We start from the raw sequence: 56,209 nt of genomic DNA on the forward strand, positions 1-56,209 counted from the left end.
GTCATGGACGGCGAAGAAGTCCTCCACCTGGCGGATGCCCGGCCGTTTGTCCTTGGCGCTGCGCAGTTGCTCGTGCAGCGCGCGGAACTCCTTCCAGATGCTCTCCGGGGACGCCGCCGAGGCATAGGCGTTGAGGGTGATCGGCCCCTTGCCCTGGGTGAAGGGACGGAACCAGCGGGGAAACGTCTGCAGGGCCTGCAACCATTGCTGCCCGGTGTCCTCGCTGATCGGTTGCAGCGGGGTGAACGTCATCTGGCTCAGGTCCTGGCGGTGACTGATAGCCAACAGCGGGTGCTGCGGGTCGCGCTGGTCGATCAGCAGGTAGCGTTGGCTGAGTTGCCAGTCCGAGGGCGTCGAACAGTCGAAGTCCAGGGGCGTCAGGGTCAGCCCCGTGTCCAGCTCATTGCTCGGTGGCCAGTGGTCGCTGACCCGCAGCGGGGTGTCCGTGGGCGCGCAGGCCCTTAGCTCTTCGGGGCTGAACAGGGCAATGGGTGGCGACTTGTACACCCGCTGCTGGTACTTCAGGTCCTGATAGGCGTTGAGGTAGAACAGCCCGCGGTACTGGCTCAGGACGATTCGCGCCGGCACCTGCGCCAGGCCCGGCACGGGGAACGGCTTGATCTGCAGGGTGGCGGTTTCCGGGTAGTCGAGAACGAAGGAGCGGGCCATGCCCGACCATTTGATCCCGGCCAGGTCCAGGTCGAAGGCCTGGACGGCGGGTGCGCCTGTCAGCACTAGCAGCGCCAGGCCCAACCCGTGCAGGCCGAGGCGCCGGGCGGTGTCTGAGAATAGCTTCAACGTTGCAGTCCCTTGCCGATAGAAAGCCCGGCAATGTAATGCAATCGGCGCCGTTGTGCCGGGCTTTGTTGCAGGGGCGCAGCGGGCTCGGCGCCACGCCTCAAAGGCGGAACGCCGTCGCCGGCGGTGGCGGCGCAAAGCCTTGCAGCACCTTGAGCATGTCGTCGCGCTTGCGCCGGGCCATGATCTCCAGCAGCCAGGTGTAGCCGTTGTTCTTGCAGTAGCGGCCGACGTTGGGGTCGGCGCCTTTTTCCAGCAGCAGGGTGAACATGTCCAGGCTCTGTTGCTGGCTGACCCAGGGATTGATGACCTCGGGCGAGCCCTGTTCGGCGACGATCATCAGCAGGCTTTGGCGACTCGGCTGCTGTTCACAAACATAGCGGCCATAGCTCAGGTTGAGGTTGGCGCCGGCCTCTATCAGTGCTCTGGCAGCGGCGTAGTTGCCGCCCCTGAGCGCCAGAAACAGTGCGGTTTCGCCGTCTGGCCCGCTGCGCTTGTCGAGGTCCTGGGGGTGTTGCAGCAACCAGTTGAAGCGCTCGATGTCGTCGCGTTCCTTGGCCATGGCCTGCAGCACGGTGCCGCCCTGGACATCCTGTTCATCGATGGCGGCGCCGGCCTGCAGGAGGAAGTTCAGGCGCTTGGCCTGGCTCAGGTCCGGGTTGTCCTTGAGGTCGCGGCGCATGGCCAGGAACACCTGGGTGCGGCCGTTGTACTGGCCCTGGGGGCGGGCGCCATGGGCCAGCAACAGCCGCGCGAGCTCCAGGTCGGGCTTATCCAGTGCGTGCAACAGCGCCGGGCGTCCATCGGCAGCGATCACGTCGCCGCGCAGGCCACTTTGCAGCAGGCGCCGGACTTCGTCCGCGTCACCCTGGTCCACCGCCGTCACCAGCGGCCAGGCGCTTTGGCAGGCGAGTTCGCTGGGTGTCTCCAGGCCCAAGCGCTGGGTGACCCTGGCGGGCACCCCGAGCTGGCGTTGCAGGCGCAGCCCGCAGTACCGCCGATAGTTCTCCAGGGCCCGGCCCAGGTGCCTGGAGTCTCCCGGCTGCTGCTCGTACAGGCGCCAGTCCAGGTCAGCCAGGTTGAGGTAGGTCGGCATGCGCCCCGGGTCGCGGCGCAGTACGTAGGCCAGCCAGGGCCGGGCGCTCTGCAAGCGGCCAGCCTCGGTAGCCCAATAGGCGATGTCGTTGAGCAGGCCGGGGTAGCTACTGCGCTCGGCGGCGATCGCGCGAAAGTCATGGCGGGTGAAGAAGGCTTCCACCCGGACGATGCCCGGCGCCTTGTCCTTGGCGTCGCGCAGTTGCGCGTGCAACTGGCGGAACTGGGCCCAGACCTGCTCCGCGCCGGGCTCCGGCGCATAGGGCTTGACGCTCAGCTGGCCGGTGCTGGGGTCAAAGGGTTCCAGCAATTTTGGGTATTTTTGCAGGGCCTGTTGCCATTGCTGCTGCAGCTCGGGGCTGATCGGTTGCTGCGGGATGAAGTCGATCCGTGCCTCGCCCTGGCGCTGACCGATGGCCAGCAACGGCCGCTGGGGATCGCGGCTGTCCACCAACAGGTAGCGATTGCTGAGCGGCCAGCCCGGGCTCTGGCAGTCGAAGCTCAGTTTGGTCAGGCTCAGGGCGGATTCCAGCTGCTTGCTCGACGGCCAGTTGTCCGTAACCTCAACGGGGCGCTGCTCGGGCACGCAGGCCTGTAGCGCCTGGTCATCGAACATCGCCAGCGCTGGCGACTTGTAGACCCGTCGCTGGTACTGCGCGTCTTCATAGGCGTTGAGATAGAACAGCCCGTGGTACTGGCTGAGGATCAACCGGGCCGGAGCCTGGGCCAGTCCGGGCAGGGGAAAGGGTTCGAGTTGCAGCGTGGCGGTTTCCGGATCGTCCAGAAGGATGCTGCTCTGCAATTCCCACCAGCGGATCTTGGACAGCTCGAAAGCCTGGGCGAGGGGGATGCCAGCCAGTAACACCAGCGTCAGACAGAGCCCGCGAATGCCGATGCGCAGGGCGATGGCGTCGGTGAATGGATTCAAGCTTGCAGTCCCTTGCCGGTTTCGAAGGTCGGCAATGTAATGCAATCCGCAGCTTTATGCCGGGGTTTGTCTCAGGGTCGGAACTGGCTCGGCGCCACGCCGCTCCAGCGGATGAAGGCATGGCGAAAGCTCGCGGTTTCGCTGAAGCCCAGGGCCTCGGCAATCCGGTAGATGGGCATCTGGTCTTCGCAGAGCATCTGCTTGGCCCGCTCGAAGCGCAGCTCGTCCAGCAGTTCCTGATAGCTGCAACCCAGGTCGCGCAGATGGCGGCGCAGGGTCCGGGCCGAGCAGTTCATCTGTTCCGCCAGCCCCTCCAGCCCCGGCGCGGCGTCCAGTTGCGCCGCCAGCAACTGGCGGATGCGCCCGAGCCAGGCCTGGCGCCCGGTGAACTCGGTGTTCTGCTTGCGGCAGCGCTCGGCCATGGCCTGGTGGGTAATGGCATCCGCCAGGGGCAGGGGTTGTTCGAGCCAGTGCTGGTCGAAGGCGAAGGCACTGCTGCGGGCATTGAATTGCAGCGGGCAGTCGAAGGGTTCGCCGTAGCGTTGTTGATAGTCCGGTGCCGGGTAGTCGAAGCGTGCTCCCAACAGTGGCAGCGGGTGGCCCAGCAAGTCGTCGCAGATGACCTTCAGCGACACCAGGCAGAACTCGGTATTGAACGCCGCCAGGGCCGGATTTTCGCGGTAGCCGGCGGCGGTGAACCAGATGCGCGGGCCGTCGGCTTCCAGGCTCAGCTCGAAAAGTGTTCCCAACAGCGCCGGATAGCGCATGGCCAGGCGCAAAGCGTCACCTAAGGTGGCACTGGTGAGCAGCGCATAGCCGAGCATGCCGTAGGACGAAACATGCATGCGCCGGCCCAGCTCCAGGCCGATATCCCGTTGCAGGGCCACGGCGTTGGCGCACACCAGCATTTCCTGATTGGTGGTGATGCGGGTGTCGGCGCGGCTCAGGTCGGCGGGGTTTATCCCGCTGCCGGCCAGCAGCGCATCGCCGTCCTGCCCCTGCTCCTTGAAGGTGTCGAGCACCAGGGAAACGGCATTGAGGGTGGTGAGGTGCGAATGCAGCATGCGCAGATTCCAGCCAGGGAAAGACCCTTGACCGGAGCAAGTTGCATGCCGCCCTGCCTGTGTAGGCGCTGGCTTGCCAGCGAAGAGGCCCTCAAGACCGCCTTCGCCGGCAAGCCGGTTCCTACGGGTGGATCAGGCCAGCTCGCCGCACAGGTCCAGTTCCACCAGGCGCCGTACTTCGCTGATTTCCAGCCCGGCTCCCAGTAGCGCGTTGAGCTTGCCGAACGCCGCTTCGCGAGTCATGCCACCACCGGACAGCACACCCACGCCGCGCAGGCGGCTGCCGGCTTCGTAGATGTCCAGCTCCACACCGCCTTCATGGCACTGAGTCACGGCGACCACCACAATCCCGCGCTCATGGGCGCGCTTGAGGCTGGCGAGGAACGCCGGGTTGTCGCTGGGGCCGGTGCCGTTGCCGAAGCATTCCAGCACCAGGGCCTGGATACCGCTGCCTAGCACGCCGTCCAGCAGCTCGGCGCCGATGCCGGGGAACAGCGGCAGCACGCCGACCTTGGCCAGTTGCCTGGCCTGGCGGTATTCCAGCGCCGCAGGAAGCGCTTCGGCTTTGGCGCCGCCGCCATTGCGTCGCAGGGCGGCGAATGGATGGCGGCCGAAGCTGCGAATTTTCGCGCAGCGGGTCGGGGCCAGCAGTTCGCCGTGGAAGTACAGGTGCACCCCCGGCGCCAGGCCCTGGCCCAGGGCCAACAGGGCGCCACTGAGGTTTTCCCAGGCGTCGCTGTCGGGCACGCCGGCCGGCAGCATCGAACCGGTGAACAGCACCGGCGCCGGCAGGCCCAGCAGTTGGAAGTTCATGGCGGCGGCGCTGTAGGCCAGGGTGTCGGTGCCGTGGAGGATCAGCACGCTGTCGCAGCCCTGGTCCACGGCCTCGACCACCGCTGCACGCAGGCGCTGCCAGTAGTCGGGGGTCATGTTGGCGCTGTCGATCAGCGGCGCCATCTCGCGAAAGCGCCACGCCGGCACCCGCAGATCGGGCTGGCTGTCGAGGTAGGCGCGCATCCGCACGTCGAAACCCGACGCCGGCGCCAGGCCGTCGGCGCTGGCCTGCATGCCGATGGTGCCGCCGGTGTAGAGCACCATGACGTGCTGGGCGGCAGGGTAGGTCGAAGGGGTCATGGGATTCTCCGAAACGGTGGGTTCCTGTGGCAGCGGGCAGGCCCGCTCGCACATTTATCGCACTGTAAACCACGGGCGCAGAGGATGCGCCCGTGGTTCACCCGTCAGCGTTGCGCTGCGGGCACGCCTTGCGGCTCGGCCTGGGTGGCCGCCGAAGTTTCGGCAGGCCAGGCCTTCAGGTCCAGGTCCAGATCGGCGAATTTACGCGAGTCGAACACCGGCTGGTCGACGCCGGCGCGGCGCTGCTCGTCGTAGTCGCGCATTACCCGCAGGCCGACCTTGAACAGCATGGCCAGGGCCATCAGGTTGACGAAGGCCAGGCAGGTCATGGTGATGTCGGCGAAGGCGAACACGGTCGACAGGTCCTGCATCGAACCCCACACCACCAGCGCCAGCACCAGGCCACGGAACAGCATCAGCACGATACGGTTGCGGGTCAGGAACTGCAGGCTGTTTTCGCCCAGGTAGTAGTTGTAGAGGATGCAGGTGAAGACGAACAGCGACAGCGCGACGCTGACGAACAGGCGACCCCAGTCACCGACCACGGCGGCCAGCGAGTTCTGGGTCAGGACGATACCGTCGCCTTCGAAGCCTGGGGTGTAGAAGCCCGACAGCAGGATCAGCAGCGCGGTGCAGGTGCAGATCACGAAGGTGTCGAGGAACACGCTGAAGGCCTGGACCACGCCCTGGGCGCCCGGGTGCTTGACGGCGGCCACGGCGGCCACGTTCGGCGCACTGCCCAGGCCCGCTTCGTTGGCGAACACGCCACGCTTCACGCCCATGACGATGGCGCTGCCGAGCAGGCCGCCGAAGGCTGGATCGAGGCCGAAGGCGCTCTTGAAGATAGTCTCCAGCATGGCTGGCACGTGTTCGATCTGGGTGCCGATCACGTACAGGGTCACGCCGATGTAGGCCAGGGTCTTGACCGGGACCAGCAGGTCGGACACTGCGGCGATGCGCTTGATGCCACCGATGAAGGTGATGGCCAGCAGTGCCGCCAGGACGATGCCGGTGTGTTTCGGATCGAAGGCAAAGGCGTTCTGCAGCGAATGGGTCACGGTGTAGGACTGCAGGCCGATGAAGGCGAAGCCGTAAGTGACCAGCAGCAGGATCGAGAAGACTACCGCCATGCCTTTGAGCTTCAGGCCGTGCTGGATGTAGTAGGCCGGGCCGCCGCGGTACAGGCCGTCGCCTTCGGCGCGCTTGTAGACCTGGGCCAGGGTGCACTCGAAGAAGCTGCTGGACATGCCGACCAGTGCGGTCACCCACATCCAGAACACTGCGCCCGGGCCACCCAGGGTCACGGCGATGCCGACGCCGGCGATGTTGCCCGCGCCCACCCGGCCGGCGAGGCTGAGCATCAGCGCCTGGAACGAGCTGAGCTGGCCAGCGTTGCCTTTCAGGCTATCGCGGAACACCGCGAACATATGGAGGAAGTGGCGCAATTGGACGAAACGCGAGCGGATCGTGAAGTAGCTGCCGAGCCCGACGATGAGCACGATCAGTACTTTCCCTGAGAGGAAGTCGTTGATGACTTCGAGCATGGATTATTCCTCGCTGTTTTTTGTGTAGGCAAAAGCAGAACGGACGGAAACATTCAGTTACACCGCTGATTGCACGCACGGCAAGGCGGTGGGGCGAGCGTTCGTCCCGGTTCTATATTTCGCGGGTTGTTATTAGTTCGGGTTTCCCGTGGGGGCGAGCCTCGTTACCGACGGCTGTCCACGTGAAGAGGGGGCGCACTATACCGGTGCGCGGGCTCGCCGTCTGCATGTTGCGTGTCGAGCCGAGGAACGGCAGTGCCGACGGCGGGCTGAAACGGTTCTTGTCACGCCCTGCAACACCCCGCGAACAGGGGCCCCAAGGGGCCCGCATCAGCCCCGCGATACCTTTGCCAACCGTAGGAGCTGGCTTGCCAGCGAAGGGGCCCGCTTGAGCGGCGCCCGTCTTGAGGGCTGGTTCGCCGGCAAGCCTGCTCCTACGGGATTACAGCCAGAATTCCTCTCGGCGTTCTTGAAAGTCCTGCAGTTCACCTTGCTCCAGTAATTGCCGGATCCACGGCCCCAGCAGATCCAGCGAGCTGTCCAGGGGCGTGGGCCGCTGCCAGCGCAGCGGCACCTGGGCGAAGCGTTGCTGGTTGGCGCTGACCTGTTCGAGGATCTGCCGGTCCTGCTTGAGGATCACCTTGAACAAAGGCTGCAGCACGCCGCGCTTGAGCCAGCCCGGCAGGCGGCCCCGGGCCGTGGCGATGCGCGCGAACAGCCGCAGTTGGCCCTCGGCGGCCGGGCTCAGCCAGGCGCTGACCAGCAGGTTGAGCCGGCCCTGGCGGTCGCGGTATTCGATTTCCGCCAGCCCCGGCAGGCGGAAGCGGCCCATGCTGAGGCCGCGTTCACCCTCGAACAGCCGCGAAATCAGCCCGGATTGGGTGCCTTCTTCGCTGTACTGCGCTTCAACCCCGTCATCCAGCTGATGCACCCAGGCGCGAATGCGCTGGCGCTGGCGGTCGTGGCGAATCCACCCGGCGTGCACGAAATGGGTGTGGAAGCCGTCGAGGAAGTTCTCCGCGGCGTCCTGCAAGCTGCATTGCACCCGGTCGCTGATCCAGAACACATCCAGGGCCTGGGCCTGTTCGGCGGCGGCCACCGGTGGCGCGCTGGGTCGCTCGCTGGCCAGGCTGGCCCACACCAGCCCCTGGGCTTCGCAGCTGTGCAGGGGTTGCAGCAACGGCTGGCTGCAACGCTGCTGCGCCTGGCCGGGCAACTGGGTGCAGCGGCCCTGGGGGTCGAAGCGCCAGCCGTGATAGGGGCACTGGATTTGCCCGTCGCGCACCCGCCCGGCGCTCAGTGGCGCGAAGCGATGGGGGCAGCGGTCCGGCAGTACGGCGGGGGCGCCGTTGGCGGCGCGGAACAGCACCAGCGGCACGCCGTGCAGGGGGCAGGCCAAAGGGTGCTTGCGTAGCTGCTGGCTCAGGGCGACGGGCCACCAGCCCGAGTGACTGTTCACAGTTTGAGCTTCCTCATCAGCGGTACGCCTATCCGTTGCAACAGCAGGCCCATCAGTTGCCACACCAGCCTGCGCGGCCGGGGCAGGTGGGCGACGTGGATCAGGCTGTATTCGATCTCGGGCTGGCCACCGCGCAGGCGCTTGAAGGCCGCCGCGCCGGAGCTGAAGTTGAGCACCTGCCGTCGTTCCGCCGCCTCTTGCAGGCACAGCCTGGTCAGTTGCCGGTACAGGCCGGCGCGCTGGGGCAGGGCGGTGTCGTAACCGACGATGGGGGTGCTGATCAGGCTGCTGTTGGCGAACCAGCCCAGGGCACCGTCGATGCGCCCCTCGGCGTTGCGCAGGGCGCGCACTTGCAGCCAGCCCTCGGCCTGCCCGCGTTGCAGCCATTGGGCGCTGTAGTGGGGGTTGAGGCGGCTGTATTTATCCAGGTACAGCAGGTTGTACAGCTGCTCGATGCGCTGGAAGTCGGCCTCGTCCAGCTCGCTGCCGGGCACCACCGTATACGGGCTGCGGCGCAGCAGGGTGGCGTCCAGGCGGGTGTTGTGGTGGCGCAGGAAGGCGGAGTTCTCGCCCTCGCGGCCGTCGAACAGGTACACCTGGCGGCTGGGAATCGCCAGGTAGCCCAGGGCTTGCAGGCGCTTGCGCAGCTCGTGGTTGCTGAAGTCGTTGAGCGAGCGAAAGCCGAAGCCGTGGTCGGGAAACTGTCGGCGCAGCAGTTCGGTGATGGCCGGCAAATCCGCGCCGTCCCAGTCGGGTGGGTAGAGGTTGGTGGACAGCAGCCAGTTGTTGACCTGCACCAGCCGGTCGACCTTGGCCGCGCTCAGCAGCCGGTCCACGCCCTGAGTCAGCAGCTTCAGCGGCCAGGCCAGCCAGGGCCGTTTCAGGCGTTGCAATTCTTCCCGGGCGTAGCCGCTGTAGGCGGTTTGCGGCGACACCACGTAGCAGTTATCCACAGGGTCGTGGCCGTGGTTGATGCTTACCGGAAACTGCTGGTGGCCGGTGTCCAACAGCGCCAGGGCGGTGCTGACATTGCCGATCAGCGCGCCGCCGGCGCAGGTGCGCACGTACTGCCGGGCGTGGCTGTCGTCGGCGCTCGGCGCTTGCTGGGCCAGCTGTTCGGGCATCAGCAGCTTCATCGGCGCGGTGCTCCCAGGGGCTGGCCGTTCCACTCGATGTCGGCGGTGGAGGCGGCCAGCAGCCCGCAGCGGCGGGTCAGGGCGCGGCCGATGATCTCGCCCAGGCTCAGCAGCTGGGCAGTCAGCGGGCCGCGATCGCCGTCCTGCACTATCACGTCCCGGGCTTGTTGGTAGTCGTGCCAGAACGCCCGGCTCAAGAGCCGTTGCGGCGCCGCCAGGAGCAGCATGGCCAGGGCGATCATCCGGGGTTCCAGGGTCGCTTGCAGCGTCTCGCTGGCTTCGCTGCCGAGCGCCGCCACCAGTTGCAGCCGCTGGTCGTCGAACAGGTGCACGCCGCTGGTGGCCCTGGGGTTGCACTCCAGCACATGGAAGCGGCCTTGCTGGTCCTCGATAAAGTCAAAACCCACTTGCCCGGTGTAGCCGGTGGCCCGGCCGAACTGTTCCAAAAAGGCGCGGATCGGCGCCGGGGCACCGCTGTGGAAGTAGATCCCCGAGCCGCGTCCGACCCGGTAGCGCGGCTGGTAGCTGCTGTGGGCGCGCAACTGGCCGTCCACCAGCACGCTGAAACTGCAATGTTCCTGGCCGGGGACAAACTGCTGGGCCACCCAGGGCGCCTCGGTGCTGGGCCGGACCTTGGCCAGTTGCGCCGGGCTCGGGCGGATCAGGGTCTGGGAGGCGAAGCGCGAATAGGCCGGCTTGAACACCAGGGCGTCGTGCTCGGCCGCCAGAGCCTGCACCCCGGCCGGGTCGTGCAGCACCTGGGTCGGTGGCGCGGCCACATCCCAGCCTCGGGTCATGGCGGCGAAATCGCCCTTGTGGTGCAGGCGGTGCAGCAACTCGAAATCGCTGGTGAACACCCGGCACAGCGGGCGCAGGCGCTCCAGGCCGTGGGCCAGGTAGAACACCTCTTCGCAGGTGGGCAGCAGCAGGTCGATGGCCTGTTGGCGGATCACCCCGGCCAGGGCTTCGATCCAGGCATCCGGGTCGTGGCGCGGCTCCGGCAGGCGCACGAAGTGCCGGGCGGCGCGGCTGAAGCGGCTCAGGGGTTGGGCCAGGGAGTCGGCCACGGTCACCGTCCAGCCGGCTTGGCTAAAGGCTCGGGCCCATTCCAGGCAGGCCGGGGCGCGGGCGCCGAGAATCAGTACATGCATGGCAGTCCCTCGGGCAGTTGCAGCATCAGCAGGCGGCGTCTCTTGGTCTGTGGCGGCGGCGCTTGCCAGTGGCCGAAGCTCAGGCTCGGCGGCGCTAGCGTCTGTTGTGCACACAGCTCGGCCAGTGCCTCGCGCAAGCGCTGGCACAGCTGGTGGTAGTCGCCCGAGGCGCGCAGGTTGATCTGCCAGAGCAGGCCGCGCTGGTGAATCTCGTATTCCTCAAGCGCTGCGCCAAGCATCAGCAGGGCCCGGCGCAATAGGTCGGGGTAGAGCGGTGCCAGCGTCTGGCCGTCGAGCCGGGGCAGCCAGAGAATCTCGTCGGCGCGGCCTTCCACGGCGGCGATGGCCCGCTCCGCGCGGCCACAGGGGCAGGGCGCCTCGGCCACCCGCAGGATGTCATTGAGGCGATAACGCACGATCAACTGCGTACGCCGGGAGAAGTCGGTGATGATCGGCTGAAAGCGCGTGCGCTCAGGGTCCAGCCACTGCGGCTCGATGTGCAGGTGGCTTTCATTCAGGTGCAGGGTGCCGGCCTCGCAGCTGTAGCCGAGAAAGCCTTCGCTGGCCTGATAGATCTGCCGGGGCTGGCGCCCGAAGGCTTGCCGGACCAGCTCGGCGTCAGTGCGTTCCAGCACTTCGGCCACCGACAGAATGTGTTGCGGGCGGATCGTCAACTGCCCGGCCAGAGCGGCCTGGGCCAGCCCGCGCAGCACCGTGGCCGGCGCCACCAGCACGTCCGGTTGCTGCTGGTTGAGGCGCTCCAGGGATGCGCCCAGCCCCAGGGTCAGGTCATGAAAGGCAAAGTCGATGCGCCGGCTGGCCAGGGTGGTGTACAGGCGGCTGTTGGCCCGCAGGAAAAAGGCGATGCGCAGCGGCGCCAGCCACGGGCACAGCAGCCGGGGCAGCAAGGCCCGGGGCAGGGTCCGCGCCAGCAGGATGCCGGCCCAGCGCTGGCGCTCCAGGCTGCTGACCAGGAACACCCCCTGGGCCCCCGAGGTGCCGCTGGACAGGCCCACGGTGATATCCCCCAGGGTCGGGCTGAAGTCCCGTGACTGTTCCGCTTCAAGGGCCACCGGCAGCACCTGCTCCAGGCGCAGGGCGCGGGTGTTGAAGCCGGCGAAGTCGCTCATCAGCGCTGCCTTGTCCATGATCGGCAGGCTCTGCAGGCCGTCGTGGGTCAGGCCGTTAAAGCGCTGCCCAAGGGGCAGGACCTTGGCCATGAAGTGCCGCAGGCGCCGGGCTTGCCAGGCTTCCAGCCGCTCGCGGCGGCGAAAGCGCAGCACGTAGCGGCTGAAGACGAAGGCGCCGATGCTGCGCAGGGTGCCCAGCAGGCGTTCACTGTTCATCGGCAAACGCCTTCCAGGCCTGGGTGCAATGGGACGGCAGCACCGCCACCGCTGGCTCGCGGCGGATCAACTGGCCCAGGCCGCGATAGGTGCGCACGTAGTGCTGACGGTCGGCGCTGGCAAACCACAGCGCCGGCGCGGCAGGCAGGCGCTCGGCGCGACAGGCCGGCACCGACCAGCAGGCGTCGGCCACCAGGAACACCGGCCGGCCCTGGGCGTCGGGGATGAACAGTCCCAGTTGCCCTTCACTGTGCCCCGGCAGCGGCACGCCGATCAGGCTGCCATCGCCGAGCAGGTCCAGGCCTTGCTCGAAGGGCGCCATCCAGCCCGGCAGGGCGCAGCTGGGGCTGGCGTCGGCCAGGCGCAGGCGGGCGCTGAAGTCGTCCGGCAGCAAGCCCGGCAAATGGCCGCCGAGGGTGGCGCGCCAACGCTGGCCGCGCAGGCTTTCTATATGCCGGTAATCGGCTTGCAGGGCGATGAAGCGCGCATTGGCAAAATCCCGCAGCCCGGCGATGTGGTCGGCGTGGAAGTGGGAAATGATCACCTGGCGAATATCCCCCGGGCCGATGCCCAGCTCATGCAACTGCGCGCCCAACTGTTCCACCACGGGCAGTTGCACCGGCACCGCGCTGCGGTACAGGCGTTCGGGCAGGGCGCGGGTGGCCTGGAAGAAGTGTTCGGCGTAGCCGGTGTCGTACAGAATCCAGCCGTGCTCGGGGTGCTGGATCAGCCCGCACAGCGCCGGAAACTGCACCGGCGCCAGGCGCCCGCCACGGTCGGCCATGCATTCCAGGTGCTGGCACCAGCCGGCCCGGAGGATCTTCAAGCGCACGCTGCGGCTCATGGTCGTTGCCTCTGTTGGGCCCGCCACCATTGGGCGTGCTGGAGGATGCCCTGTTCCTGGCTGATCACCGGGCGATAGCCAAGCTCGCGCTGGATGGCGCTGATGTCCAGGGTCTGACTGAAGGCCAGGACGCCGGCGCCGTAGCGGGTGATCAGGGGCTCGGCGCCGTTGCCCAGGCGCGCCTTGAGTTCCAGCAGGTGCGCCACGCCATGCACCAGGGGCCAGGGCAGGCGGCGGGTGCGCAGCGGCAGCTGGAAGTGCTCGGCCATCTGTTGCAGCAGGTCCTTGAAGGCCAAGGGGGTGCCGTTGCTCAGGTTGTAGACGCACAGCGGGCGCGGCAGGGGCTGGGTCAGGGCGAGCCATACGGCATGCACCAGATTGTCGACGCAGGTCAGGTCCAGCTGGGCCCGGCCGCCGCGCATCAGCGGAATCGCCCCGCGTTGCATCACCCGCAGCAGGCGCGGCATCAGGGTTGCGTCCCAGGGGCCGAACACCGCCCGGGGCCGCAGGATCACGCATTCGGGCAGCTTGGCGTCTGCCAGCAGGGTTTCGGCCTGGGCCTTGCTGCGGGCGTAGTCGTTCACCGGTGGTGGCAGCGGCTGGTCCTCGCGGATGCCCAGGCGGTCGCTGAAGTTGAAATACAGGCTCGGGGTGGAGATATGCACCAGCCGCGGGATGCGGTTCTTGCCGCAGGCGTGGATCACCTCGGCGGTGGAGTCGAGGTTGGCCCGGGCAAAGGCCTGGGGCGAACCCCAGGGCGAGGACAGCGCGGCGCAATGCACCATGGCGTCATGCCCCTGGCTGGCATCAGCCAGCAGGCGCTTGGTCAATGGGCTGCCGTGCTCCAGGGGCAGCCAGCGTACCGGCGCTGGGCTGTGGGCAATCACCTCGGCCGCGGCCTCGGGGTTGCGTCCGCTGAACTGCACTTGGCAGCCTTCGGCGGCCAGCTTCCAGACCAGATGCCGACCGATAAAACCGGTGCCGCCGGTGACCAGGATCTTCATCAGAACTCCAGGATCATGCCGCCGAGGGACAGGCCCGCGCCGGTGCCGATCAGCAGCAGGGTCTGCCCGCGTTGAATGCGCCCGTCGCGCACCGCGATGTCCAGGGCGGTGGGCAGCGAGGCCGCCACCTGATTGCCGTGCCGGGCAAAGATATCGATGACTTTGTCCGGCCCCAGGCTCAGGCGCTTGGCCGCGTGCTGCATGGCCTGCTGGCTGGCTTGATGGGGGATGACCCAGTCGATATCCCCCAGTGTCAGCCCGGCTTGCTGCAGCAAATCGTCCAGCAGCTCGGGCAGGTGCTTGGCGGCGAGGCGGAACACGCCCTTGCCCTGCATGGCGAAGCTGGTCAGGGGCTCGAACGGCACCTGGATGCGTCGCGGATGAAAGCGTGAACCGCCGGCGGGGATCTGGCACAGCGCCGCGCCTTCGGCGTAGGTCTTCAGGCGCGAGGCGAGGAGCTTCTGCCCGCCATGGCCCGGGCCCAGGACCACCGCCGCCGCGCCATCGCCGAAGATCCCGCAGACTTCCACCTGCCGCCAGTCCAGCCCGCAGGAGGCGATGTCGGCGCACACCAGCAGCACGCGTCGGTAATGCCCGGCCTGGATCGGCCAGGACAGGGTATCCAGGGCGGCGATAAAGCCCAGGCAACTGGCGTTGATGTCCATGGCCGGGATGCCCGACTGGCCCAGGCCCAGCTCCCGTTGCAGCAGCGCGGCGTTGCAGGGCATGCCCTGGTCCTGGGTGCCGCTGGCGCAGACGATCAGGTCCAGCTGATCCAGCGCCAGGCCCGCCGCTTCCAGGGCCTGGCGCGCGGCACTGGCGCCGAGGCTGGCGGCGGTGTCCGCAGGATCGGCGACGTGGCGTTGCTGCACTCCGCTGATGCGCGCCACGCTGCCGGATTCCAGGCCCAGTTGATGGTCCAGCTCGGTACTGGTGACCACCCGCTGTGGCAGGGCGTGGCCGGTGCCGAGGATGGCTAGCGCGCGGGCGGTGCGCGGGGAGGACGCTGATGTGTGCATGCAAATTCCGTTTGTGGGGCTCGGGGTGAGGTGATCAGTTGGCGCTCGGCGCCACCGGGCACTTGCTCAGAAAGGCTTGCAGCCCTTGCTGATATTCCTCGGCGTCCATCAGTTCACTGTGTTTGGCGATGCGCCAGGCCTGGCCCTTGCGCTGCATCTGGGCATCGGCCAGATCGTAGAAACTGGCTGCTTCGCGCAGGTACACGACCTGCTCCCAGGTTAGGCTGTTCCTGGCTCGGGGAGCTTTGCTCAGGGTCAAGCCCTGGTCGTCGAAGCTCAGGTGGTAAATGCCCTCGGCAGCCTTCAGGCGTGCCCGCAGGCGAGCTTCGATCAGCCGCTGATTCAGCCCCCGCAGCGGTTTGCGCTGGCGGGTGCGGGCTTGCAGGCGTTGGATCAGGCGCCCGGAAAAGCGCCACCAGAGCGGGATGAAGATCAGCGCGCAGAGCACCAGGGCGATGATCTTTTCCGGGGTGAAGCGCCGCTCGGGAAAATACAGCGCCAGGGGCGCGACGATCAGGCACAGCAGCAGGATCAGCGGGCCAAGCAGGCGCCCCTGCCAGCGCGAGGTGGCGCTGGCGATCCGCGTCTGCAACTGGTCCTGCTCAAGCAGCGCCTGGGGCAGGGTTTCGGCAAGCCGGGCTTCGGTGTGGGCCGGGGTGAGGCGGTACTGCAATTCCATGGCGGCTGAATCCGAGGTCCGTGTTCGGTGGGGGCGGCAGTTTACCGATTTCTGTTGTGCGGGGAGCAGCGGTTCGTTGCTCAGGCGGGGAACTGCTCTATATGCCGCTCCACCCACTGGTGCAGTCGGTCAGCGAGCGGCTGCCGCTGCTGCTGGAAGTGGTCCTGGCAGCGATTGAAGAGCGGGTCCTGATTGATGCGCATGGCCAGTTCGACGGGGCTTTCGCTTTCGGCATGGGCGGCCCGCAGTTGTTGCTGGCGTTGGTCGGCCTGTTCCAAGGTTTCCGCCAGGACCTCCAGCTGCAGGTGGCGCAATTGGGCGACGGCCTGGGGCAGATGAAAGTGCAGGGCGCTGTCGAAGCCTTCCCAGCCCTCGAAGGCCAGCCATTCGTGCAGGATCATGAAGCAGCGCGGTGCCGGGGCCAGCGCCTCCAGTCGTTGGAAGTCCAGCCAGTACTGGCGCGGCAGTTGCTCGGCGGTTTCGATGGCCTGGGCGATCAGGTCCAGGGCCTGGGCTTGATCCCGGTGATGCTTGCGCAGGATGCGCTGGGTCAGGCTGAAGCGTGCTTCTTCTATAGCGAGCAGGGCGCGGTTCAGATCGTAACCGGCGTTGTGCAGATGTTCCCGGGCTAGCTCTGGGGGCAGGCCGGACTTATCTACCAGCACCTGCAGCAGTTCGGTTTTGTACAACTCGGCGGCGTGCTGCGGATTATTGGCGCAACGGGCGAGCAGGGCCTGGGCGTGGCGCAGGCCGATGGGGATCAGCTTGCGTAGCTGTTGCAGAGCTTGGGTGTGCGTCGGGTCCATCGACAGGGTGCCTTGGTGGTCATTGCCGGTGGCGGCGGGAGGCTGATTATCCACCGCGCCGGGCAAAACCTGTAGCCGCTGCCGCAGGCTGCGAACGGCCCGAAGGGACGCGGGGTTCTCAAGATCGCTGAAGGTCCTGCGGACCTTTTCGCAGCCTCGCGGGCTCGGCAGCGGCTACAGAGGTGTATCAGGGGCGGGCGCCGTCGAGCAGGGCGTCCACCACGGCGCGGGCCATTTCCACGGAATGCACCATGGACCAGATCAGCCCGCGCTCGATGCCGCTGGCCCGTTCGGTGATTTCATCGGACACCTCTTCGGCGCATTTGAGCAGCAAGGAAACATGCATCAGGGCGTCTTCGGCATTCACCTGGGGTTGCACGGCGAACAGCGGGCGGCCCTGGCCATCGCGCAGGCCGAACGGGCGATGGCGGGTGCCGTGCAAAGCGGCCAGCAGGTTGGCGTTGGCGCGATCCAGCTCCGGGTCGCGGCGCGGACGATCGGTGGGCAAGGGTGGATCGGGGACGAGCTTTTTCATGAGACTGGTTCCTTTAGCAATTGAAGAAACCGCCGGATCTCACTTCCACATGAGAGGGTGGCAGCCGTGCGCAGGTGTGGAAGACCGGGCTAAAGGAACCGGCGCACCCGAAGGTGCCCTACGCACAGCCGCCATAAATCGAGTTCACCCAAGCGGCATTGGCAAGGGTGTTCGAATGAGACGACTGCACGTCCTTTATCCCAGACTTCCACATCCGGGCCGCTGATTTTGCAGCGGCACCGGGAGACTGCCTGATCGTTCGAAGGGGTACAAGGCGCTCAAAGGCGTGGGGGATTCTCTCGGATTTGCCCTACAAAACAAAGAGACTCTGCTTCGCTATGGCGTGGCTTCGCCTGACAAATCTCGGCTTTTATCCAGGTAAAGAGCGGCACAACGGCCGATCAAAGAAGCAGAACAATGATTTGATATTTAATGAAATCAGGCTTTGATGCTCGGTCTGTATCTGGGCTGTATGTAGTGTGTGGTGGAAGCCGGCAGGATTCAGCTTAAGGAGTCCTGAGCGGCCAAGTTGCAAAGGACATTCCTTAGCAGGGCTGCGAGCACGTCGCAAATTCCAGGAGGCTTCACTCATGCGCATTGAAACTGTTGGCTTTTTAAAACAGTACGCATCCGACCTGCCTCTAGAGGAGCCAATGGTCGTCACGCAAAACGGTGTGCCTGTTTACGTTGTCGAGTCTTACGTTGAGCGTAAGCGCCGCGACGAGGCAGTGGCGTTGGTGAAATTGCTCGCAGTCAGTTCGCGCGAGTACGCCCAAGGCAAGCACTGTTCGACTGATGAGCTCAAGGCTCGCCTGAGCAAGAGGTTTGCCCACAAATAAAAAAAAGGGCCTGGAGACGAATCTCCAGGCCCTCAAGAGGTGAGAGGTGTCTAGTCCCTCGACCTGGTGAGCGGTGTTGCGTGTTTCGGTGTCGCGATGGTTACGCCTTCAGCGGAACCAGGCGCGGGGCAATCATGTTTTCCGGACGCAGGATGTCGTCGAGCATGGCGTCGTCCAGCAGGCCTTCTTCGCGCACCAGTTCCAGTACGCCGCGGCCGCTTTCGAGGGCGATGCGGGCGATACGGGTGGCGTTTTCATAGCCAATGTACGGGTTCAGCGCGGTGACCAGGCCGATGGAGTGCTCCACCAGTTCGCGGCAACGGGCTTCGTTGGCGGTGATGCCGGTGATGCAGTGCTCGCGCAGCATGTCCATGGCGCGTTGCAGCAGGCGGATCGAGTCGAAGATCTTGAAGGCGATCAGCGGCTCCATCACGTTCAGTTGCAGCTGGCCGCCTTCGGCCGCGATGGTCAGGGCCAGGTCGTTGCCGATGATCTGGAACGCCACTTGGTTGACCGCTTCCGGAATCACCGGGTTGACCTTGCCGGGCATGATCGAGCTGCCGGGCTGACGCGCTGGCAGGTTGATTTCGTTGATGCCGGTGCGTGGGCCGCTGGACAGCAGGCGCAGGTCGTTACAGATCTTCGACAGTTTGACCGCGGTGCGCTTGAGCATGCCGGAGAACAGCACGAAGGCGCCCATGTCGGAGGTGGCTTCGATCAGGTCGGCGGCTGGCACCAGCGGCTGGCCGCTGATGGTGGCCAGGCGTTGTACGGCCAGGGCCTGGTAGCGCGGGTCGGCGTTGATGCCGGTGCCGATGGCGGTGCCGCCCAGGTTGACTTCGGTCAGCACTTCCGGGGCCAGGGTCTTCAGGCGGGCCAGGTCTTCGCTCAGGGTGGTGGCGAAGGCCTTGAACTCTTGGCCGAGGGTCATCGGTACGGCGTCTTGCAGCTGGGTACGGCCCATTTTCAGGACGTGGCTGAATTCTTCACCCTTGGCGGCGAACGACTGGATCAGGCTGTCGAGGCTGGCCAGCAGGGCGTCGTGGCCCAGCAGCAGACCCAGGCGGATCGCGGTCGGGTAGGCGTCGTTGGTGGACTGCGCCATGTTCACGTCGTTGTTCGGGTGCAGGTACTGGTATTCGCCCTTGCTGTGGCCCATGGCCTCCAGCGCGATGTTGGCGATGACTTCGTTGGCATTCATGTTGGTCGAAGTGCCAGCGCCGCCTTGAATCATGTCCACCACGAACTCTTCGTGGAAGTCGCCACGGATCAGGCGGGCACAGGCCTCGCTGATGGCGGCATGCTTGGCTTCGCTCAGATGACCCAGTTCGCGGTTGGCGTCAGCAGCTGCCTGCTTGACCATTGCCAGGGCCACGACCAGTTTTGGGTAGTGCGAAATCGGAACGCCGGAGAGACGGAAGTTGTTCACCGCTCGCAGGGTCTGGATGCCGTAATACGCTTGAGCCGGTACTTCGAGTACGCCAAGCAGGTCTTTTTCTGTGCGGAAAGATGCAGCGGAGGACATGACGGAGATCATCTCGGTAGGGACCCGGTCTGTGCCGGGAACGCTGCGAATCCTAGGCCGAAGGGAATTTTTGGGCCAATGCTGTTAAACACTGGGCTATGCATATTCGGCATAATGCCGGTGTGACGCCGGGTTGCCGGCGAGCGTGTGACCTAAAATGGTGCGTGTCCGGGAGGACGTGATGAATCTGGAAAGCAAATGGCTTGAGGACTTCAGTGCCCTGGCCGCCACCCGCAGTTTTTCCCAGGCTGCCGAGCGACGTTTCGTGACCCAGCCGGCCTTCAGCCGGCGCATCCGCAGCCTGGAAGCGGCCCTGGGCCTGACCCTGGTCAACCGTTCGCGCACGCCGGTGGAACTGACGGCGGCGGGGCAGTTGTTCCTGGTCACCGCGCGGACCGTGGTCGAACAGCTCGGCGAGGTGGTGCGTCACCTGCATCATCTGGAAGGCGGCCAGGGCGAGGTGATGCAGGTGGCGGCGGCCCACTCCCTGGCGCTGGGTTTCTTCCCGCGCTGGATCGCGCAACTGCGCAACGAAGGGCTGAACATCGCCACGCGGCTGGTGGCCACCAACGTTGGCGACGCGGTGCACGCCCTGCGCGAAGGCGGCTGCGACCTGATGCTGGCCTTCTATGACCCGGACGCGGCCCTGCAGATGGACTCGGAAATCTTCCCCTCGCTGCACCTGGGGCACACCGAGATGCTGCCGGTGTGCGCCGCCAACCCCCAGGGCAAGCCGCTGTTCGACCTGGAAGGGGAATCCAGCGTGCCGCTGCTGGCTTACAGCGCCGGGGCCTTTCTCGGGCGTTCGGTGAATCTGCTGCTGCGCCAGCGCAACCTGCGTTTCACCACGGTTTATGAAACCGCCATGGCCGACAGCCTCAAGAGCATGGCCCTGGAAGGGCTGGGCATTGCCTGGGTGCCGCAGTTGAGCGTGCGCGCCGAGCTGGCTCGGGGCGAGCTGGTGGTATGCGGCGGCGCCCAATGGCATGTGCCGCTGGAGATTCGCCTGTACCGCTGTGCCCTGGTGCGCAAGGCCAACGTGCGCTTGCTCTGGCGCAAGTTGGAAGGCGCCGCCGCGCAAGCCGCGGCCGTGTAGGTGCTGGCCGGGCTGGCGGTGATCGCCCGGCTGGCCTCTTCGCTGGCAAGCCAGCTCCTACGAGGGGTAGGGGATTGACCTTGGAGTCAATAAAACCGGGGTTCTGCGCTGGAAATACTTTGTTTTGCAGATGGTCGGCGAAAGTGCGTTTAGCGCGGCTTTTTCGGTATACTGCGCGGCCTTCGGCCGGTTCGTCCGGCCATAATTCGTACAGTCAAGCCACGCATTTTCGCGTGGCTTGTTGTTTTTGACGCGCCCGCGGGCGCCCAGAGAGAAGAGGCACGACGATGAGTGCACTGGTTGGCGTGATCATGGGCTCCAAGTCCGATTGGTCCACCCTTAGCCACACCGCCGATATGCTGGAAAAGCTCGGCATCCCTTACGAGGTGAAGGTGGTGTCCGCCCACCGCACCCCGGACCTGCTGTTCCAGTACGCCGAAGAGGCTGAGGCGCGTGGCATCGAGGTGATCATCGCCGGTGCCGGTGGCGCGGCGCACTTGCCGGGCATGTGTGCGGCCAAGACCCACCTGCCGGTGCTGGGCGTGCCGGTGCAGTCGTCGATGCTCTCGGGCGTGGATTCGCTGCTGTCCATCGTGCAGATGCCCGCTGGCATCCCGGTCGCCACCCTGGCCATCGGCAAGGCGGGGGCGATCAACGCGGCCCTGCTCTCGGCGAGCATCCTGGGCGCCAAGCACCCGCAGTTCCATGCGGTGCTGAAAAAATTCCGTGCTGAACAGACAGACAGCGTCCTGGACAATCCAGACCCGCGCGTCGCCTGAGGTTGTTGACGATGAAGATCGGTGTAATCGGTGGCGGCCAGTTGGGCCGCATGTTGGCCCTGGCGGGGACTCCGCTGGGAATGAACTTCGCTTTCCTCGACCCGGCGCCGGACGCTTGTGCCGCTGCCCTGGGCGAACACCTGCGGGCCGACTACGGCGACCAGGATCACCTGCGCCAGCTGGCCGATGAAGTGGACCTGGTGACCTTCGAATTCGAGAGCGTGCCGGCGGAAACCGTGGCCTTCCTCTCGCAGTTCGTGCCGGTCTACCCGAGCGCCGAAGCCCTGCGCATCGCCCGTGATCGCTGGTTCGAGAAGAGCATGTTCAAGGACCTGGGGATTCCTACCCCCGAGTTCGCCGACATCCAGTCCCAGGCGGATCTGGATGCCGCGGTGGCGCGCATCGGCCTGCCGGCGGTGCTCAAGACCCGTACCCTGGGTTACGACGGCAAGGGTCAGAAGGTCCTGCGCAGCGCCGCCGACGTCGAAGGCACCTTCGCCGAACTGGGCAGCGTGCCTTGCCTGCTGGAAGGCTTCGTGCCGTTCACCGGTGAAGTCTCGCTGATCGCCGTGCGCGCCCGTGATGGGGAAACCCGTTTCTACCCGCTGGTGCATAACACCCACGACAGCGGCATCCTGCGTCTGTCGGTGGCCAGCAGCGATCACCCGCTGCAGGCCCTGGCCGAGGACTACTCCAGCCGCGTGCTCAAGCAGCTGGATTACGTCGGCGTGATGGCTTTTGAGTTCTTCGAAGTGGACGGTGGCCTCAAGGCCAACGAGATCGCCCCGCGAGTGCACAACTCCGGGCACTGGACCACCGAAGGCGCCGAGTGCAGCCAGTTCGAAAACCACCTGCGGGCGGTGGCCGGTCTGCCTCTGGGCTCCACGGCCAAGGTCGGTGAGAGCGCAATGATCAACTTCATCGGTGAAGTGCCGCCGGTGGATCAGGTCATCGCCATCGACGACTGCCACCTGCATCACTACGGCAAGGCCTTCAAGGCCGGGCGCAAGGTCGGCCACGCCAACCTGCGCTGCGCCGATCAGGCGACCCTGCAGGCGCAGATCCTCAAGGTGCAGGCGCTGATCGCCGAGTAACAAATCCACCGGCTGGCGGGAACCTTCGTTTCCCGCCGTTCTCTGATAGCGGGAGGCCAGAGCGCTGACTAGGCTTTGGCTTGACACCCCCTATCAGAGGAACAGCCATGGGCATTATCGGAACCATTTTCATCGGCTTGATCGTTGGTCTGCTGGCGCGTTTCCTCAAGCCGGGAGACGACAGCATGGGCTGGATCATGACCATCCTGCTGGGTATCGCCGGCTCCTTCGCCGCCACTTATGGCGGTCAGGCGCTGGGTATCTACCATGCGGGGCAGGGCGCCGGTTTCATCGGCGCGGTGGTGGGTGCCATTGTCCTGCTGGTGATCTACGGCTTTATCAAGAAAAGCTGATTCCCCCCTGCAAGCCCCCTCTGCCGCTCGGGCGGAGGGGAGCCCTTTTCTTCATCTGAAACTTCAACGCAGCCGACGTGTTGCGCACTAGAATGCGCGGGTTTTTTCCGTCCTTCCTTTTTGACCGAGCCACCTCTCATGCGCCGTCTTCTATTGACCTTTGTTCTGTTGGGCTGCGGCCTGGCCCACGCCGGCGAGCTGCCGGAAACCGACTGGCTGGAGCTGATGCCCAAGTCGGACCAGAAGGCCCTGGAGCAGATGCCGGAAATCGATCACAACTCCCCCGAGGCCAACGGCACCTTCACCGACAAGGGCGGCCTGAAGCAGAGCAAGGGCTTGCCAGCGGTGATGTATTCCACCAAGACCGTGCCAGCGATGAACGACAAGCAGATCCGCCTGGGCGGCTATCCGGTGCCGCTGGAAGCCGATGCCAAGGGCCGCAGCACGCTGTTTTTCCTGGTGCCGTACCCGGGGGCCTGTATCCACGTGCCGCCACCGCCGCCCAACCAGCTGGTGCTGGTGCGCTTTCCCAAGGGCGTGAAGCTGGATGACATCTACACCCCGCTGTGGGTGACCGGCACCCTGAAGATCGAGAAGGTCAGCAATGACCTGGCCGACGCGGCCTACGCCCTGGATGCGGCGAAGGTGCGGGTGGTGCAGGAGTCGGACCTGTAATCGGGACAGGGGATCAGTCAGGAATTTGCGGCCAGGAGGGCTGTTGTGGCGAGGGAGCTTGCTCCCGCTCGGGCGCGTAGCGGCCGCAAGACCTGAATCCGCGATCTGCCTGACAGGCCGCGGACTCAGGCCTTGGGAAGGCAGCGGGAGCAAGCTCCCTCGCCACATCCGGCCCAAGCACAGGGCCCATCGCCGCAAGCGTGGGTCAGAGCGGGGCGGCGCTGATGCTCACACTCAGGGTGTGGCTGGCGCCGGGGGCCAGGGTGACGATGTCGTCCATCACGTTGGCGGTTTCGATGCACAGCATGCGCTGCCAGCCGTCGTTGGCCATGTCGCCAAATTGCGCGGCGCGGTCGATCCAGGGGTTCCAGATCACCGCAGTGCGTGAGCCTGCGCTGTTCAGGCGAATCCGCCGCTGCCAGTGTGGGTCGACGATCTCCAGCTGCGCCGGCACATCCAGGTAAATGCGGTCGGTTTCGCCGCTAAAGCGCAGGGCGCCATGCTGCACCTTGGTTTTCCAGTCTTCCAGAGTCTCGATGTAGTTCAGCCCATCCACACCCTCCACCTGCACGTTGCGCACATCGCTGACCGCGAAGTAGCTGTGCAGCGCCTGGCTGATGCTCACGCTTTGGCTGCCCAGGTTGTGGCTGCTGAGGCTGATGTGCAGTTGCTCGTCAAGACGGATGCTCAGGCGCGGTTCCACCTGATGGGGCCAGCCGGGGAAGCCGCCAGTGGGGCAGGGCAGGCGCAGTTCCACCAGCAGGCTGTCGCCCTGGCTTTCGATGCCCAGCAGTTCCCAGTCGGTGGCGCGCACCAGGCCGTGGGCCGGCGCCGGCTCGCTGCTCTGGCGCATGGCCTGCACCGCCTGGGGGTTGCGCGCCAGGTTGCCGAACCAGGGCCAGCACACCGGCACTCCGGCGCGGATGCTCTTGCCGCTTTTGAACACGGCCTCGTCGTTGAGCCAGATCAGCGGCTGTTGCCCGGCCACCTGATAACTGAGGATGTGCGCGCCTTGCTGGGCCAGCAGCAGTTCGGCGTCACCGTGGCGGATGCGCCAGCAGTTCAGTTCATCGAGTTTGACGGTTTCGACCTGGGGTGTAGGCATGCTGCTGTTCTCGTTCACAAGGTGTGGACGGTCATGGCGCGCATGACCGCCTCCAGGTTTAACGTGCGCGGGGTGGAACCGAGCGGGTGCGGCCGCTGCCATCGATGGCGACGAACACGAACACCGCTTCGGTGACCTTGCGCCATTCGCTGGACAGCGGATCGTCGCTCCACACTTCGACCATCATCTGGATCGAGCTGCGGCCGATTTCCAGGGTCTGGGTATAGAAGGACAGCTGCGCGCCCACGGCCACCGGCACCAGGAACGCCATGCGGTCGATGGCCACCGTGGCCACTCGGCCACCGGCGACGCGGCTGGCCATGGCGGTGCCCGCCAGGTCCATCTGGGCGACCAGCCAGCCGCCGAAAATATCGCCAAAACCGTTGGTTTCACGGGGCAAGGCGGTGATTTGCAGGGCCAGGTCGCCTTGCGGGATTGGATCTTCTTGTTCGAGCTCTATCATGCCGAGGGGCCTCTGACCCGTGACGCTTCTTAGGTACTTCAGGTGAATAGCCGTCTTCAGGAAAAACGATTCAGCCCGAACACACTGCGTTCGTCACGTTCTTTCTAAGGCGTGCTAAAGGGAAACTCTGCGAAATCGACTGGCACTGTCCAGGGACTGGGGCGCGCAGCAGCGTTTTCGCACAGCAACCCTTGCCAGGAGCGGCTTTGCGCTCCGAGGTTTGCGAGTATATCGGTCGATAGACTCCGCGACGACCCACTCAGTTCGCAAATTTGTGAGTCATTTGTGCACCGCTGTGTACGGATTCGAACAATTTGCTATCGTGCCGAACCTGCCAGGCCCCAACCAGCGCTGTTGCGGCTTCCAGAACCGACTAATAAGAGAAGCCCTTGCCATGACCACTGTGCCTGCGAGCGCTGCGCAATCTGCGCAACCCGCCCGTCCGCTGACCCGTAGTGACTACAAGACCTTGTCCCTGTCCGCCCTGGGTGGGGCGCTGGAGTTCTACGACTTCATCATCTTCGTGTTCTTCGCCACCGTGGTCGGCAAGCTGTTCTTCCCCGCGGACATGCCCGAGTGGCTGCGCCTGATGCAGACCTTCGGCATCTTCGCCGCCGGTTACCTGGCTCGTCCCCTGGGCGGGATCGTCATGGCTCACTTCGGCGACCTGCTGGGGCGCAAGAAGATGTTCACCCTGAGCATTTTCATGATGGCGGTGCCGACCCTGATCATGGGCCTGTTGCCGACCTACGCGCAGATCGGCCTGTGGGCGCCGATCCTGCTGTTGCTGATGCGGGTGATCCAGGGCGCGGCCATCGGCGGTGAAGTGCCCGGGGCCTGGGTCTTTGTTTCCGAACACGTGCCGCAACGGCATATCGGCTATGCCTGCGGCACCCTGACCTCGGGCCTGACCGCCGGGATTCTCCTGGGCTCGCTGGTGGCCACGGCGATCAACAGCATCTATACCCCGGCGGAAGTGGCGGACTACGCCTGGCGGATCCCGTTCCTGCTGGGCGGGGTGTTCGGCCTGTTCTCGGTGTACCTGCGCCGCCTGCTGCACGAAACCCCGGTGTTCGCCGAGCTGCAACAGCGCAAGGCCCTGGCCGAGGAGCTGCCGCTGCGCGCAGTGCTGCGCGATCACCGTGGCGCCATCGTGATTTCCATGCTGCTGACCTGGCTGCTGTCCGCCGGGATCATCGTGGTGATCCTGATGACCCCCACCGTGCTGCAGACCGTCTATAAATTCCCGGCCATCACTGCCCTGGAAGCCAACAGCCTGGCCATCGTGTTCCTCAGCCTTGGCTGCGTGATTTCCGGGGTTCTGGCGGACCGTTTCGGTGCTGGCAAGGTGTTCGTGTTCGGCAGCGCCTTGCTGCTTGCCACCTCCTGGACCTTCTATCACGGCCTGCTGGACAACCCGCAGTGGCTGTTCCCGATGTATGCCCTGACCGGTCTGTTTGTCGGCACCATCGGCGCGGTGCCTTACGTGATGGTCAAGGCGTTCCCGGCAGTGGTGCGCTTCAGTGGCCTGTCGTTTTCCTACAACCTGGCCTACGCGATCTTCGGTGGCCTGACGCCGATGGTGGTGACCTGGCTGCTCAAGGAAAGCCCGATGGGCCCGGCCTACTACGTGGCAATCATTTGCGGCATCGGCCTGCTGGTGGGCCTGTACCTGTGGGTCAAGGGCCGCTGAGCCTAGTTATCCTGTCGCCGCTGCCGCAGCCTGGGGCAGCGGTTACACCAGGTTTTCATTCCCTCATAAAGAAAGGCCAGCTTCCGTTCAGGAGTGCTGGCCTTTCATCTAATTGTCATATTCCGGACATAGAGTGTTCACACGGCCTACAGATACTTGGCCCCGACTTAACACACCCTATCTGCTAGGAGTAAGGCATGAAACTGAAGCGTTTGATGGCGGCAATGACCTTTGTCGCCGCTGGCGTTGCGACTGCCCACGCGGTTGCCGCTGTTGACCCTGCTATCCCGAGCTACACCAAGACCACTGGTGTGTCGGGCAACCTGTCCAGCGTCGGTTCCGATACCTTGGCGAACCTGATGACCCTGTGGGCCGAGAACTACAAAAAAGAATACCCGAACGTCAACATTCAGATTCAGGCCGCCGGCTCCGCCACCGCGCCACCCGCGCTGACCGAAGGCACCTCCAACCTGGGCCCGATGAGCCGCAAGATGAAGGACACCGAGCTGGCCGCCTTCGAGCAGAAGTACGGCTACAAGCCAACCGCCATCCCGGTGGCCGTGGACGCCCTGGCAGTGTTCGTGCACAAGGACAACCCGATCCAGCACCTGACCATGGAACAGGTTGACGCGATCTTCTCCTCGACCCGCCTGTGCGGCGCCAAGGCCGAAGTGAAAACCTGGGGCGACCTGGGTGTGACCGGCGACCTGGCCAACAAGCCGGTCCAGCTGTTCGGCCGCAACTCGGTATCCGGCACCTACGGCTACTTCAAGGAAGAAGCCCTGTGCAAAGGCGACTACAAGCCTAACGTCAACGAACAACCTGGTTCGGCGTCGGTGGTGCAGTCCATCAGCTCCTCGCTGAACGGCATCGGCTACTCGGGCATCGGCTACAAGACCGCCAGCGTGAAGACCGTGGCCCTGGCCAAGAAAGGCAGCAGCGACTTCATCGAAGACACCGAAGAAAACGCCCTGAACGGCAAGTACCCGCTGTCGCGCTTCCTCTACGTCTACGTCAACAAGGCCCCGAACAAGCCTCTGGCCCCGCTGGAAGCCGAGTTCGTGAAACTGGTCCTGTCCAAACAGGGTCAGGAAGTAGTGGTCAAAGACGGCTACATCCCACTGCCCGCCAAGGTAGCCGCCAAGGCCCTGGCTGACCTGGGTCTGAAAGAAGGCGCATAAGCCGCCACCGAAGGTCCGGGCTCCCCGGACCTTCTCGTTTTCGTAGGAGTTGGCCGGGCGGCGAAAGCGCCCGAAAGGGCGACCCAGGCTCAAGGCCGGTGCGCCGGCCAGCCGGCTCCTGCAACCTCATTTTTCTGTCCGCTGCCAGCCCTGCTATGCGGCGGATTTGCTGCGTCACTGCATTGTCATCTTTCTGTCATACAGGATCGCTAGGGTGTGCGCATGAATGATCTGGCCAACTCCCCCATGACTACGACTTCTCCCCCCAAGCGCATTGACTTCAATACGCCTGAGCTGCAACGCAAGCGGCGCATTCGCGCGCTCAAAGATCGTCTGACCCGTTGGTACGTCCTTGTCGGCGGACTGGCGGTGCTGGGTGCGATCACCCTGATCTTCTTCTTCCTCGCCTATGTCGTCGCGCCGCTGTTCCAGGGTGCCGAGCTGACTGCCAAGGAGCCGCTGACACCCGCCTGGATGCAGGATGCCGGCAAGCCGCTGATGTTCTCCCTGGAAGAGCAGAACCAGGTAGCCATGCGCGTCTCCGACAAGGGCCAGGCGCTGTTCTTTGACATCGACAGCGGCGCCGAGCTGCGCAAGGTCGACCTGCCGGTTCCCGCGGGGGCCAGCGTCACCTCCATCGGCAAGGACCAGCCCGGCAATCCGCTGGTGGTGGTCGGTCTGTCCAACGGCCAGGCCCTGGTGTTCCGCCACACCTACAAGGTCAGCTACCCGGACGGCAAGAAGACCATCTCGCCGGCCATCGAGTACCCCTACGGCGAAACCCCGATCACTTTGAACGAGCAGGGCGGGGCGCTGGAACACGTCAATCTCAACGCCACTGATTCGTCGCTGATCATCGCCGGTTCCACCGGTGCACAGTTGCATGTGCTGAAGCTGACCCGCGAAGAAAACATGATGACCGGCGAAGTCACCAGCGAGCAGAGCCGCATCGAGCTGCCGCAGATGACCGAGCCGGTCAAGGCGATGTACATCGATCCGCGCCAGCAATGGCTGTATGTGATCAATGGCCGGGCCCTGGCCGACGTGTTCAGCCTGCGGGACAAGAGCCTCAACGGTCGCTACAAATTGCTGGACGACGCCAACGCTGAAGTCACCGCCAGCACCCAGCTGGTGGGCGGCATCTCGCTGATCATCGGCACCTCCAAGGGCGGCCTGGCCCAGTGGTTCATGGCCCGCGATGCGGATGGCGAACTGCGCCTGAAGCCGATCCGCAGCTTCCAGATGGGCACCGCGCCCATCGTGGAAATCACCGCCGAAGAGCGCCGCAAGGGCTTCGTCGCCCTGGATGCCGCCGGCAAGCTCGGGGTGTTCCACAGCACTGCCCATCGCACTCTGCTGGTGGACCAGGTGGTGGACGGCCAGGGCCTGTTCGGCCTGTCGCCACGGGCCAACCGGGTGATCGTCGAGGCCGGCGGCAAGCTGCAACCGCTGCTGCTGGACAACCCGCACCCGGAAGTGTCCTGGAGCGCTTTGTGGAGCAAGGTCTGGTACGAGAACTACGACGAGCCTAAGTACGTCTGGCAATCCACCGCGGCCAACACCGATTTCGAACCCAAGCTGAGCCTCTCGCCGCTGACCTTCGGCACCCTGAAGGCGGCGTTCTACGCCATGCTGCTGGCGGCGCCATTGGCCGTGGCGGCTGCGATCTACACCGCCTACTTCATGGCCCCGGGCATGCGCCGCAAGGTCAAGCCGGTGATCGAACTGATGGAAGCGATGCCGACGGTGATCCTCGGCTTCTTCGCCGGCCTGTTCCTCGCGCCTTATGTCGAGGGGCATTTGCCGGGCATCTTCAGCCTGCTGCTCCTGCTGCCGATCGGCATCCTGGTGGCCGGTTTCGCCTGGAGCCGCCTGCCCGAGTCGCTGCGCCTGAAGGTGCCGGACGGCTGGGAGAGCGCGATCCTGATCCCGGTGATCATCTTCGTCGGCTTCCTCTCGCTGTACCTGAGCCCGTTCATGGAGAACTGGTTCTTCGGCGGTGACATGCGCATGTGGATCTCCCACGACCTGGGGATCACCTACGACCAGCGCAACGCTCTGGTGGTCGGTCTGGCCATGGGCTTTGCGGTGATCCCGAACATCTACTCGATCGCCGAAGACGCCGTGTTCAGCGTGCCCCGTGGCCTGACCCTGGGCTCCCTGGCCCTGGGCGCCACGCCGTGGCAGACCATGACGCGGGTGGTGATCCTCACCGCCAGCCCGGGGATCTTCTCGGCGCTGATGATCGGCATGGGCCGCGCCGTGGGCGAAACCATGATCGTGCTGATGGCCACCGGCAACACCCCGGTCATGGAAATGAACCTGTTCGAAGGCCTGCGCACCCTGGCCGCCAACGTCGCGGTGGAAATGCCCGAATCGGAAGTCGGCGGCAGCCACTACCGCGTGCTGTTCCTCTCGGCGCTGGTGCTGCTGTTGTTCACCTTCGTCATGAACACCCTCGCCGAGCTGATCCGTCAGCGTCTGCGCAAGAAATACTCGTCGCTTTAAGAAAGGTAGAAGTCTGTGAAACAGAACTCCCTAAAAGACTGGTTCAAGAGCGGCGCCCCAGGCGTCTGGATCAGCGGTGGCGCGGTGTCCATCGCGGTCATCATGACCATCGGTTTGCTGGCGGTGATCGCCGTGCGCGGCCTCGGCCACTTCTGGCCGGCCGACCTGGTGCACGCCAGCTACGACGTGCCGGGCCAGGCCAACCACCTGGTCATCGGTGAGGTGGTGCAGAAGGAAGAAGTGCCCCGGGCACGCCTGAAGAGCGCCGGCCTGCCGGTGCCCGACCAGGGCCCGGAGTTCATGACCCGGGAGCTGATCAAGGTCGGTAACCGCGACCTGAATGGCAACGACTTCACCTGGATCGTCGGCGAGTGGCTGACCAACCAGAGCTATCCGAAGGAACTGATGGCCATCGAGCGCCGTGAGTGGGGCAACTTCTACGGCTACCTGGTCAACGTCAAGGAAAGCGGCAAGGTGATCGCCGAGGGCGAGGCTGCCTGGCCCGAGCTGCAAGCGCGGATCAACCGGGTGAACCAGCTGGCGGTCCAGCTCAAGACCCTGGAAAAATCCGACATCGGCGCGATCAACGCCGGTCTGGAGCGCATCCGCCTGCACGGTCGCAAGCTGGAGCTGGACGGCAAGATGACCCCCGCCGCCCAGGCCGACATGGACGCCGAACGCGCCGAGCTCAATGCCCGTTACCAGGAGATCGAGGCACGCCTGAGCGACCTGCACGCCCAGTTCAACCGCGACAGCCTGACCGCTCGCGATGCCAACGGTAAGGAAATCGAGATCGGCCTGGGCAAGGTGGTGCATGCCTACCAGCCGAACGCCATGGGCTCCTTCACCAAGATCGGCTTCTACTTCAGCAAGGTCTGGGAATTCCTCAGCGACGACCCCCGTGAAGCCAACACCGAGGGCGGGATCTTCCCGGCGATTTTCGGCACCGTGATGATGACCCTGATCATGGCCATGATCGTCACCCCGTTTGGCGTGCTGGCGGCGGTCTACCTGCGCGAATACGCCAAGCAGAACGCCCTGACCCGGGTGATCCGCATCGCCGTGAACAACCTGGCGGGGGTTCCGGCCATCGTCTACGGGGTGTTCGGCCTGGGCTTCTTCGTCTACGTGCTGGGCGGTTCCGTGGACCGCCTGTTCTTCCCCGAAGCCCTGCCGGCGCCGACCTTCGGCACCCCGGGCCTGCTCTGGGCCTCGCTGACCCTGGCGCTGCTGGCGGTGCCGGTGGTGATCGTGGCCACCGAGGAAGGCCTGGCGCGGATTCCCCGCACCGTGCGTGAAGGGTCCCTGGCCCTGGGCGCGACCAAGGCCGAGACGCTGTGGAAGATCGTCCTGCCGATGGCCAGCCCGGCGATGATGACCGGGATGATCCTCGCGGTGGCCCGCGCCGCCGGTGAAGTGGCACCGCTGATGCTGGTGGGTGTGGTGAAACTGGCGCCGTCGCTGCCGCTGGACGGCAACTACCCGTACCTGCACCTGGACCAGAAGATCATGCACCTGGGCTTCCACATCTACGACGTCGGCTTCCAGAGCCCCAACGTCGAGGCCGCGCGGCCGCTGGTGTACGCCACGGCGTTGCTGCTGGTGCTGGTGATCGCCACGCTGAACCTGTCGGCGGTGTGGATCCGTAACCACCTGCGCGAGAAGTACAAGGCACTGGATAGCTAAGAAGAACAGTGGCAAGCGGCAAGCCTCTAGCGGCAAGCCGCTTGCGTGTAACTTGAAGCTCGTAGCCTGCAACTTGCGGCTACGAGCACTGCGAGCCCAAAGCGGCAAGCCGCGATAAGCAGCTTGCGCACAACTTGAAGCTTGTAGCTTGCAACTTGCAGCTACGAACGGAGTGAGCCCATGCAACACGAAACTCATACCCATGGCATCAACATGTCCGCCCTGGGCCGCGACAAACAGAGCCTGAGCCTGGAACAGGAAACCGTGGCCATCGAAGTGCCCGGCCTGAGCCTGTTCTACGGCGAGAAACAAGCGCTGTTCGACGTCAGCATGAACATCCCCAAGCAACGCGTGACCGCCTTCATCGGCCCGTCCGGTTGCGGCAAGTCGACCCTGCTGCGCACCTTCAACCGCATGAACGACCTGGTGGACGGCTGCCGCGTGGAGGGGGCGATCAACCTCTACGGCAACAACATCTACCGCAAGGGTGAAGACGTGGCCGAGCTGCGTCGCCGGGTCGGCATGGTGTTCCAGAAGCCCAACCCGTTCCCCAAGACCATCTATGAAAACGTGGTCTACGGCTTGCGTATCCAGGGCATCAACAAGAAGCGCGTGCTCGACGAAGCCGTGGAGTGGGCGCTCAAGGGCGCGGCGCTGTGGGACGAGGTCAAGGACCGCCTGCATGATTCGGCCCTGGGACTGTCCGGCGGTCAGCAGCAGCGTCTGGTGATTGCCCGCACCATCGCCGTGGAACCGGAAGTGCTGCTGCTGGACGAACCCTGCTCGGCCCTGGACCCGATCTCGACCCTGAAGGTCGAGGAACTGATCTACGAGCTGAAGTCCAAGTTCACCATCGTCATCGTGACCCACAACATGCAGCAGGCGGCGCGGGTTTCCGACTACACCGCATTCATGTACATGGGCAAGCTGGTGGAGTTCGGCGACACCGACACGCTGTTCACCAACCCGGCCAAGAAGCAGACCGAAGACTACATCACCGGGCGTTACGGCTAGGAAACAGCTGCAAGCCGCAAGCTTCAAGCGGCAAGACAGAAGCGGTATGCGGTATCCGGATCAATATTTAACTGCTTGAAGCTTGCGGCTTGAAGCTTGCAACTTTCGCGGAGCGAACACGATGATTTCGAAGGAAGGCCTTACTCACCATATCTCCCAGCAGTTCAATGCCGAGCTGGAAGAGGTTCGCAGTCACCTGCTGGCCATGGGCGGGCTGGTGGAGAAGCAAGTCAACGACGCGGTCACCGCGCTGATCGAGGCCGACTCCGGGCTGGCCCAGCAGGTGCGCGAGATCGACGACCAGATCAACCAGATGGAGCGCAACATCGACGAGGAATGCCTGCGCATCCTCGCCCGTCGCCAGCCGGCGGCCTCCGACTTGCGGTTGATCATCAGCATCTCCAAGTCGGTGATCGACCTGGAGCGCATCGGCGACGAAGCCACCAAGATCGCTCGTCGGGCCATCCAGCTGTGCGAAGAGGGCGAGGCCCCGCGCGGCTACGTGGAAGTGCGGCACATCGGCGACCAGGTGCGCAACATGGTGCGCGATGCCCTCGACGCCTTTGCCCGCTTCGATGCCGACCTGGCACTTTCCGTGGCCCAGTACGACAAGATCATCGACCGTGAATACAAGACCGCGTTGCGCGAGCTGGCCACCTACATGATGGAAGACCCGCGCTCTATCTCGCGGGTTCTGAGCATTATCTGGGTGTTGCGCTCGCTGGAGCGGATCGGTGATCACGCGCGCAACATTTCCGAGCTGGTGATTTACCTGGTACGTGGCACCGATGTGCGCCATCTGGGACTCAAGCGCATGAAGGAAGAAGTTGAAGGCACAAGTGGCGAATCCGCTAATGTTCCGGATCAAGCTGACGATAAGTAAGAGTGCCCGAGAAGAGCGCCCGGCCCTTTGGCCGGGCGCTTTTGTTTGGGCGCCTCTAATTCGAAAAGCAGCACCCGCGAACGAAAAGTCCCGGCGTGACTGAAGAGTTTTGGCAAAGTGCCATCAGCCAGCGTTATGCTTGCCGGGATTTTTAAAGGGGTGGTCGATGAGTAAGGTAAGTGTGTTGGTGGTGGACGACGCTTCGTTCATTCGTGACCTGGTGAAGAAGTGCCTGCGCAACTACTTCCCTGGCATCAAGATCGAAGACGCGATCAACGGCAAGAAGGCCCAGGCGATGCTCGCCCGCGAAGCTTTCGACCTGGTCCTGTGCGACTGGGAGATGCCGGAAATGTCCGGCCTTGAGCTGCTGACCTGGTGCCGTGAGCAAGAGTCCATGAAGTCCATGCCGTTCGTCATGGTCACCAGCCGGGGCGACAAGGAAAACGTGGTGCAGGCGATCCAGGCCGGGGTTTCCGGCTATGTGAGCAAGCCCTTCACCAACGAACAGCTGCTGACCAAGGTCAAGCAGGCGCTGAACAAGGTCGGCAAGCTCGACACCTTGATGAACAGCGCGCCGACCAAGATGAACTCGGCCTTTGGCAACGACTCCCTGAGCGCCCTGACCGGCGGCAAGCCGGCGGCGGTGGGGGCGGCTTCCGCTCCGGTCAATCCGTTCGCCAAACCAGCGGCCGCAGCGCCGGCCGCCCCCGCGGCACCGGCACGCGGCTTGCTCAATAGCCCTCCGGTCAAGGCCCCGACGCCCGCGGCAGCGGCCAGTGGCGGTCGTGGCCAGGGTCAACTGCGGTTGTCCAGCGGCAACCAGCCGTGCGTGATCAAGGCCCTGAGCATCAAGGAAGCCTTGCTGGTGGTGAAGCGCACCGACAGCCTGCCGCAGGTGCTGGAAAGCGCGGTGCTGGACCTGGAGCAGGGCGACAACGCCGAAGTGGCGCGGCTCAATGGCTACCTGCATGCGGTGGTGGCGTTGGAGCCCAAGCCGGACAGCGAGTGGCTGCAGCTGACCTTCCGTTTCGTCGACCAGGACGCACAAAAGCTCGACTACATCTCGCGCCTGATCGCCCGCGGCACCGCGCAGAAGCATTTCGTTCCCGGCGCCTGATCCGTGTAGGAGCTGGCTGGCCAGCGAAAGCGTCCACCAGGGCAGCCCAAGGCTTGCGGCCTCTTCGCCGGCAAGCCGGCTCCTACGATGATGCGGGTGCTGCGGAAATCTGCTGAAAACACTTTGGCACTGCTGTGTTTTGCCTGCCGCCGAGGCGGGCTGCGGTGTTATCCCTCGCTCCAGCCAACAACCCGTCCCCTGGCGCGTACCCCTCGGGCCAGATGGCCTTGGCCGTTCCCTCCGCTTCTTTCTGCCGTACGTCCGATTGATCTTTTTACCCTTGATTTATATCTGTTTGGATATAGATTGCCCATAGCGCTCCGGGTTTTTCAGCGCTTGCGGCCATGCCTTGAAACAACCCGGCGCGGCTGGTCCTGGCCATGTTGATTAGCCTTGTTCCTGGTCATTAACAGGAGAGGTTCGATGCCCAGGCACAAGGATGTGGTGTTTGTCGGGAGCGCGCTGCGGGATCTCCGGGCGTTCCCTGAAGATGCCCGCCGGGCCGCCGGTTTCCAGCTGGATCTGCTGCAGCAGGGTGAACAGCCCTACGATTGCAGGTCGGTGAAAACCATCGGTCCGGGCGTTTTCGAAATCAGGATCCATGAGGATTCAGGGGCGTTTCGGGTGTTCTATGTGGTCAGGCGGCCCGCAGCCATCTATGTGCTGCACGCGGTGCGCAAGACCACCCGCAAGACCGAAGCGCGGGATATCGAGCTGGCTCGTGCCAGATATCAGGAAGCAGGTTCACGCCATGACTGACCAACCGACCAAGCAGCGCTTTGCTAGCGTCTGGGACGCCCTTGAGGACAGCCCCCAGGAGGCTGCCAACATGCGCCTGCGGGCCAAGCTGATGCTTGAACTGGGCAAGACCGTGCAAGCCTGGGGGGTATCGCAGAAGGAGGCGGCCAAGCGCCTCAATATCTCCCAGCCACGCCTCAATGACGTGCTCAGCGGCAAGATCAACAAGTTCTCCCTCGATGCCCTGGTCAACCTGTCCGAGGCCGCCCAACTGGGCGTGGATATCCATTTCGACGCGTCGGGCACGCAGCCTCTGGCCCCGGCCTGATTCACACAAGCTCCATATCCGGCTGTTAGCGTGCCCGCATAACCTGCCAAGAGGCTGCCCAATGCTTGTGCGCCTGCTGCTGTTGTGCGGACTGTCACTGCTGGCCACGTCGCTGGCGGCGATGACCGTCTACAAATCCGTCGACGCCGATGGCGTGGTGTCCTACAGCGACCGGCCTTCGCCGGGAGCCCAGGCGTTCGTGTTTCACGACCGCATGGAAGAGCACCTGGAACACCAGGTGCGCCTGGATATCCACAAGCACAAGGGCATGGATGCGCTGTATGTGCGCAATGACCTGCATGCGCCGGTGGAGATCGAGCTGGGCTTTGCCGCCCTGCGCAACGTCAAGGGTGCGCCTGGGCGCCCCATCCGTCAGGTGCTGCCGGCCCGCAGCAGGCAGCGCCTGGCGCTGCTCACGGCGATTCACGCCGATCAGCCCCTGAGTTATGTGCCCCGGTTCCGTTACTCCCTGGGCGACCCGGCAGGGGCCACTCAGGCCTACCGTTACCCGCTGCCCTGGCGCGGTGGGCCGTTTCGCCTGACCCAGGGCGCCAATGGCCAATACAGCCATTTCGCGCCCAGGAGCCGCTACGCAATGGACATCGCCATGCCGGTAGGCACGCCGATCATTGCCGCTCGTGGCGGGGTGGTGGTCAAGACCGAGAATGCCCAGAACGGGCGGGGCGACAACCCGGCGGGCAACTTCGTCCGGGTGCTGCATGACGACGGCACCATGGGCGTGTACCTGCACCTCAAGCAAGGTTCGGTGAGTGTGCGCGAAGGGCAGCGGGTGGCGGTGGGCAGCCCGCTGGGCTTATCCGGCAACACCGGCAACAGCAGCGGGCCGCACCTGCATTTCGTGGTGCAGCGCAATACCGGGCTGGGGCTGGTGTCGATTCCCTATCAGTTCAACCAGCCGCTGGGGGAGCTGCCGAATTTTGCCCTGGGTAAAAAATGATCTTTGCCTGTAGGAGCCGGCTTGCCGGCGAACGGGCCGAAGGGCCCGTCAATCCAGCATCAGCACCTTGGCCAGGATGATCTTCGGCCCCTTCATCTTCTTGATGATGATGCGCAGGCCTTCGACTTCCAGCACTTCTTCCTCTTCCGGCACCCGTTTCAGGGTTTCGTACACCAGGCCGGCGAGGGTTTCGGCTTCGATATGGTCCAGGTCGATGCCCAGCAGGCGCTCGACCTTGAACAGCGGCGTGTCACCGCGCACCAGCAGCTTGCCCGGCTGGTAGGCGAGGATGCCGCGCTCGGTCTTGCGGTGTTCGTCCTGGATGTCGCCCACCAGCACTTCCAGCACGTCTTCCATGGTCAGGTAGCCAATGACCTTGCCGTCGGCTTCTTCCACCAGGGCGAAATGCGAACCGCCCTTGCGGAACTGCTCCAGCAGCTGCGACAGCGGCATGTGCCGCGACACGCGCTCCAGCGGGCGGGTCAGTTCGGCCAGGTTGAACGACTCGGGAATGTGGTCCAGGGCCGCCAGCTCCAGCAGCAGGTCCTTGATGTGCAGCAGGCCGACGAATTCGTTGCGTTCGCTGTCGTAGACCGGGTAGCGGCTGAACTTGTGACGACGGAACAGGGCGAGGATTTCCTTGAGCGGCGCGTTGAACTCGACGCTGATCAGGTCTTCCCGGGAGTTGGCCCAGTCCACCACTTCCAGTTCGCCCATTTCCACGGCCGAGGCCAGCACGCGCATGCCCTGGTCGCTGGGGTCCTGGCCACGGCTGGAGTGCAGGATCAGCTTGAGTTCTTCCCGGCTGTAGTGGTGCTCGTGGTGCGGGCCGGGCTCGCCCTGGCCGGCGATGCGCAGGATGGTGTTGGCGCTGGCGTTGAGCAGGTAGATGGCCGGGTACATCAGCCAGTAGAACAGGTACAGCGGCACCGCGGTCCACAGCGACAGCAGCTCCGGCTTGCGGATCGCCCAGGACTTGGGCGCCAGCTCGCCAACCACGATGTGCAGGTAGGAAATGATGAAGAACGCGGTGAAGAACGACACGCCGCGGATCACTTCCGGGGAATTGACCCCCACCGCGCCCAGCAGCGGCTCCAGCAGGTGGGCGAAGGCCGGTTCACCGACCCAGCCCAGGCCCAGCGAGGCCAGGGTAATGCCCAGCTGGCAGGCCGAGAGGTAGGCGTCCAGCTGGCTGTGCACGGTGCGCAGGATCTGCCCGCGCCAGCCGTTCTTGTGGGCGATGGCTTCGACCCGGGTCGAGCGCAGCTTGACCATGGCGAACTCCGCCGCAACGAAAAAACCGTTGAGCAGGACCAGGATCAGAGCAAAAAGAATCATGCCGAAGTCGGCGAACAGAGACGCGAGGGTAAAACCAGGGGAAGGGTCCATGATGGAGTTTTGCGGGTTCCGTGTATTCGAAAAAGAAGGAAAGACGGTGCCTGAAAGGCAGGCACAAGTGACGCAATGTAGCGGCTGACAGGGCGATTGCCTAGGGGCACGCCACGGTCAGCGCTGTTCGGTCAGGCGGGTGGCCGCGGTTTTTTTCACCTGGGCCGGGGCGAAATGGCAGGTAAAGGTACTGCCGTGGCCCAGCACGCTGCTGATTTCCAGGCGCGCGCGGTGGCGCAGCAGCACGTGCTTGACGATGGCCAGGCCCAGGCCGGTGCCGCCGGTGTTGGAGTTACGGCTCGAATCCACCCGGTAGAAGCGTTCGGTGAGGCGCGGCAGGTGCTTGTTGTCGATGCCGATCCCCGAATCCTGCACGCTCAGGTGCGCGCCCTGTTCATCGCCCCACCAGCGAATGCGGATGTTGCCTTCGGCTGGGGTGTACTTCACCGCGTTGAACACCAGGTTGGAAAAGGCGCTGCGCAGTTCCGCTTCGCTGCCCTTGAGCTGTACCGAGGCGTCGGCTTCCAGGGTGATGCGCTGGTTGCGTTCGCCGGACAGCGCCTGGGCATCGCTCTTGATCGATTGCAGCAGCGCATCGATGGGCACCGGCTGGTTGTCCGAGGGGTAGTCGGTGGCTTCCAGCTTGGCCAGCAACAGCAGATCGTTGAGCAGGGTCTGCATGCGCCCGCCTTGCTGCTGCATCTGCTGCAGGGCGCGGTTCCAGCGCGGGTTCACTTCCTCGACGTTGTCCAGCAGGGTTTCCAGGTAGCCGCAGATCACCGTCAGCGGGGTGCGCAGCTCGTGGGACACGTTGGCGATGAAGTCCTTGCGCATCTGTTCCAGCTGGTGGATGCGGGTCACGTCGCGCACCAGCATCAGGTGTTCGTTGTTGCCATAGCGGGTGATGTACAGCTGGATGCGCACCCGGTCGTTGGCGGGGGAGGGAATCTCCAGCGGTTCGGCGTAGTTGTCCTGCTCGAAGTACTCCTTGAAGCGCGGATGGCGCACCAGGTTGGTCACCGGCTGGCCGCTGTCCTGGGGCGTCTTGAGCCCCAGCAGAGTCTCGGCGGCGCGGTTCCACCATTCCAGGTTGCCGTCGCTGTCGAGCATGATCACCGCGTCTTTCAGGGCCGCGGTGGACTCCTGGACCCGGTCGATCACCGCTTGCAGGCGCCCGCGTACCCGCTGATCGCGGCGTTGCAGGTGGTAGATGCTGTCGAACACTTCGCCCCACAGGCCGTAGCCATCGGGCGGCGCTTCATCGGGTTGATGCAGGCGCAGCCATTCGTGCAGGCGCAGCAGCTGCTTGAGGGTCCAGGCCAGGTAGAGGCCCAGGCCGGCGGCCAGGCTCCAGCCGTAGTAGCCGCTGATCAGACCCACCAACAGGCAGCCGGTGACCAGCAGCAACAGGTGGCGAATCAGGGTGCCATGCCAGTTTTGATTCACTTTGGGGAGCAGCTCCATGCTGTAAGCCGCAAGCTGCAAGTTCAGAGGCAGTCGGTGATCAACTTGCCGCTTGTGGCTTGGAGCTTGCCGCTGTGGTTAGGCCTTGGTGGAAAAACGATAGCCGGTGCCGCGCACGGTTTGTACCAGATTCTCGTAGGCGTCACCCAGGGCTTTGCGCAGCCGGCGGATGTGCACGTCCACGGTGCGTTCCTCGACGTACACATTGCCGCCCCAGACCTGATCCAGCAGTTGGCCACGGGTGTAGGCGCGCTCCTGGTGGGTCATGAAGAACTGCAGCAGGCGGTATTCGGTGGGGCCCATTTCCGCCGGCTTGCCGTCGATGGTCACCCGGTGGCTGATGGGGTCCAGCAGCAGGCCGCCGACTTCGATCGGCGCTTCGCCGTCGGTAGGACCGGCGCGGCGCAGCACGGCCTTGAGGCGGGCCACCAGCTCGCGAGGGGAAAACGGCTTGGTGATGTAGTCGTCGGCGCCGACTTCCAGGCCCTGGATCTTGTTGTCCTCTTCGCCCTTGGCGGTGAGCATGATGATCGGGATGTCCCCGGTCAGTTCGTCGCGCTTGAGGCGTCGCGCCAACTCGATGCCGGAGGTGCCGGGGAGCATCCAGTCCAGCAGGATCAGGTCCGGCTTGCGGTCGACGATGATGGCATGGGCCTGCTGGGAGTTCTCGGCCTCCATGCAGTCATAGCCGGCCATTTCCAACGCGACGGCGATCATTTCGCGAATCGGCGCTTCGTCGTCAACGATCAGAATGCTTCTGCCAACCATGTGGAAACCTCTTGTCATTTAACTGTCTTGCGCCGCATTAGATAACGGAATTATTGCAGTCGTGTGACAGTATTTCAGGTGCCGGAGCGTGGTGCAGGTTCGTCGACTAAGCTGTGAGTCCGATTCCTGACAACCACAAAAGAAGGTTTCCCATGACTCTGTTCAAGCAATCGTTGAAAGTCCTGCTGGTGGGCGCGGTCCTGGCCCTGCCGACCTTCGCCCTGGCCGCCGAGCCGGCGATGAGCAAGGACGGCATGCTGGTGGATCACAAGGGCATGACCCTCTACACCTTTGCCAAGGATGCCGATGGCAAGTCGATGTGCAATGACAAATGCGCCGCCAACTGGCCGCCGCTGATGGCCGAAGGCACTGACAAGGCCATGGGCAAGTGGACGCTGATCAAGCGCGACGACGGCAAGCAGCAATGGGCCTATGACGGCAAGCCGCTGTACGGCTTCGTGATGGACAAGAAGGCCGGCGACATGACCGGAGACGGCAAGATGGACGGCGCCTGGAAGGTTGCCAAATCCGATTAGCCAACGGCGCGTAGCCGCTACCAGCGTAGCGGCTACGGCCTCATGGGGATTTCAGCGCAACGCGAAATCCAGCACCACGCCGATAAAGATCGCCATGCCCGCCCAGTGGTTGTGCAGGAAGGCCTTGAAGCACTTCAACCGGTCGCGATCCCGGGTGTACCAGAACTCCCAGGCAAAGCACCCCGCCGCCACCGCCAGCCCGAGGTGGAACCAGCCCCCCAGATTGAAGCGTGCCCCGGCCATCAGCAGGCAGCCCAGCGACAGGCCCTGCAGGGTGAGAATGATCACCCGGTCGGCATCGCCGAACAGGATCGCCGTGGACTTGACCCCGATCTTCAGGTCGTCGTCGCGGTCGGTCATGGCGTAGTAGGTGTCGTAGCCCACGGTCCACAGCAGGTTGGCGATGTACAGCAGCCATGCAGTGGCCGGCAGTTCGCCGTTCTGCGCGGTGAAGGTCATCAGGATGCCCCAGGAATAGGCCGCGCCCAGGACCACCTGCGGGTAATAGGTGTAGCGCTTCATGAAGGGGTAGCAGGCGGCCAGGGCCAGGGCGCCGAACGACAGCCAGACCGTGGTGGCGTTGGTGCACAGCACCAGCAGGAAGGCGGCGCCCATCAGTATCGCGAACAGCGCCAGGGCTTCCTTGGCGCTGACCTTGCCGGTGGCCAGGGGCCGCTGGTCGGTGCGCTTGACCTGGCCGTCGACCTTGCGGTCGGCGAAGTCGTTGATGGCGCAGCCGCCGGCCCGGGTCAGGATCACGCCGAAGGTGAAAATCAGCACATGGCCGAGGGACGGCTGGCCCTCGGCGGCAATCCACAGCGCCACCAGGGTCGGCCACAGCAGCAGATAGATGCCGATCGGCTTGTCCATGCGCGTCAGTTGCAGGAAGTCCCAGGCCCGTGGGTGCAGGCGATTGAGGGATTTGAGCAGGCTCAGGTACATCAGCAGGCCTCCGGTTGGGCTTGGATGGCGCACCACAGGCTGGGCAGGAAGACTTCGGCCACCAGCAGGCTCAAGGGGCCGCGATCGAAGCGCGAGCGACGGCCCCAGAGTCCGTCGCTGGCCACCGCGTCGGGCAGCCAGGCCTGTGGATAGCGGCAGACCTCGATGGGACGGCGGGCAAAGGCCTGGTCGCAGAACAGCAGTTCGCCCAGGGAGCGGCTGCCCAGTTCATCGATGTTCAAGCCACCGTCTTCCAGGGCACTGCGGGCGGCGACGCTGCGGGCGAAGACCCACGCCTCGCCGTGGCCCCGCAGGTACACCTCGCGGACCCAGCCGATGCTGTGTTCGGGCAGGTCCAGGGCGAGGCATTCGTCGTGGCGCAGGGTTTGCCATTCTTCCACCAGCGGCGTGACGCTGAAGCCGTTTTGCGACAGTCGGGTCAGGCGCCGGGTCAGCGACCCTTCATCGAACAGCCAGTTGGCCACGGCTGCGCCGGGGAAGGGGGACAGACGGTTTTGCGCCAGCCAGGTGGGGGCCGGAGCGGGGGGCATTGAGTGCGGCACAGTGGGTCAGTATTGGCAGCAAATGAGGCGGCGAGCTTAGCATGACGACCGGCGATTTTGATTGATCCAGGACGTCCGGCGACACGAACCTGCTTGCATCTGCCGGAAGTGATCAGTAAAAAACCCCAGTGCCGAACGCTGATCAGCGTGGCCTTTAGAGTCGATTCATCGACCGAGCCTGAACTCCCGAGGAAATGCAGCAATGAAAAAGTGGCAATGTGTGGTCTGCGGCCTGATCTATAACGAAGCGGAAGGCTGGCCGGACGACGGTATTTTGCCGGGGACCCGCTGGGAAGATGTACCCGAGGACTGGCTCTGCCCGGACTGCGGCGTGGGCAAGGCGGATTTCGAAATGATCGAGATCGCTTGATCGACTTTTGTGGTTTGAACGACCAATGACAAGGAGCAGGGCATGAGCGCACCGGTGGTGATCGTGGGTACGGGCCTGGCGGGTTACAACCTGGCCCGGGAATTTCGCAAGCTCGACGGCCAGACGCCGCTCTTGCTGATCACTGCCGATGACGGCCGTTCCTATTCCAAGCCGATGCTCTCCACCGGTTTCGGCAAGAACAAGGACGCCGACGGCCTGAGCATGGCCGAGCCCGGCGCCATGGCCGACCAGCTCAAGGCCGAGGTGCGCACCCACACCCGCATCAGCGGCATCGACCCGGGCCACAAGCGCCTGTGGATCGGTGAAGAGGCGGTGACCTATCGCGATCTGATCCTGGCCTGGGGCGCGGAAACCGTGCGCGTACCGGTGCAGGGCGACGCATCCGAGCTGATCTTTCCCATCAACGACCTGGAAGACTACGCACGCTTTCGCCACGCTGCCGCCGGCAAGCGCCGGGTGCTGTTGCTGGGGGCCGGGCTGATCGGCTGCGAGTTCGCCAACGACCTGATCCTCGGCGGCTACAGCGTGGATCTGGTAGCGCCGTGTGAGCAGGTGATGCCGACGCTGCTGCACCCGGCCGCCGCGGCGGCGGTCCAGGCCGGACTGGAAAGCCTCGGCGCGCGCTTCCACCTGGGCCCGGTGCTCAACCGCCTGCAACGCAGCGGCGACGGCCTGGAGGCCCATCTGTCCGATGGTCAGGTGATCGCCTGCGACCTGGTGGTTTCGGCCATTGGCCTGCGCCCGCGCATCGATCTGGCGGCGGCGGCCGGGCTGCTGGTCAATCGCGGTGTGGTGGTGGACCGCGAGCTGAAGACTTCCCACGCCAACATCTACGCCCTGGGCGATTGCGCCGAGGTCGATGGCCTCAACCTGCTGTACGTGATGCCGCTGATGAACTGTGCCCGGGCGCTGGCCCAGACCCTGGCCGGCAAGCCGACGGCGGTCAGCTACGGGCCGATGCCGATCACCGTGAAGACCCCGGTCTGTCCGCTGGTGGTGTCGCCGCCACCGCGGGGCGCCGAGGGTGTCTGGAGCGTCGAAGGGCAGGGCGCCGACCTCAAGGTGCTGTGTCGTGACGCCAGCGGCCAACTGCTGGGCTACGCCCTGACCGGGGCGGCGGTGATGGAAAAACTGGCCCTGAACAAGGAACTCCCGGCCCTGCTGGCTTAAATACCGGTCGTTCTGTCGGAATAACCGGGATTTTGCCCCTACAAAGGTCGCGCCAAGACTGGCGCCACCTTCAAGCGCGTGCCATCCTCACACCCGTCTGCCGCAGCGTAGAGCCTGCGGCGCCTTGGGCGCTGTTCCCGTGAACAGCACGGACATAACAACAAAAAACCGTCAAAGAGGCTTCACACTATGCGTAAACCAGAACTCGCCGCAGCCATTGCTGAAAAAGCGGACCTGACCAAAGAGCAGGCCAATCGCGTGCTCAACGCCATCCTTGAGGAAATCACCGGGGCTCTGCACCGCAAAGACAGCGTCACCCTGGTCGGTTTTGGTACCTTCCTGCAACGTCACCGTGGCGCCCGTACCGGCAAGAACCCGCAAACCGGCGAACCGGTAAAGATCAAGGCCAGCAACACCGTGGCATTCAAGCCGGGCAAGTCGCTGAAAGACAGCGTCAACCCATAAGCATTGCGCGGGCTCCCACAGCGGGAGCGCGCAGGGGAAAATAGGCACGCCGAGCGCATCGGGTGCCTATTTTTTTGCCCGCCGCGGGTCGGCGCGTCCTCTTGCGCAGCAGTAGTGGCGTGGCTAGGATGCGCGATTGTTTGCCCGCGACCCAAGGCCAAGGATGACCCGCACCCCCGACAAAACCCCAGCATTGGCAGCCGCACTTCGCTGCCTGGGGCGCTCTGGCGCAGCCGCCGTGGCGCTGGGCTCGATCCTCGCCCTGAACTTGCCAGCGGCCGTGGCCGCCAGCGAGTCGCGCCTGGGCCAGATCGGCTATCGCGAAGCCCTCGGCTGGTTCCACAGTCAGCAGTACGACAGCCGCGGCTCCTGGCTCTGCGGCTATTCCCTGGCCCGCGAGGACTACAGCGTGGCAGCCAAGGCCCCGCGCCTGCTGGTGGAAGTGGACGAGCGCTATCTGTACCTCAAGAGCGGCGGGCAACTGCTGGAACTCACCGGTGGCGCCCAGGGCCCTGAGCGCAGCGAGTACCAGAATGCCGGTGCCCACATCCGCGTGACCCTGAACATCCTCAAGCGCAACAACTTCAGCGAGTACCAGGAGTCCCACGACCGCCAGGTGCTGGCGAAGATCGAGATGAACGACCAGGTCGAAACCCTCACCCTCAAGGGGCAATCATGCGGTACTTGAATTCCCTGGGCCTGAGTCTGCTGCTCATCGGCGTCAGCCTGCCGGCCCTGGCCGATGAGGCCAACCCGGGCCAGGGCTGCTACGGCTACCTCACCGAAATGGTCAGGAGCAGCGACTTTCCCTACCGCGACTTCACCACCCCGGAGCAGCTCAAGCTGCTGATCGACCGCGATGATGGCGACCAGCTGAGCCTGCAGCTGTTCTACGAAACCTCCGGCAGCGGGGTCATCGGCTGGGTCCGCTATGACGTACCGCAGCAGGCCCTGTGGAATGTCAGCATCGACCCCGAGGAGCCTCAGGCCCTCAAGTTCGACCGGCGTTTTGCCCAGGCCTATGCCTCCTGCCTCAAGGCGCGCTGAGCCCGATCCGGGTGCCACCTGCGGGGGCGAAAACGATTGCTCAGCGTTGCCGACGGGTTCCTTGATTGTTGCCGGTCATTGCTTGAAAATCCGTCGCTGTCCTACCCCCTCAGCATGGAACGCCTACCCTTTGTCCTCCTATCGCATTCAAGAAGCCGATCTCGATATTCCCGACGCCTGGCAGGACCAGAGCATCAACATCTTCAAGTTGCCGGCCGTGGGCGGTGCCCAGGAAGCCAGCTTCGTCATCAGCCGCGACCCGAGCCAGGGCGATGCGGCCTTCGCCGATTATGTCGACCGACAGCTGCGTTCCGCCGAACAGCAACTGCCGGGCTTCAACCTGATCAAGCGCTGGGACTTCGACATGCACGGTCACGCTGCGGTGTTGCTGGACTACAGCTGGAAGCGCGAAGGCCGCGAGCTGATGCTGCGCCAGGTGTTCGTCGAGCGTAAGCCAGCGGTGCTGATCACCACCCTGACCACCACGCCGCAAGACCTGGTGCACCACGAGCCCGCCTGGAAACAGGCCATGCAGAGCCTCAAGCCTCAGCCTTAGCGGGCCTGATCCCTTCGCTGAGACACGGGTCCCAGATGAAATTCATCGATCTGTTCGTCAACCGCGAGGAGATGTTCTCCATGGGCATCGAAGCACTCAGCGGCCAGCACTACGTCTCCTTCCCGGTCAGCCTCGGCGTGGTCGACTACGAGGAGTACTACGCCATCGATCGCGCGACCTTCGAGCGGTTCGAGCAGGACCTGCCCGCCGCGCTGGCGTTCGTTACCCGCGCCAGACGGCGCGAGCTGGATCAGTTGCTGATTATCCAGCCGGGCAAGAATCGCGGCACGGCGATCTGATTGGATGCCCCCAGGCGCTCAGGCATTGTTCCGATAAGGCACGAAACGCCGTTCGGCGCTGTACAGCCCCAGTCCCTTGTCACCCTTGAAGCCGGTATCGATCAAGCGGTCGGCCAGGGTTGCGCTGATCAACAAGTCCCCGGACTCCGGCTCCCGGGCGATCTGGCCCATGCCTGGGGCGCTTTCGAGAAACCAGGTCTTGTTGAAGTAGAGCAGGGTGCCGTCATCGTCGCGCTGTGCTTCGGAACGCGCGTGGTCGATGGCCTTGACGGCCTGGATGGTGTTGACGATGTAGTACGGCTGGCTGACCTCCTGGTGGTCGGCCACCAGGCGCAAGGGCTGGATCAGCTCGACATCGGCCGGCGCCTGCTGGCGGAGAAAGTCCGCCAGGCGCGCCGACACCAGGGGAATGCCCCCCAGCAGCCACAGGCAATCGTGCTCCAGCAGCTTCTTCGCCTTGCACTGGAAAAACACCGGCGGCGTGTCCATCGCCTTTGGGTACGGCTGCCCGGCGAGCAGGGCCAGGTAGTCGAAACTGGAGCCCGGGGTTTCATAGGCACCGCTCTCGACGTCGTAGGAACCGATCAGCTTCGGGTTATATCGGATCGGAGGTTTCCAGCTCAAGATCATCATCTGTTCCTGATCGCAATAGGCTCCGGCGTGGTCAGGCGTCCCACGGTCGGCTCATCGAAGCGCCTGAGCCAGCGGCGTATTACGCCGCCGATCGCGCTGGCGTTCGTCAGCCGCGCCAGAAAGCGTGGTGCGGCGATCTGCCCCGCTCTAAAGCAAGCGCTCAGCCCAGTTCTGTCAGGAGTTGCTTGTTGAACGACTCTTTCAGTTCCTGGTGCTTGGTATAGCCCAGGGTCTGCTCGCTCAGAATCTTCGCAAGGGTTCCGTCGTCCGGTTTGATTGCGTTGGTTTTCAAGGCGATAAAGATCAGCGGCACCGGATAGGCGTAATACTTTGGCCTCTCGATGACATCGCTCGCCAGTGCGGGGCTGACATTGAAGAGGTTGTACAGGATAGGCAGGTGAACATCCTGGAGCCGGCGCAGAATCACCTGGCAGGTGTTTTCAATGCCTTGTTCGGTCACGGGCAGCAGTGGACAGCCGTCTTTTTCGCTGACTGTCGACATGCAGTAGACCAGTTTCGGATTGGCCAGGTTGGACGGGTAGGGTGGGCTTATGCGCTCGATCTCGGCCTGCAGGACCGGGTGTTCGACGAAGATGATGATTTCGTAGGCGCGGGTATTGGCCAGATACTCGAAATGCAAGGTCGCCACGGCGCCCGATTCCTTATGTGCAATCACCACTTTGTTCCTGGTGACTTTGGCTCCGGGATAAGCCGAGAGCTCACTCTTCAAGCAAAGCTGGAGTGCTTTTTCGAAGTTGCTGCGCAATTCCTTGGTGTCTGCTTTCATTTCTCGATTACTCGTTCAATAGCGAAGAAGCCAGAAGTTGGCCGAATGCTGTGCGCCATTTCCACCGAACGGTGTGCTTTTGCCGCTTTTGGTCGCCACTTCGAACTGGCCTTGGGTGGCACCCGACGGTCTGATCAGGCCGCCGCCCAGGCCACCGTGGGTGTTGGCCGGATTGTTCATGTCGAACATTCCCGATCCCTGTTGGTTCTTGGTCAGTTTGCCGCTGCCATTCTTGACTTCGAACACGTGGTAGTTACCGGCTTTGTCCTGGGCGATGATATCTGCCCTGATGCGGTAGGACTTCTGGGTGACTGGATGCTTGACCTTCATGGTCAGTTCTTCAGCTACCACAGTGAAACCGTTCCTCTCGAGGTCGGCCTTGGCCTTCGTGGTGCCCCTTCTGCCGCTGTAGGCCGATTTGCAGATCCAGCCTAGCGGGTCGATCCAGCCGATGGGGTTGGGAGCATAGTGATAGAGGTTCAAGCCTCCGGCCAGGCCGATGGGGTCCGGCGTAGTGAAGCGTCCGATATCCGGGTCGTAGAAACGGAACGTGTTGAAGTGCAGCCCGGTCTCGCGGTCCAGGTACTGGCCCTGGAACCTGAGATTCTGTTCCTCGATGTAGTAGGGCTCGCGTTTTTCTTCGACGGTGTTGCCCCAGACCTGATAACGGGCCTGCCAGACGCTGTGGCCGTCAGGCTCGCAAAGCTGGTGAGGCAGGCCATTCAGGTCGTTGTGGTAGTAGCGGATCTTCTGTTGTGCGCCGAGGCCATCGACCCGCGCCAGGGGCGCGTGGCCCAGGTCTTCATAGACATAGAGGCTGGTCTGTTGATTACGCTGTTCCTGCAGCAGCCGCAGGCCATCCCAGATGAATCGGGTTTCACCCAGAAGGTTGCCCTGGCTGTCGTACTCACTCTTGCTGATGCGTCGACCCAGGACGTCGTAACGCATCCTGACCAGGGTTTCGCCGTTGGCGGTCTGATTGCGCACTTCGATCAAACGGTGTTCGGCATCGTAGGCAAACCGTTGCACGCCTCGCCGACTACTGCGTTTTTCAATCATTCGTCCAAAGGCATCGTAGCGGTAGCGCTTGTCCTGGTAGGTCAGCAACTTGTTGTGCACCACCAGCCCGGCGCCTGCTTTCGGGCCGTCAAGCAAATTGGCGGCGGCGTCGTAGGCGAAGGTTTCCTTCTGGCCCTGCAGGCCGTCCTGGCTGGCGATGATTCGCCCGGTCGCGTCGTAATGGAACAGTTGTCGATGTTGCCCGTTGACATGCCGCTCGGCCAGGCCTACCAGGTTATCGCTGTCGTCGTACTCGAGGTGCCGTTCCGGGGCTGTCGGCAAGGTGTTTGCCAACAGGCTGGAGTGCCGCAGGCGTGCGCGCAGGCGGCCACAACGGTCGTATTCGCTGCGGGTGCTGATCTGGCCCTGGGTGCGCAGCACTTCACGGTGCAGGCGATCACGTTGAAAATCGCTGATCACCTGGCCATCGAGATTGATCTGGTGCAGATGGCCACTGCCGTAATAGAGCCGATTGAGCCAGCGCGCGTCCGGTAGCTGGGTCTGAGTCAGATTGCCCAGTTCGTCGTATCGGTGTTTCAGGCTGCCGGCCGCTGTGTGTTCTTCGAGTAATTGGCCCAGGGCGTCGTAGCTGAAACTCAGTGCCTGCTGGTTGCCGAGGTTGTCGGTAAAGCTGGCGGCGGTCAGTTGGTTCAAGGGATCGTAGGTGTATTGGCTGCGTCCGTCGTCCGTGATCTTGGCCAGCAGCCGCCCCACGGCATCGCGCTCGAACCTGTGGATGATCGGCGCGATTGGTTGCGCGGGCACGGCGCTCGGTCCGGAGCCATAAGGCGCGGCATGGGCCTGGAGTTCGACGACGTTGTTCAGTGGGTCATAGCCATAGCGCTTGGCACTGCCGTCGAGATCCTGCTGTTCGCTCAGACGGTTGCCGGCATCCCAGGCAAAGCGATAGCTTTCGCCGTTTTCGTTGGTGAGCGCCAGCAGCCGTCCGAACGCGTCATAGTCGAACCGGACCTGCCGGCCGTGGGCGTCGGTGCGTTGGCGTATCTGCCCGCGCCGGTTGTACTGGTAGAGCGTGGTGTAGCCGGACGGGTCGGTGTAGCCCTGCAGTTGGCCGTTGCTGCTGCGTTGAAAATGCTCGGCGCGGCCATCGGCCAGTTGGCTGCTCAGCAACCGTCCCTGGCAGTCGTAATGGAACCGGGTGTGCTCGCCAAGGGCATCGATGATGGCTTTCACGTTGCCACGTCGATCGTATTCGAAGCGAGTCGGATAGCCCGAGCAATCCAGGTGTTCAAGCAATTGCCCGGACGAGTTCCAGCGCATCTTCCGGCTTCTTCCCGCAGCATCGATGATCTCCACCACCTGCCCATGTGCGTCATGGCGGTACTGAGTCACCTGGCCTAGCGGGTCTGTTTCGGCGATGCAATTGCCTCGGGGGTCGTAGCGCAAGTGCCAGCTGTTGCCGGCGGGATCGGTCAGGGTCTGTGGCAGCGACCAGTGTTCCAGCCACAAGGTCGAATGGCTGTGCCCCAGAGGATCGGTCTCGGCGATCAGGTTGCCGGTTTCGTCGTAGCTATAGGCATAGCGCCCTCCCAAGGGGTCAGTGGCGCTGAGCAGTTGGCGTTCGTCGTTCCACTCGAAGGCCCATGTCTGGTTGAGGTTGTCGGTGTACTCGACGATCTGCAACTGGCTGTTCCAGCGACGGCGGCTGAGGCGCTGCAGGCTGTCGGTGACCTGGGTGATGCCGGCCTCCAGATCATAGTTGTACTGATAGCTATCGCCTTCGTCGGTCCAGTGACGGGTCACGCGCCACTGCTGGTCGGCGAACAGGGTCCACTGGTAGAAGCAGCGCAGCCCGGTGGCCAACTGGTGCTCGGTCATCCGCTGGCCGGCGTCATAGGCGAAGCGCCGCTGGACCTGCCCTTCGCTATCGCGGACCTGTGCCAGGTTCCCTGCGGCATCGTAGTCATAGCTGACCAGCACTTCCCGTTGCTGATCGGGGTACAGCCGTTCGACCTGGGCAATCCGATCGGGCCATTGCGTGCTGTAGCCCAGTTCGAGCTGCGCCTGTTCAAAGGTGTCGCGCAGCAGCCAGAGCCGCCCGGACGAGTCGTATTCCAGGTGCAGACGATTGTCGTTGCGGTCACCCAGCTGGCCCAGGCGCAGCCGCGAAGGATCGTCTGGTAGCGGCTCGAACAGACGGTAGAGGCCGTCGCTGCTTTCGATCAGCAACTGCCCGTTGTCGTTGCGTCGCACGCTCAAGCCTTCACCGGGGCTGAAGGCTCCGCCGCCCAGGGCAATGGCCCCCATGTCGATGCGGCGTCCCTGTTCATCAATGTAGAGCAGGCGTTCGCCACCCTCGGGGTGGGGCTCGATCTGGACACTGACCTCGTAAGGTAGGCTCCAGCCGGCTCCGAGCAGGCCGTCACGGCGTTCATCGCGGCTGTTGTAGAAGCGTTGCCATTCGATGGGCATCAGCCCTGGCAGGGTGAAATCCAGATCGTCGTCGGCCCCGAGCACCTTGGCCCCGGTTGCTGCATGCACCGGATGGGTCGAGGCGACGACTGCCTGGGTCAGCGCATTGGTGGCCTGGCTGACGACAAACGAATTGACCCCGGCCATCAGCATGCACGGCAGGTTGCTGAGGAACTTGCCCTTGCCGCCCTTGAGCATCATCAGCGCGCTCACCGCCAGGCCTACCCCCGGGGTCTTGCCGCTGCGGATCTCGCGCACCACCACCGAGCCGCCGCCGATGGTCACGTTGGGGGAGATCGGCCCGGCGGACACCACCTTGGCGTCGCAGGTGCTGCGGTCGCCGCTGCGCACCGCCGGCTGGCCTTCGATGCTGACCTTCTCCGAGCCCTCGGCCAGGTACTGCACGGGCATCGGCGGGTGCTTGGTGCAGGTCACCTGGTCCAGTTCCTTGGGCTGGGAGCCGGGCGCCGGGGAGGCCACGGTGGGCCGCCACATCTGCGAGAAGAATTCCTTGGCCATGTCGAGAAAGCCCGGGCCTTCCTCCGGGGTCGCCGAAGGGGTATCGGTGGCTTCGCCTTCCTCGGCGCCGTCGCCGCTGATCTGCGACGGCGGGGCGATACCGGCCGCGCGGGCCGCCGGTTTGTTGTTGGTCAGGACCTTTTTCGAGCCGCTGGCGATGGTGGCCTGGATCGAGGGCGGGAACAGGGCATTGCCGATGCCCTCGCATAAATTGCTCAGGCCCTTGTCGGCGCCGGTCTTGCTCATGACCACGCCGACCACCACGCCCACCCCCAGCCCCAGCACGCAGGCGCCGAGGCCGCCGGTGGCCACGGTGATGCCCGCCGCCGCGGCCACCGCCATGGTCGCCAGGGCGCCGATGGCGACGTTGGCCGCCACCTCCAGCACGCCGCCGAGGATGTCGGCCATCATCGAGGTGTGTTCCAGCCCGTCGCCCAGGCGGGCGGCCCACAGCGCGTCAGACATGCCCCGGCCTCAGCCCAGCACCAGGCTGTGCTTGATCTGCGCCCAGTGCGCGGCCTCGGCGTCGCCGAGCTTCTGTGCCTTGACGTAGCTCATGGCGAGCATCTGCCGGGTGCCGGGCAGCACCAGGGCCAGCTGGAACTGGAACACCTGCTCGCTGCCCTTGCTGAACTGGCTGCGCAGCTCCAGGCCCGGAATGTCCTGGGCCGGGCCCAGCAGCACCGGCTGCGGACCCTTGACCCGCAGTTCCTGCACTTGCTGTTCCAGCCGCTGCAGCTGGCTGGCCAGGCTGCTCTCCAGGGTTTCGCCGTCGCCCAGCAGGCTGCGGCTGACGATCAGCGAAGTGCCCAGGGCCGGGAACTTGAGGATGTTGATCGAGGCGTCCTGCAGTTCGCTGGCAGGCAGTTGGAACTGCAATTCATTGAGGCGATAGGTCATGGCATGGGCATCCGTTCATTAGCCTTTGGGGGCGGAAAAGGGCGCTTTGGCCTTGGCGCTGATGGCTCCCTGCACGCCCTGGCCCTCGGTGGTGGTGCCCGGGCCGCCGCCGTTGTTCAGGTGCAGCACGCCACCGGTATTGATCTCGGCATCGGCCGAGGCATGCACGCTGATGTTGACCCCGCACAGGTTGATCTGGCCGCTGGCATTGAGTTCCAGGATGCTGGCTCCGCATACCAGGCGCAGGCGTTCACCGACCTCGATCACGTAGCTCTGGCCGATGCTGTCGAGCTTCTTCTCGCCCACCGTCAGCTCATCCACGTGCTGGACGATGCGCGTGCGCTTGTTGCCGATGGTCACGTACTCGTCGTGGCCGATGCTCTTGTTGCGGTTGTTGCCCACCGAATGGCTTTCATTGACCTCGACCACGATGTCCTGGTTGCGCTCGGCGTGGATGTACAGCTGCTCCGCGCCCTTTTTGTCTTCCATGCGGATTTCGTTGAAGTTGGCCGGGCTGCCGCCCTTGCTCGACCGGCTCTTCATGCCGCTCTGGGTGGCATTGGCCGGCAGGTCGTAGGGCACGGTCTGCTCGGCGTTGTACACCCGGCCGGTGATGATCGGGCGGTCGGGGTCGCCTTCGAGGAAGCTGACGATCACTTCCTGGCCGATCCGCGGGATCTGCATCGAGCCCCAGTTCTTCCCGGCCCAGGCCTGGGACACGCGAATCCAGCACGAGCTGTTTTCGTTGGACTGGTCGTGGCGGTCCCAGTGGAAATGCACCTTGACCCGGCCGTACTGGTCGGTCCAGATCTCTTCCCCGGCCGGGCCCACCACCCGTGCGGTCTGTGGGCCCTGGACCATGGGCTTGTGGGTGCTGGCCAGGGGGCGGAAGCTCTGCTGGGCATCGATGCAGGTCAGGTGGCTTTCGAACTGCGCCGAGCCGCCGCCACCGCCGGTTTCCAGGCTCTCCTGGACCAGGTAATAGCGGATGCCGACGATCAGGTATTCGCGGTTCTGGTCCTGGCGGCTGAAACCGCTGAGGGTGAACAGGTTGCCCACGCCCAGGCCCCGGGCGTTGCCGCTGAGCTCGATGCGCTCGTGCAGGCTTTGCAGGGCTTCGATGCGGGTCTGCGCGTAATGCTCGCCGTCGCTGCTTTGCACGTAGGTGCCCGGATAGTCATACAGCGGGTAGTCGCCGGCGGCGTGGGGCCGGGGCATGGCCGAGCGCACGTCGATGCGCGCGCTGGGGCGCTGGAAATCGTAGTCGTTGAGTTCCAGCGAGCCGGGCTGCACCTCCTGGGCCAGGTGCCAGTCGAACAGGTGGTCGCGCTCGCGCTGCTGCTCGTCCCGCGGGTAGTAGGGCACCGTGGCATAGCCGGGCACGCTGCTGTGGGCGCCGTAGGCGTCGGCCAGCACCAGCACGTGGCGGTCCTTCTCGTGGCGGAAGAAGTAGTAGATGCCTTCCTGCTCCATCAGCCGGCTGACGAAATCGAAGCTGGTTTCGCGGTACTGCACGCAGTACTCCCACTCCCGGTAGGGGCGGCTCAGGGCGTCTTCGAAATCGGAAAAGCCCAGGTCGCGGAACACCTGCTTGATGATCTGCGGGATGCTCAGGTGCTGGAAAATCCGGCAATCGGAGGTGCGGCTGAGCAGCCACAGCCAGGGCCGCAGGGTCACCTGGTAGCTGGCGAACTGGCCCGTGTCGATGTTCTGGCTGCAGCGCGCGACGATGCCGTGGAAGTGCCGCTGGCCACCGCCGTCCAGCTGCACGCTGAGGCCCATGGGCTTGCCCAGCAGCTGGTTAAGGTCGATGTTGGCGTCGCTGGAGGTCAGTTGCAGCTGGTAGTCGAACAGGCGCCCCAGTTCTTCGCCGCCGCCCATGCTCTTGAGCAGCAGGACGTCCGGTCCCAGGGGGCAGTTGACCTGTGCCAGTCGTGTGGATTGCTGAAATAACATCGTCGCTCTCGTTGAAGGGGGAAGGCAGCGGCAAGCTGCAAGTTACTAGCTACAAGCCTGGGGCTTGCCGCTTGCCGCTGACTCTCAGGCTGGCTCGCTGAAGTCGTAGTGCAGTTCGTTGTCCCGCTGGCTGATGCGCACCCCGGCCAGGGCCTGGCCTTCGAGCATGCGGGTCAGGAACTCGCGGCTCATGTCCGGCAGCAGGCTGTTGGTGAGGATGGCGTCGATCATCCGGCCGCCGCTTTCGGTTTCGGTGCAGCGCGAGACGATCAGGTCGACGACCCCGTCGTCGAAGTCGAACGGCACTTTGTGGGTGCTCTCCACGCGCTTCTTGATCCGTCCCAGTTGCAGGCGGGTGATCGCCTTGAGCATGTCGTCGCTGAGCGGGTAGTAGGGGATGGTCACCAGGCGCCCCAGCAGCGCCGGCGGGAAGATCTCCAGCAATGGCTGGCGCAGGGCCTTGGCGATTTCCTCGGGCTCGGGCAGGTCCGCGGGGTTGCCGCAGACATTGGCGATCAGCTCGGTGCCGGCGTTGGTGGTGAGCAGGATCAGGGTGTTCTTGAAGTCGATCATGCGGCCTTCGCCGTCTTCCATGACGCCCTTGTCGAACACCTGGAAGAACATCTCGTGCACGTCCGGGTGGGCTTTTTCCACTTCGTCCAGCAGCACCACGCTGTAGGGCTTGCGCCGTACCGCTTCGGTGAGCACGCCGCCTTCGCCGTAGCCGACGTAGCCCGGCGGGGCGCCCTTGAGGGTGGACACGGTGTGGGCTTCCTGGAACTCGCTCATGTTGATGGTGATGACGTTCTGCTCGCCGCCGTACAGGGCTTCGGCCAGGGCCAGGGCGGTTTCGGTCTTGCCCACCCCGGAGGTGCCCGCCAGCATGAACACGCCAATTGGCTTGTTCGGGTTGTCGAGGCCGGCGCGGGAGGTCTGGATGCGCTTGGCGATCATCTGCAGAGCGTGGTCCTGGCCGATGATGCGTTTCTTCAGGTGCTGGTCGAGGTTGAGCACGGTTTCCAGTTCGTTGCGGGCCATGCGCCCCACCGGAATCCCGGTCCAGTCGGCGACCACCGAGGCCACCGCCTGGTAGTCCACGGTCGGCAGGATCAACGGGCTCTCGCCTTGCAAGGCGCTCAGGCGCTGCTGCAGGTCCACCAGCTTCTCGCGCAGGCCGTGGCTGTCATCGCCGACGTCGCTGTCCACCAGGCCGACGCTCTCGCGCAGTTGGGCGCGGGTTGCCAGCAGTTCGTCGACCAGGGTCTTCTCTTGCGCCCAGCGGCTTTCCAGCTCGGCCAGGCGCTCGCGCTCGGCGGCCAGGAGGTTCTCGCTGTTGACCTGGCGGTTGCCGATGGCCACGCCGATCGCCTGTTCCCGGGCGATGATCTGCAGCTCGGTTTCCAGGGCCTCGATGCGCCGGCGGCTGTCATCCACTTCGGCCGGCACCGCGTGCAGGCTGATGGCGACCCGGGCGCAGGCGGTGTCCAGCAGGCTCACGGATTTGTCCGGCAACTGGCGCGCCGGAATGTAGCGGTGCGACAGCTTGACCGAGGCTTCCAGGGCTTCGTCGAGGATCTGCACCTGATGGTGCTGTTCCATGGTCGAGGCCACGCCGCGCATCATCAGCAGCGCCTTGTCTTCCGACGGCTCGGCCACTTGCACCACCTGGAAGCGCCGGGTCAGGGCCGGGTCTTTCTCGATGTGCTTCTTGTACTCGGCCCAGGTGGTGGCGGCCACGGTGCGCAGGGTGCCGCG

53 protein-coding genes and 1 pseudogene (2 of these 54 running past the window's edge) are annotated in these 56,209 nt (G+C 64.5%); 24 read left to right on the forward strand and 30 right to left on the reverse strand.

The window, feature by feature from the left end; genetic code table 11:
* The 15 genes from DNK59_RS13280 to DNK59_RS13350 form a co-directional block, all read right to left on the reverse strand.
* Window positions 1–798: the 5' end (the start) of an ankyrin repeat domain-containing protein gene (locus DNK59_RS13280; protein WP_110723476.1), read on the reverse strand. Its footprint begins 1,119 nt before the window's first position; the window shows 798 of its 1,917 coding nt (coding positions 1–798); its start codon is at window positions 796–798; its stop codon lies beyond the left edge, outside the window.
* 100 nt (window positions 799–898) lie between these two features.
* On the reverse strand, window positions 899–2,821 hold the full coding sequence (locus DNK59_RS13285) for an ankyrin repeat domain-containing protein (RefSeq protein ID WP_256596339.1): 1,923 nt from the start codon (window positions 2,819–2,821) through the stop codon (window positions 899–901).
* Between the two features lie 71 nt (window positions 2,822–2,892).
* Complete coding sequence (locus DNK59_RS13290; protein WP_110723477.1) at window positions 2,893–3,885, reverse strand: AraC family transcriptional regulator; 993 nt, start codon at window positions 3,883–3,885, stop codon at window positions 2,893–2,895.
* Between the two features lie 132 nt (window positions 3,886–4,017).
* Window positions 4,018–5,019 carry an asparaginase gene (locus tag DNK59_RS13295; protein ID WP_110723478.1) on the reverse strand — a complete coding sequence of 334 codons (1,002 nt, stop codon included), beginning with the start codon at window positions 5,017–5,019 and terminating at the stop codon, window positions 4,018–4,020.
* 104 nt (window positions 5,020–5,123) lie between these two features.
* Entirely contained in the window at window positions 5,124–6,563 is a 1,440-nt protein-coding gene (locus DNK59_RS13300; protein WP_110723479.1) for a sodium:alanine symporter family protein, read from the reverse strand.
* A 442-nt stretch (window positions 6,564–7,005) separates the two neighbouring features.
* Window positions 7,006–8,022 carry a Rieske 2Fe-2S domain-containing protein gene (locus DNK59_RS13305; protein WP_110723480.1) on the reverse strand — a complete coding sequence of 339 codons (1,017 nt, stop codon included), beginning with the start codon at window positions 8,020–8,022 and terminating at the stop codon, window positions 7,006–7,008.
* A complete protein-coding gene (locus tag DNK59_RS13310; RefSeq protein ID WP_110723481.1) occupies window positions 8,019–9,158 on the reverse strand; it encodes a hypothetical protein in 1,140 nt (379 codons plus the stop codon). The genes DNK59_RS13305 and DNK59_RS13310 overlap by 4 nt, the downstream gene beginning before the upstream one ends.
* Window positions 9,155–10,309, reverse strand: coding sequence for an ATP-grasp domain-containing protein (locus DNK59_RS13315; RefSeq protein WP_110723482.1), 1,155 nt, complete (start codon window positions 10,307–10,309; stop codon window positions 9,155–9,157). Before DNK59_RS13315 ends, DNK59_RS13310 begins: the two co-directional genes overlap by 4 nt.
* Entirely contained in the window at window positions 10,297–11,655 is a 1,359-nt protein-coding gene (locus DNK59_RS13320; RefSeq protein WP_110723483.1) for a F390 synthetase-related protein, read from the reverse strand. The genes DNK59_RS13315 and DNK59_RS13320 overlap by 13 nt, the downstream gene beginning before the upstream one ends.
* Window positions 11,645–12,499: an MBL fold metallo-hydrolase gene (locus DNK59_RS13325; RefSeq protein WP_110723484.1), complete on the reverse strand. Its 855-nt coding sequence runs from the start codon at window positions 12,497–12,499 to the stop codon at window positions 11,645–11,647. The genes DNK59_RS13320 and DNK59_RS13325 overlap by 11 nt, the downstream gene beginning before the upstream one ends.
* On the reverse strand, window positions 12,496–13,503 hold the full coding sequence (locus DNK59_RS13330; RefSeq protein ID WP_110723485.1) for an NAD(P)-dependent oxidoreductase: 1,008 nt from the start codon (window positions 13,501–13,503) through the stop codon (window positions 12,496–12,498). The genes DNK59_RS13325 and DNK59_RS13330 overlap by 4 nt, the downstream gene beginning before the upstream one ends.
* Entirely contained in the window at window positions 13,503–14,522 is a 1,020-nt protein-coding gene (locus DNK59_RS13335) for a beta-ketoacyl-ACP synthase 3 (RefSeq protein ID WP_110723486.1), read from the reverse strand. The genes DNK59_RS13330 and DNK59_RS13335 overlap by 1 nt, the downstream gene beginning before the upstream one ends.
* A gap of 34 nt (window positions 14,523–14,556) precedes the next feature.
* On the reverse strand, window positions 14,557–15,201 hold the full coding sequence (locus tag DNK59_RS13340; RefSeq protein ID WP_110723487.1) for a hypothetical protein: 645 nt from the start codon (window positions 15,199–15,201) through the stop codon (window positions 14,557–14,559).
* Between the two features lie 80 nt (window positions 15,202–15,281).
* Window positions 15,282–16,061 (reverse strand): hypothetical protein, encoded by a 780-nt coding sequence (locus DNK59_RS13345; RefSeq protein WP_256596341.1) that lies wholly within the window; start codon window positions 16,059–16,061, stop codon window positions 15,282–15,284.
* A 133-nt stretch (window positions 16,062–16,194) separates the two neighbouring features.
* Window positions 16,195–16,542, reverse strand: coding sequence for a DUF6124 family protein (locus tag DNK59_RS13350; RefSeq protein ID WP_110723489.1), 348 nt, complete (start codon window positions 16,540–16,542; stop codon window positions 16,195–16,197).
* Between the two features lie 590 nt (window positions 16,543–17,132).
* Here DNK59_RS13350 and DNK59_RS13355 point away from each other — a divergent pair.
* On the forward strand, window positions 17,133–17,381 hold the full coding sequence (locus DNK59_RS13355; RefSeq protein ID WP_110723490.1) for a prevent-host-death protein: 249 nt from the start codon (window positions 17,133–17,135) through the stop codon (window positions 17,379–17,381).
* Window positions 17,382–17,481: 100 nt separating this feature from the next.
* Here the strand turns inward: DNK59_RS13355 and aspA are convergent, their stop codons facing one another.
* Window positions 17,482–18,906, reverse strand: coding sequence for an aspartate ammonia-lyase (gene aspA, locus DNK59_RS13360; RefSeq protein WP_016967058.1), 1,425 nt, complete (start codon window positions 18,904–18,906; stop codon window positions 17,482–17,484).
* Between the two features lie 181 nt (window positions 18,907–19,087).
* Between aspA and DNK59_RS13365 the strand changes: the two genes are divergently transcribed.
* The 5 genes from DNK59_RS13365 to DNK59_RS13385 all read left to right on the forward strand — a co-directional run bounded on the left by DNK59_RS13365 (window position 19,088) and on the right by DNK59_RS13385 (window position 22,903).
* Window positions 19,088–20,002 carry a LysR substrate-binding domain-containing protein gene (locus tag DNK59_RS13365; protein ID WP_167365709.1) on the forward strand — a complete coding sequence of 305 codons (915 nt, stop codon included), beginning with the start codon at window positions 19,088–19,090 and terminating at the stop codon, window positions 20,000–20,002.
* A gap of 287 nt (window positions 20,003–20,289) precedes the next feature.
* Window positions 20,290–20,781, forward strand: a complete 492-nt coding sequence (purE, locus tag DNK59_RS13370; RefSeq protein WP_016967060.1) for a 5-(carboxyamino)imidazole ribonucleotide mutase — start codon at window positions 20,290–20,292, stop codon at window positions 20,779–20,781.
* A gap of 11 nt (window positions 20,782–20,792) precedes the next feature.
* Entirely contained in the window at window positions 20,793–21,875 is a 1,083-nt protein-coding gene (locus tag DNK59_RS13375) for a 5-(carboxyamino)imidazole ribonucleotide synthase (RefSeq protein WP_092317768.1), read from the forward strand.
* Between the two features lie 107 nt (window positions 21,876–21,982).
* Window positions 21,983–22,228, forward strand: coding sequence for a GlsB/YeaQ/YmgE family stress response membrane protein (locus DNK59_RS13380; protein WP_092317765.1), 246 nt, complete (start codon window positions 21,983–21,985; stop codon window positions 22,226–22,228).
* 138 nt (window positions 22,229–22,366) lie between these two features.
* A complete protein-coding gene (locus DNK59_RS13385) occupies window positions 22,367–22,903 on the forward strand; it encodes a DUF3299 domain-containing protein (RefSeq protein ID WP_060841768.1) in 537 nt (178 codons plus the stop codon).
* Window positions 22,904–23,108: 205 nt separating this feature from the next.
* Here DNK59_RS13385 and DNK59_RS13390 read toward each other — a convergent pair whose 3' ends face one another.
* On the reverse strand, window positions 23,109–24,008 hold the full coding sequence (locus DNK59_RS13390) for a D-hexose-6-phosphate mutarotase (protein WP_092320556.1): 900 nt from the start codon (window positions 24,006–24,008) through the stop codon (window positions 23,109–23,111).
* A 58-nt stretch (window positions 24,009–24,066) separates the two neighbouring features.
* Window positions 24,067–24,471 carry an acyl-CoA thioesterase gene (locus DNK59_RS13395; RefSeq protein ID WP_003229628.1) on the reverse strand — a complete coding sequence of 135 codons (405 nt, stop codon included), beginning with the start codon at window positions 24,469–24,471 and terminating at the stop codon, window positions 24,067–24,069.
* Between the two features lie 394 nt (window positions 24,472–24,865).
* Here DNK59_RS13395 and DNK59_RS13400 point away from each other — a divergent pair, with 394 nt between their 5' ends.
* From DNK59_RS13400 to DNK59_RS13445, 10 genes are all read left to right on the forward strand, one after another.
* Window positions 24,866–26,164 (forward strand): MFS transporter, encoded by a 1,299-nt coding sequence (locus DNK59_RS13400; RefSeq protein ID WP_092317762.1) that lies wholly within the window; start codon window positions 24,866–24,868, stop codon window positions 26,162–26,164.
* Window positions 26,165–26,361: 197 nt separating this feature from the next.
* The gene (locus DNK59_RS13405) at window positions 26,362–27,345 is read left to right on the forward strand and encodes a phosphate ABC transporter substrate-binding protein PstS (RefSeq protein ID WP_092317759.1); all 984 of its coding nucleotides are present in this window, start codon (window positions 26,362–26,364) and stop codon (window positions 27,343–27,345) included.
* 474 nt (window positions 27,346–27,819) lie between these two features.
* Window positions 27,820–29,853: an ABC transporter permease subunit gene (locus tag DNK59_RS13410; protein WP_177431242.1), complete on the forward strand. Its 2,034-nt coding sequence runs from the start codon at window positions 27,820–27,822 to the stop codon at window positions 29,851–29,853.
* Between the two features lie 15 nt (window positions 29,854–29,868).
* On the forward strand, window positions 29,869–31,539 hold the full coding sequence (gene pstA / locus DNK59_RS13415; RefSeq protein ID WP_110723491.1) for a phosphate ABC transporter permease PstA: 1,671 nt from the start codon (window positions 29,869–29,871) through the stop codon (window positions 31,537–31,539).
* 180 nt (window positions 31,540–31,719) lie between these two features.
* Window positions 31,720–32,553, forward strand: coding sequence for a phosphate ABC transporter ATP-binding protein PstB (pstB, locus tag DNK59_RS13420; protein WP_016964959.1), 834 nt, complete (start codon window positions 31,720–31,722; stop codon window positions 32,551–32,553).
* A gap of 121 nt (window positions 32,554–32,674) precedes the next feature.
* Entirely contained in the window at window positions 32,675–33,436 is a 762-nt protein-coding gene (gene phoU, locus DNK59_RS13425) for a phosphate signaling complex protein PhoU (protein WP_016964958.1), read from the forward strand.
* A gap of 166 nt (window positions 33,437–33,602) precedes the next feature.
* Window positions 33,603–34,553 (forward strand): response regulator, encoded by a 951-nt coding sequence (locus DNK59_RS13430; protein ID WP_110723492.1) that lies wholly within the window; start codon window positions 33,603–33,605, stop codon window positions 34,551–34,553.
* A 423-nt stretch (window positions 34,554–34,976) separates the two neighbouring features.
* Window positions 34,977–35,312 (forward strand): type II toxin-antitoxin system RelE/ParE family toxin, encoded by a 336-nt coding sequence (locus DNK59_RS13435; RefSeq protein ID WP_047306656.1) that lies wholly within the window; start codon window positions 34,977–34,979, stop codon window positions 35,310–35,312.
* Window positions 35,305–35,619, forward strand: a complete 315-nt coding sequence (locus DNK59_RS13440) for a helix-turn-helix domain-containing protein (RefSeq protein ID WP_110723493.1) — start codon at window positions 35,305–35,307, stop codon at window positions 35,617–35,619. Before DNK59_RS13435 ends, DNK59_RS13440 begins: the two co-directional genes overlap by 8 nt.
* A gap of 61 nt (window positions 35,620–35,680) precedes the next feature.
* Window positions 35,681–36,577: a peptidoglycan DD-metalloendopeptidase family protein gene (locus tag DNK59_RS13445; RefSeq protein ID WP_110723494.1), complete on the forward strand. Its 897-nt coding sequence runs from the start codon at window positions 35,681–35,683 to the stop codon at window positions 36,575–36,577.
* A 48-nt stretch (window positions 36,578–36,625) separates the two neighbouring features.
* On the opposite strand, the gene DNK59_RS13450 is transcribed toward DNK59_RS13445, so the two are convergent.
* The 3 genes from DNK59_RS13450 to phoB all read right to left on the reverse strand — a co-directional run bounded on the left by DNK59_RS13450 (window position 36,626) and on the right by phoB (window position 40,198).
* The gene (locus DNK59_RS13450; protein WP_016964953.1) at window positions 36,626–37,966 is read right to left on the reverse strand and encodes a hemolysin family protein; all 1,341 of its coding nucleotides are present in this window, start codon (window positions 37,964–37,966) and stop codon (window positions 36,626–36,628) included.
* 117 nt (window positions 37,967–38,083) lie between these two features.
* Entirely contained in the window at window positions 38,084–39,412 is a 1,329-nt protein-coding gene (gene phoR / locus DNK59_RS13455; protein WP_092320555.1) for a phosphate regulon sensor histidine kinase PhoR, read from the reverse strand.
* Between the two features lie 96 nt (window positions 39,413–39,508).
* Window positions 39,509–40,198: a phosphate regulon transcriptional regulator PhoB gene (gene phoB, locus DNK59_RS13460; RefSeq protein ID WP_003177195.1), complete on the reverse strand. Its 690-nt coding sequence runs from the start codon at window positions 40,196–40,198 to the stop codon at window positions 39,509–39,511.
* 152 nt (window positions 40,199–40,350) lie between these two features.
* Here phoB and DNK59_RS13465 point away from each other — a divergent pair, with 152 nt between their 5' ends.
* Window positions 40,351–40,734, forward strand: coding sequence for a hypothetical protein (locus DNK59_RS13465; protein WP_110723495.1), 384 nt, complete (start codon window positions 40,351–40,353; stop codon window positions 40,732–40,734).
* A gap of 51 nt (window positions 40,735–40,785) precedes the next feature.
* Here DNK59_RS13465 and ubiA read toward each other — a convergent pair whose 3' ends face one another.
* Window positions 40,786–41,676, reverse strand: a complete 891-nt coding sequence (gene ubiA, locus DNK59_RS13470; protein WP_110723496.1) for a 4-hydroxybenzoate octaprenyltransferase — start codon at window positions 41,674–41,676, stop codon at window positions 40,786–40,788.
* A complete protein-coding gene (locus tag DNK59_RS13475; protein WP_092317729.1) occupies window positions 41,676–42,239 on the reverse strand; it encodes a chorismate lyase in 564 nt (187 codons plus the stop codon). Before DNK59_RS13475 ends, ubiA begins: the two co-directional genes overlap by 1 nt.
* A gap of 202 nt (window positions 42,240–42,441) precedes the next feature.
* Between DNK59_RS13475 and DNK59_RS13480 the strand changes: the two genes are divergently transcribed.
* The 7 genes from DNK59_RS13480 to DNK59_RS13510 all read left to right on the forward strand — a co-directional run bounded on the left by DNK59_RS13480 (window position 42,442) and on the right by DNK59_RS13510 (window position 46,167).
* Window positions 42,442–42,609 (forward strand): rubredoxin, encoded by a 168-nt coding sequence (locus tag DNK59_RS13480; protein WP_016964948.1) that lies wholly within the window; start codon window positions 42,442–42,444, stop codon window positions 42,607–42,609.
* Between the two features lie 42 nt (window positions 42,610–42,651).
* Complete coding sequence (locus DNK59_RS13485) at window positions 42,652–43,800, forward strand: NAD(P)/FAD-dependent oxidoreductase (RefSeq protein WP_092317726.1); 1,149 nt, start codon at window positions 42,652–42,654, stop codon at window positions 43,798–43,800.
* Between the two features lie 189 nt (window positions 43,801–43,989).
* Window positions 43,990–44,265: an HU family DNA-binding protein gene (locus DNK59_RS13490; protein WP_011064269.1), complete on the forward strand. Its 276-nt coding sequence runs from the start codon at window positions 43,990–43,992 to the stop codon at window positions 44,263–44,265.
* A gap of 193 nt (window positions 44,266–44,458) precedes the next feature.
* Window positions 44,459–44,953 (forward strand): hypothetical protein, encoded by a 495-nt coding sequence (locus DNK59_RS13495; protein ID WP_244168944.1) that lies wholly within the window; start codon window positions 44,459–44,461, stop codon window positions 44,951–44,953.
* Entirely contained in the window at window positions 44,941–45,312 is a 372-nt protein-coding gene (locus tag DNK59_RS13500) for a hypothetical protein (protein ID WP_110723497.1), read from the forward strand. Before DNK59_RS13495 ends, DNK59_RS13500 begins: the two co-directional genes overlap by 13 nt.
* A 130-nt stretch (window positions 45,313–45,442) precedes the next feature.
* The gene (locus DNK59_RS13505; protein WP_110723498.1) at window positions 45,443–45,868 is read left to right on the forward strand and encodes a DcrB-related protein; all 426 of its coding nucleotides are present in this window, start codon (window positions 45,443–45,445) and stop codon (window positions 45,866–45,868) included.
* Between the two features lie 35 nt (window positions 45,869–45,903).
* A complete protein-coding gene (locus DNK59_RS13510; protein ID WP_110723499.1) occupies window positions 45,904–46,167 on the forward strand; it encodes a hypothetical protein in 264 nt (87 codons plus the stop codon).
* Between the two features lie 18 nt (window positions 46,168–46,185).
* On the opposite strand, the gene DNK59_RS13515 is transcribed toward DNK59_RS13510, so the two are convergent.
* The 7 genes and pseudogenes from DNK59_RS13515 to tssH all read right to left on the reverse strand — a co-directional run.
* The gene (locus DNK59_RS13515) at window positions 46,186–46,791 is read right to left on the reverse strand and encodes an imm11 family protein (RefSeq protein ID WP_158541120.1); all 606 of its coding nucleotides are present in this window, start codon (window positions 46,789–46,791) and stop codon (window positions 46,186–46,188) included.
* Window positions 46,792–46,960: 169 nt separating this feature from the next.
* Window positions 46,961–47,587 carry a hypothetical protein gene (locus DNK59_RS13520; protein WP_110723501.1) on the reverse strand — a complete coding sequence of 209 codons (627 nt, stop codon included), beginning with the start codon at window positions 47,585–47,587 and terminating at the stop codon, window positions 46,961–46,963.
* 15 nt (window positions 47,588–47,602) lie between these two features.
* Window positions 47,603–51,148 carry an RHS repeat-associated core domain-containing protein gene (locus DNK59_RS13525; protein WP_371921012.1) on the reverse strand — a complete coding sequence of 1,182 codons (3,546 nt, stop codon included), beginning with the start codon at window positions 51,146–51,148 and terminating at the stop codon, window positions 47,603–47,605.
* 294 nt (window positions 51,149–51,442) lie between these two features.
* Window positions 51,443–52,063: pseudogene (locus DNK59_RS32480) on the reverse strand (type IV secretion protein Rhs); the annotation flags it as partial.
* A gap of 9 nt (window positions 52,064–52,072) precedes the next feature.
* On the reverse strand, window positions 52,073–52,498 hold the full coding sequence (locus tag DNK59_RS13530) for a DcrB-related protein (RefSeq protein WP_110723503.1): 426 nt from the start codon (window positions 52,496–52,498) through the stop codon (window positions 52,073–52,075).
* Between the two features lie 18 nt (window positions 52,499–52,516).
* Window positions 52,517–54,454, reverse strand: coding sequence for a type VI secretion system Vgr family protein (locus tag DNK59_RS13535; RefSeq protein ID WP_092317696.1), 1,938 nt, complete (start codon window positions 54,452–54,454; stop codon window positions 52,517–52,519).
* An 84-nt stretch (window positions 54,455–54,538) separates the two neighbouring features.
* On the reverse strand, window positions 54,539–56,209 hold the 3' portion of the coding sequence (gene tssH, locus DNK59_RS13540; protein ID WP_110723504.1) for a type VI secretion system ATPase TssH. It continues 1,005 nt past the right edge of the window; only the last 1,671 of its 2,676 coding nucleotides appear in the window; the start codon falls outside the window, past its right edge; it ends in the stop codon at window positions 54,539–54,541.

The organism is Pseudomonas sp. TKO26 (genome assembly GCF_003225665.1).
Taxonomy (GTDB): Bacteria; Pseudomonadota; Gammaproteobacteria; order Pseudomonadales; family Pseudomonadaceae; genus Aquipseudomonas; species Aquipseudomonas saponiphila.

Coding starts and splice junctions, on each gene's coding strand:
- DNK59_RS13520 (WP_110723501.1), bottom strand. CDS start 47,587: ATGAAAGCAGACACCAAGGAATTGCGCAGCAACTTCGAAAAAGCACTC.
- phoU (WP_016964958.1), top strand. CDS start 32,675: ATGATTTCGAAGGAAGGCCTTACTCACCATATCTCCCAGCAGTTCAAT.
- DNK59_RS13355 (WP_110723490.1), top strand. CDS start 17,133: ATGCGCATTGAAACTGTTGGCTTTTTAAAACAGTACGCATCCGACCTG.
- DNK59_RS13440 (WP_110723493.1), top strand. CDS start 35,305: ATGACTGACCAACCGACCAAGCAGCGCTTTGCTAGCGTCTGGGACGCC.
- DNK59_RS13480 (WP_016964948.1), top strand. CDS start 42,442: ATGAAAAAGTGGCAATGTGTGGTCTGCGGCCTGATCTATAACGAAGCG.
- DNK59_RS13490 (WP_011064269.1), top strand. CDS start 43,990: ATGCGTAAACCAGAACTCGCCGCAGCCATTGCTGAAAAAGCGGACCTG.
- DNK59_RS13380 (WP_092317765.1), top strand. CDS start 21,983: ATGGGCATTATCGGAACCATTTTCATCGGCTTGATCGTTGGTCTGCTG.
- DNK59_RS13530 (WP_110723503.1), bottom strand. CDS start 52,498: ATGACCTATCGCCTCAATGAATTGCAGTTCCAACTGCCTGCCAGCGAA.
- DNK59_RS13300 (WP_110723479.1), bottom strand. CDS start 6,563: ATGCTCGAAGTCATCAACGACTTCCTCTCAGGGAAAGTACTGATCGTG.
- DNK59_RS13510 (WP_110723499.1), top strand. CDS start 45,904: ATGAAATTCATCGATCTGTTCGTCAACCGCGAGGAGATGTTCTCCATG.
- DNK59_RS13410 (WP_177431242.1), top strand. CDS start 27,820: ATGCAGGATGCCGGCAAGCCGCTGATGTTCTCCCTGGAAGAGCAGAAC.
- DNK59_RS13290 (WP_110723477.1), bottom strand. CDS start 3,885: ATGCTGCATTCGCACCTCACCACCCTCAATGCCGTTTCCCTGGTGCTC.
- DNK59_RS13445 (WP_110723494.1), top strand. CDS start 35,681: ATGCTTGTGCGCCTGCTGCTGTTGTGCGGACTGTCACTGCTGGCCACG.
- ubiA (WP_110723496.1), bottom strand. CDS start 41,676: ATGTACCTGAGCCTGCTCAAATCCCTCAATCGCCTGCACCCACGGGCC.
- purE (WP_016967060.1), top strand. CDS start 20,290: ATGAGTGCACTGGTTGGCGTGATCATGGGCTCCAAGTCCGATTGGTCC.
- DNK59_RS13400 (WP_092317762.1), top strand. CDS start 24,866: ATGACCACTGTGCCTGCGAGCGCTGCGCAATCTGCGCAACCCGCCCGT.
- DNK59_RS13535 (WP_092317696.1), bottom strand. CDS start 54,454: ATGTTATTTCAGCAATCCACACGACTGGCACAGGTCAACTGCCCCCTG.
- DNK59_RS13315 (WP_110723482.1), bottom strand. CDS start 10,309: ATGCATGTACTGATTCTCGGCGCCCGCGCCCCGGCCTGCCTGGAATGG.
- phoB (WP_003177195.1), bottom strand. CDS start 40,198: ATGGTTGGCAGAAGCATTCTGATCGTTGACGACGAAGCGCCGATTCGC.
- DNK59_RS13365 (WP_167365709.1), top strand. CDS start 19,088: ATGAATCTGGAAAGCAAATGGCTTGAGGACTTCAGTGCCCTGGCCGCC.
- DNK59_RS13340 (WP_110723487.1), bottom strand. CDS start 15,201: ATGGAATTGCAGTACCGCCTCACCCCGGCCCACACCGAAGCCCGGCTT.
- DNK59_RS13465 (WP_110723495.1), top strand. CDS start 40,351: ATGACTCTGTTCAAGCAATCGTTGAAAGTCCTGCTGGTGGGCGCGGTC.
- DNK59_RS13405 (WP_092317759.1), top strand. CDS start 26,362: ATGAAACTGAAGCGTTTGATGGCGGCAATGACCTTTGTCGCCGCTGGC.
- DNK59_RS13325 (WP_110723484.1), bottom strand. CDS start 12,499: ATGAGCCGCAGCGTGCGCTTGAAGATCCTCCGGGCCGGCTGGTGCCAG.
- DNK59_RS13375 (WP_092317768.1), top strand. CDS start 20,793: ATGAAGATCGGTGTAATCGGTGGCGGCCAGTTGGGCCGCATGTTGGCC.
- DNK59_RS13330 (WP_110723485.1), bottom strand. CDS start 13,503: ATGAAGATCCTGGTCACCGGCGGCACCGGTTTTATCGGTCGGCATCTG.
- DNK59_RS13350 (WP_110723489.1), bottom strand. CDS start 16,542: ATGAAAAAGCTCGTCCCCGATCCACCCTTGCCCACCGATCGTCCGCGC.
- DNK59_RS13335 (WP_110723486.1), bottom strand. CDS start 14,522: ATGCACACATCAGCGTCCTCCCCGCGCACCGCCCGCGCGCTAGCCATC.
- DNK59_RS13500 (WP_110723497.1), top strand. CDS start 44,941: ATGCGGTACTTGAATTCCCTGGGCCTGAGTCTGCTGCTCATCGGCGTC.
- DNK59_RS13450 (WP_016964953.1), bottom strand. CDS start 37,966: ATGGACCCTTCCCCTGGTTTTACCCTCGCGTCTCTGTTCGCCGACTTC.
- DNK59_RS13435 (WP_047306656.1), top strand. CDS start 34,977: ATGCCCAGGCACAAGGATGTGGTGTTTGTCGGGAGCGCGCTGCGGGAT.
- DNK59_RS13395 (WP_003229628.1), bottom strand. CDS start 24,471: ATGATAGAGCTCGAACAAGAAGATCCAATCCCGCAAGGCGACCTGGCC.
- DNK59_RS13390 (WP_092320556.1), bottom strand. CDS start 24,008: ATGCCTACACCCCAGGTCGAAACCGTCAAACTCGATGAACTGAACTGC.
- DNK59_RS13430 (WP_110723492.1), top strand. CDS start 33,603: ATGAGTAAGGTAAGTGTGTTGGTGGTGGACGACGCTTCGTTCATTCGT.
- DNK59_RS13485 (WP_092317726.1), top strand. CDS start 42,652: ATGAGCGCACCGGTGGTGATCGTGGGTACGGGCCTGGCGGGTTACAAC.
- DNK59_RS13310 (WP_110723481.1), bottom strand. CDS start 9,158: ATGAAGCTGCTGATGCCCGAACAGCTGGCCCAGCAAGCGCCGAGCGCC.
- DNK59_RS13295 (WP_110723478.1), bottom strand. CDS start 5,019: ATGACCCCTTCGACCTACCCTGCCGCCCAGCACGTCATGGTGCTCTAC.
- aspA (WP_016967058.1), bottom strand. CDS start 18,906: ATGTCCTCCGCTGCATCTTTCCGCACAGAAAAAGACCTGCTTGGCGTA.
- pstB (WP_016964959.1), top strand. CDS start 31,720: ATGCAACACGAAACTCATACCCATGGCATCAACATGTCCGCCCTGGGC.
- DNK59_RS13385 (WP_060841768.1), top strand. CDS start 22,367: ATGCGCCGTCTTCTATTGACCTTTGTTCTGTTGGGCTGCGGCCTGGCC.
- DNK59_RS13320 (WP_110723483.1), bottom strand. CDS start 11,655: ATGAACAGTGAACGCCTGCTGGGCACCCTGCGCAGCATCGGCGCCTTC.